This window comes from Citrobacter sp. GW821-FHT07H02 (assembly GCF_059418505.1).
In genome coordinates this window covers 1-57,257 of the sequence record NZ_JBWKPZ010000023.1, presented here as the reverse complement: position 1 = coordinate 57,257, position 57,257 = coordinate 1, and the positions used below count along the sequence as shown (strand labels likewise).

Genomic DNA, 57,257 nt, shown 5'->3' with positions numbered 1-57,257 from the left:
GCGAATCAACCTGAGCACATTGCCGCTATTCGCCCGGAAGGCGTGGTGGATTTCAGCGGAACACTTATTCGCTTACATATTGGTTTAGAAAATGTTGACGATCTTATTGAGGATTTAGCCGCAGGATTTGCCCGGATCGTGTAAAGTTGCCGCCAATGGACATAATTGCAGACACTTCCAGCAGAAAAGTCTGTGTTTGTTGCGTCCGGGATCAAAGCGTCCCGGGCAATTCGAGAGTACAATAGGCACTTAAACGCGGTTCCACAGGAAAGTCCATGGCTGTCATTCAAGATATAATCGCTGCGCTCTGGCAACACGATTTTGCTGCGCTGGCGGATCCACATGTTGTTAGCGTTGTCTACTTTGTGATGTTTACCACGCTGTTTTTAGAAAACGGCCTGCTGCCTGCATCCTTTTTACCCGGAGACAGCCTGCTGATACTGGCAGGAGCGCTGATTGCACAAGGAGTGATGGACTTTGTACCCACCGTGGCTATTTTAACCGCGGCGGCCAGTCTGGGCTGTTGGCTCAGCTATATTCAGGGTCGCTGGCTGGGAAATACCCAAACGGTGAAAGGCTGGCTGGCACAGTTACCGTCCAAATACCATCAACGCGCAACCTGTATGTTTGACCGACACGGCCTTCTGGCCCTGCTGGTTGGGCGTTTTTTGGCGTTTGTCCGCACGCTGTTGCCCACAATGGCGGGAATTTCCGGACTCTCTAACCGCAGATTCCAGTTTTTTAACTGGTTGAGCGGTCTTCTGTGGGTTGGCGTGGTGACCAGCTTCGGCTATGCGCTCAGCATGATCCCGTTCGTCAAACGTCATGAAGATCAGGTGATGACGTTTTTAATGATCCTGCCGATTGCCTTGCTGACCGCAGGTCTGCTCGGCACGGTGATCGTTGTCATCAAGAAAAAGTACTGCAGCGCCTGAGTCCCTCCTCTTTCCCGGCCTTACCAGCCGGGAATCGGTTAACTCCCCTGGAGAGTCCGAATTCGCGCCGCATCCTCACCCGGCGTAACGCCAAAATAACGTTTAAATTCCCGACTGAACTGCGACGCGCTCTCATAGCCTACCCGCATTGCAGCAGCGCTCGCTTTCATCCCATCATGAACGATCATCATACGCGCCTTGTGCAGTCGGTAGCTTTTCAGGTATTGCAGCGGCGACGTGCTGGTGACCGATTTAAAATTATGATGGAACGCGGAGACGCTCATATTGGCCTCTGCCGCCAGTTGCTCAACGTTAAGGTTTTCAGTGTACTTATTTTCAATGCGCTTAAGCACACGGCTAATCAGGCTAAAGTGTGTCTGGCGACTCACCAGCGCCAGCAGCGCTCCGCCGCGCGGTCCGGTCAACACGTGGTAAAGCATTTCACGGATAATCTGTTTACCCAGAATACGCGCATCCAGTGGCCGTTCCATCACATCTAACAGTCTCTCGGCGGCGCAGAGGATCTCATCTGACAGCGTGGCGGAGTTAATCCCGCTCGCCGCCATCGACGGCTGGAAGCGATCGTCCTCACCAATATCCATCAGCAACTCCTGCAGTTGCAGGATATCCACATTCAGACGAATACCGGCCAGCGGGCGTTCTGGCGTCGCATAAGTTTCACATTCAAAGGGTAAAGGTACTGTTAGCAGCAGATATTCATTGGCGTCGTAGCGAAATACGCGCTCATTGATATAACCGATTTTATGTCCGGAGAAGAGGAATATGATGCCAGGCTCATACATCACAGGCGTACGCAGGCCAGGTTCAGAGCCATACAGCAAGCGAATATCAGGAAGCAATTCACTAAGCTTCTTCTCATTGTTTTTCAGCTGCTTAATTTTATCTGTCAGCAGAAGACAGGTCTCTTCTCGGTTCATAGCGCGCCACTTTGCCATTGGTTTACAACCTCTACATAGTGCGCACTTTTATCCGTTTTCTCCAGCCTTCTGGAGAAATGGGCAAGACATTGGCAGAAATGAGCATTGAGAGGAACGCCGCCGAAGACCACAATGTTCACCATCAGGCAGCCATCCACCTGCCCTCTTTTCTACCCACATAAGGGAACGAACAATGAACAATTTTAATCTGCATACCCCAACCCGTATTCTGTTCGGTAAAGGCGCTATCACCGATCTGCGCCAGCAAATTCCGCAGGGCGCCCGCGTGTTAGTCACCTACGGTGGGGGTAGCGTGAAAAAGACCGGCGTTCTGGCTCAGGTGCATGATGCCCTCAGCGGTCTTGATGTGCTGGAGTTTGGCGGGATTGAGCCAAACCCGTCTTATGAAACGCTGATGAATGCCGTCAAAATGGTGCGTGATGAGAAGGTGACTTTCCTGCTGGCTGTAGGGGGAGGCTCCGTCCTGGACGGTACCAAATTTATCGCTGCCGCCGCTCACTACACCGATGGCGTCGATCCGTGGAAAATTCTGGAAACCCGCGGCAACGACGTGAAAAGCGCAGTCCCGATGGGTTCCGTTCTGACGCTGCCCGCGACCGGTTCTGAATCTAACTCTGGTGCGGTTATCTCGCGCAAAACCACCGGCGATAAGCTGGCGTTTATGACACCGTTTGTACAGCCGGTCTTCGCCGTACTGGATCCGGTTTACACCTACACGCTGCCGCCGCGTCAGGTTGCCAACGGCGTCGTCGATGCGTTTGTACACACGGTAGAACAGTATGTTACCTACCCGGTCGACGGAAAAATCCAGGATCGTTTCGCTGAAGGCATTCTGCTGACACTGGTTGAAGATGGCCCGAAAGCGCTGCAGGAGCCTGAAAACTATGATGTCCGCGCCAACGTGATGTGGGCGGCGACGCAGGCGTTGAACGGTCTGATTGGCGCAGGTGTTCCCCAGGACTGGGCAACCCATATGCTGGGTCATGAACTCACCGCCATGCACGGCCTCGATCATGCCCAAACGCTGGCTATTGTTCTGCCAGCGCTGTGGAATGAAAAACGCGACACCAAACGAGCCAAACTGCTGCAATACGCCGAGCGCGTCTGGAACATTACGGAAGGTTCTGATGACCAGCGTATTGATGCCGCTATCGCCGCCACCCGCAGTTTCTTTGAGCAATTAGGGGTGCCTACCCGTCTCTCGGATTATGGTCTGGACGGCAGCTCTATCCCGGCGTTGCTGGCAAAACTCGAAGCGCACGGTGGCACAAATCTCGGTGAACATCAGGATATTACGCTGGACGTCAGCCGCCGTATTTATGAGGCGGCGCGCTAAGGTTTTTTCGCTTCAGACTTTCGTTTTTGGGCATTTCGTCCAGACTTAAGTCACACAACCTCACCGGGGCGATGCTCCGGTGAGCTCATATGAAGGAGGAACGCATGGCTACACCAACCATTATCAAGCTTCAGGATGGCAATGTAATGCCGCAACTGGGCCTGGGTGTCTGGAAGGCGAGCAATGAGGAAGTGATCTCCGCCATTCATAAAGCGCTGGAAGTGGGGTACCGCTCAATTGACACTGCTGCCGCGTATCAGAATGAAGAAGGGGTCGGCAAGGCGTTAAAAAATGCGGGCATTGCCCGGGAAGAGCTGTTCATCACCACCAAGTTGTGGAATGACGATCAAAAACGTCCTTATGAAGCACTGCAGGAAAGCCTGGACAAGCTACAGCTCGACTACGTGGATCTCTACCTGATGCATTGGCCTGTCCCTGCTATTAACCATTATGTTGAAGCATGGAAAGGGATGATCGACCTGCAAAAGCAGGGGTTGGTGAAAAGCATTGGCGTATGTAACTTTCAGGTCAATCACCTCCAGCGTTTGATCGACGAAACGGGTCTGGCGCCGGTTATCAACCAGATCGAACTACACCCTTTGATGCAGCAGCGCCAACTGCATTCCTGGAATGCCACCCACAAGATCCAGACAGAATCCTGGAGTCCGCTGGCGCAGGGCGGCGAGGGGGTATTTGATCGCCCCATTATTCGCGACCTGGCAGACAAATATGGCAAATCTCCGGCGCAAATTGTGATTCGCTGGCATCTGGACAGCGGTCTGGTGGTGATCCCGAAATCCGTCACGCCTTCACGTATTGCGGAAAACTTCAACGTCTGGGACTTCCGTCTCGATAAAGATGAATTGAGCGAAATTGCCAAACTCGATCAAGGAAAACGTCTGGGGCCAGACCCGGATCAGTTCGGCGGTTAACGCGTTCACGTTACTTTTTTAAGCCCGATTTCCTGTCGGGCTTTTTTCATTTTGACATACACCGAAACAATATCCGCCTGATTCTCTGTATATTTCCTGCCAACTCAGGTGCAGCATTATATTAGTTAACCATTTGGTTACTCATGGAAATTATATTCACCCATAACTGATAACAATATTTTATAGGTGGCTTATTGTGAAGGAAAACAAAACCCAGGGCGTCAAATGGCTCCCACTCATTATCATTATGTTGATCACCGTCGGACTGTGGCAACTCCCTCCTCCCACCGGATTAACAGCACCTGCATGGCACTCGGCCATTATCTTTGTAGCCACTATCGCCTCTATTGTTGCAAAAGTACTGCCCATTGGCGCAGTGGGCCTCATTGGCATTACCGTTTTTGCGCTCGTCTATGCTGCCGGGGATAAAACCGCCAGTGGCGCAATCACCACGGCACTGAGTGAACTGAACAGTTCACTGATCTGGCTGATTGTCGTGGCGTTTATGATCGCCCGGGGATTTATCAAAACCGGCCTGGGTCGGCGTATTGCCTTGCAGATGATCCGCCTACTGGGCAAACGTACGCTGGGGCTCGCCTACGGCCTGGCCTGCGCCGATCTGATCCTCTCTCCGGCGATGCCAAGTAACACCGCTCGCTGCGGCGGCGTGATTTACCCTATTGCCGACTCACTGGCGCGCAGCTTTGATTCACGACCCGATGATGAGTCTCGCAGTAAAATCGGCACCTTTCTGATCACCTGTATCGGGAACGTGAATGACGTTACCGCCGCGCTCTTCATGACGGGCTACACCGGTAACCTGTTAGCGGTGAAACTGGCGGCAAACGCAGGCGTCACCTTAACATGGGGAAGCTGGTTTATGGCGGCGCTGCTGCCCTGCCTGGTCTCACTGCTGATCGTCCCCCTCCTCGTCTACTGGTTGACCCGACCGGAAATCAAACATACTCCCGATGCTCCCAATATCGCACGCAAAGAGCTGGCGGAAATGGGAAGCATGACGCGAGGTGAATGGTTGATGCTGGCAACCGTCGGCGTCCTGCTGGTGCTGTGGATTTTTGGTGATGCGCTGGGGGTGGATGCGACAACAGCCTCGTTTGTCGGTCTCTCTATTCTGCTACTGAGCGGCGTACTCAGTTGGGAAGACGTCAAAAGCGAGAAAGGCGCATGGGATACGCTGATCTGGTTTGCGGCATTGTTAATGATGGCAAACCAGTTGAAGAAATTAGGTTTCACCACCTGGTTTGGCAATCTGATTGGCGACAGTATCGGCAGCACGATGCAGGGTACCAGTTGGGTGATCGTTCTGCTTATCCTGAATGCCGCCTATTTCTATACCCATTACTTCTTCGCCAGCGGTAACGCTCAGATCGCCGCACTCTATGCCGTATTCCTGGGGGTTGGCCTGCACCTGAATATCCCGGCAGCGCCGATGGCGTTGATGCTGGCGTTTACCAGCAGCCTGTATTGTTCACTCACCCAGTACACCCACGCACGCGGTCCGATCCTGTTTGGCGCAGGATATGTTCCAACAGGTGTGTGGTGGCGAACGGGATTTGTCATCAGCTTGTTTAATCAGGCGGTCTTTTTGACCGTGGGTCTGGCATGGTGGAAAGTGCTGGGTCTGTACTAAGACTATGATGCTGGCCGGAGGGTGGTGCAAGCCCCTTTCCGGCCGACTGTTCGTAGCGTTAAACGAAAGCCCGGTCAGCGTTAGCGCTGCCGGGCAATAAGGTTTAGCGCCCTGCCGTAGGTTTAGCGCGTTTTTTCGCCCCTTCAGACGGTTTGCGCGACGGCGTTGACGGCGCTTTCTTCGCGCTCGCCGGTGTCTGACGCTGATGCGCCACTGGCGTGTGCTTGGTCAATGCCGGACGCGTATTACGGTTCTGACGACGCGCTTCGCGCATCTCTTCCAGCGTCGGTGACGGAACCAGGCACTCACGGCGACCGCCGATCAGATGCTTTTTACCCATCTCTTCCAGCGCCTGACGGATTAATGGCCAGTTAGCCGGATCGTGGTAACGCAGCAGCGCTTTATGCAGACGACGCTGTTTGTCCCCTTTCGGCACCACCACATCTTCACTCTTATAACCAATTTTACCCAGCGGGTTTTTCCCGGTGTAATACATGGTGGTCGAGTTCGCCAGCGGCGACGGATAGAAGTTCTGCACCTGATCAAGACGGAAACGACGCTGTTTCAGCCACAGTGCCAGATTCACCATATCCTCGTCTCGCGTACCGGGGTGCGCAGAGATGAAGTAAGGGATCAGATACTGCTCTTTACCCGCCTGTTTCGAATAGGTATCAAACAGCTCTTTGAAACGGTCATAGCTGCCCATACCCGGCTTCATCATCTTCGACAATGGGCCTTCTTCGGTATGTTCCGGCGCAATCTTCAGGTAGCCGCCGACGTGATGGGTCGCCAGCTCTTTGATGTAACGCGGGTCTTCAACGGCGATGTCATAACGTACCCCGGAGGCGATCAGGATCTTCTTGATGCCCTTCAGATCGCGGGCGCGGCGATAAAGATTAATCGTCGGCTCATGATTGGTGTCCATATGCGGGCAAATATCCGGATAAACGCACGACAGGCGGCGACAGGTTTGCTCCGCGCGCGGTGACTTACAGCGCAACATATACATGTTCGCCGTGGGGCCGCCGAGGTCAGAAATGATGCCCGTAAAGCCAGGAACGGTGTCGCGAATCGCTTCGATCTCATTGATGATCGAATCTTCCGAGCGGCTCTGAATAATGCGCCCTTCGTGTTCCGTGATCGAACAGAAGGAGCAGCCGCCAAAGCAGCCGCGCATGATGTTGATCGAAAAACGGATCATCTCATAAGCCGGAATACGGCTGTCGCCATACGCCGGGTGCGGCACGCGCTTATACGGCAGAGCAAAAACGCTGTCCATCTCTTCAGTCGAGAGCGGAATGGCCGGCGGGTTGATCCAGATGTAGCGATCGCCATGTTTTTGCATCAGCGCACGCGCGCAGCCAGGGTTGGTTTCATGGTGCAAAATACGCGAAGCATGCGCATACAAAACTTTGTCGCCCTTCACCTTCTCAAAGGATGGCAGCAGCACGTAGGTTTTCTCCCACGGCTTCGGACGCGGCGGCTGAACAGTGACTGCTTTTGCTTCCTGCTTTTTCGGCGCTACCGGCTTGTTATCGGCGCACGGCAAGTCTTCGCCATACGGATGCGGGATGGGATCGATTTTCCCCGGTGTGTCCAGACGTGTGGAATCCACGCCGCTCCAGCCCGGCAGAGCTTCTTTCACCATAATCGCGGTGTTACGCACATCGCGGATCTGGTCGATGGTTTCTCCCATCGCCAGACGGTGCGCAACTTCCACCAGCGGGCGTTCGCCGTTGCCGAACATCAGCATGTCGGCTTTAGAATCCACCAGCACCGAGCGGCGCACGGTATCCGACCAGTAGTCGTAGTGCGCGGTGCGACGCAGACTGGCTTCAATGCCGCCGAGGATCACGGGCACATCTTTCCAGGCTTCTCTACAGCGCTGGGTGTAGACCAGCGTGGCGCGATCCGGGCGTTTGCCCGACACGTTATCCGGGGTATAGGCATCATCATGACGCAGTCGGCGATCGGCGGTGTAGCGGTTGATCATCGAGTCCATGTTGCCAGCGGTAACGCCGAAAAACAGGTTCGGTTTGCCCAAACGCATAAAGTCGTCTTTGCTGTTCCAGTCCGGCTGAGCAATGATGCCGACACGAAATCCTTGCGATTCCAGCATACGGCCACAAATCGCCATACCAAAACTCGGATGATCGACATACGCATCACCGGTAACCAAAATAATGTCGCAGCTATCCCAGCCAAGTTGGTCCATTTCGTCGCGCGACATCGGCAAAAAAGGTGCGGGACCAAAACAGGCTGCCCAGTACTGAGGCCAGGAGAAAAGGTCTCTGTCTGGCTGGATCAGGGATATTGCGCTCATAACACTTCCAAAAATGGTAAAAAAATAATCAAAGGCCGGCGATTATAAGCCGGAACGAATGAGAAATCGAAAGGTATTCTTATCTCGCCCTCGCGGGCGAGAAGAGGATTACGGCGCCGGGTTCACCAGTAACTGCCCGATAGAGCCACGGTCCGCCATTTCCAGAGTCTGGCTGTTAAAGTAGAACGGGAAATGCGCCCAGGACGGTTGTCCATAATAGACCAACAGTTCCACCTGACCATCCACCCAAACGGTGTCTTTCCAGCCCCGGTCTTCCGGGAAAGGCATTGCACCGTTCACATTGCGAATCAGGAAGGTCACACCCTCAATGTGGAACGACTGTGGCAGATCGGCGCGTACAATCCAGCGCTCCCAGGAGCCCTGCTGAGCGGTGATATCAATGCGGTTTACATCCCACAACTGCCCATTAATACCCGGATCTTCGCCAAGGCTGATATCCCGACTGCGAATCGGCGCGCCGCTCATGATTTCCGTTGGCAACAGGCGCATCGGCAGATTGTCTGTCACCAGCGGCAGAAGCCCCGTTGGGCGCAACGTCAGCACCAGCGTCGACACCAGAATACTGGAAGGCTCAAAGAACCCGCGGATCCTGTCGACAATGCTTGCCGCTTCACCACAGGTGATCGACACCTCATCACCGTTGGTCATATCGACCAGGATCTCACGACGCTCGCCCGGCGCCAGCGACAACTGTTTAACTGACACGGGGGCAGGCAAAAAGCCCTGGTCACCCGAAATCACATGCAGTGCGCGACCGTCGCTCATCTGCAAAAGATAGCGACGTGAGTTGGAAGCATTCAGCAAACGCAATCGCACCCAGCCGCGAGACACTTCCACATACGGGCTTTGTACGCCGTTAACCAGCAAGGTATCGCCGACAAAACCGCCGCTTCCCGGTTCGCTGTACTCTGGCGCGCCAAAATTATCCAGCCGTTTGTCCTGGATGATGACAGGGAAATCATCCACACCATAGTGGTTAGGGATCGGCAGCGACTTGCTAACTTCATCTTCTACCAGCCAGATCCCGGCCAGGCCGTTGTAAACCTGCTGCGCGGTTCGGTTCGGCGTATTAGCGTGATACCACAAGGTGGCGGCGCTCTGGCGAATCGGCAACACCGGCGCCCAGTCAGCATTCGGCGACATCATGCGCGCCGGGCCGCCCATCAGCGGCCCAGGCACCTGAAGACCCGCGATGGTCATCGAGACGTTTTCCGCCAGGCGGTTACTGTAGATAAGCTTGACGTCATCCCCTTTCCAGACGCGGATCGTCGGTCCCAAATAGCGGCCATTAACGCCCCAGACCGGTGCGCGAGTCCCTTGCGTAAAGGACCAGTGCGCGCGCTGCAATGTCATAAATAATGGCTGTCCACGACGGGACTCTAACAGTGGCGGAACAGGTAACGGTTGCTGCTGTCCGGCAGCATGTGCTCGCAGCGGAACAGCACCAGCACACAGTGCGATCCCTGAGGCCTGAATGAACTGACGCCGACTGAGTGACATATAAGCTCCATGTAAAACTGGCTAAAATAATGCGCAGGAAATCGTATTCCGCAAATCTCTCACTAACCGACTTAAACCTTGCCGGCCGCTTCCCGTTCTGCGACTTCTTTGTCGAGTTCTGCGATTTTTTGTTCCATCAGTGTACGGCAATGTGCCGCGAGTTCCCGAACCTGATCTTTACCAAAGGCGCTGATATCAATCGGCGGCAACATCTCAACAATCACCAGACCGTTATTCAGTCGGTTAAGGTTAATCTTATTTGAGGTATTGGATACGCACACGGGAATAACGGGTACGCCTGCGGCAATCGCGGCATGAAACGCCCCCGTCTTAAACGGTAGCAGACCACGCCCACGGCTGCGCGTGCCTTCCGGGAACATCCAGACGGAAATATGGCGTTTCTTAATATGGCGTACCACCTGCGCAATAGTACTGTGCGCTTTGGCCCGGTTATCTCTGTCGATCAATAAGTTGCCGGTCAACCAATATAACAGCCCGAAAAACGGTATCCACAACAGGCTTTTTTTACCCACGGTAACGGTAGGCGGTTGAACAATATTCGCAGCCGTCACCATGTCGTAATTATTCTGATGGTTAGCGATATAAATAGCATTGCCGTGGTTTTCAACACCGGCAGGCAAACGACATTCCACCTTCAAGCCATACAAAGGGGCCAGGCGACCAAACATACGACCAAAGGTCGAGACGTGCTTAGGATTTCGTGGACTGAAGAGACAGTAGATACACCCAAAAATACAGACCAGAATGCAGTAAATAACAGTAATAAAGAGACGAAAAATATATAGCATAACAACCTCTGAAGCCCCAAGAGCCTACCTATTGTACGTCACCTGCTATCAGGTTAGAGCTTTGTTAAGAGCGGCTCTCTGGAAAAGCGTATTGTTAATCGCAACGCACGAATAAACAACGGTTTCACGGGAATTTTTAACGTTTATTCTCCCTCCATGAAAGGAGGGAGAATAAGACGAGACAATTACTCTTCGCTATCGCCACTGCTTGCGCGACGAGGAGAGTCGATCTCGATACGATCGATACGTTGCAGACCACGCATCAGCGTGCCGCGGCGGCCACGTTCGCCAGTCACTTTTTGCAGCTCTTCAGGACGCAGTTTAATTTTGCGTTTGCCGACGTGAATCGTCAGCGTGCTTTGTGGCGGCAGAACGTAAAGCTGCGCCAGGCCATCTTCGCCTTTCGCGGCTTCTGCAGAAGGAATATTGATGATCTTATTCCCTTTGCCTTTCGACAATTGCGGCAGATCGCTGACCGGGAACATCAACATGCGGCCCGCTTGTGTTATTGCCAGCAGCATATCGGTGTCATCTTCAATCACCACCGGCGGCATCACATGCGCATTTTCCGGTAACGTAATCAGTGCTTTGCCCGCACGATTGCGCGCGACCAGATCGTTGAAGGTACACACAAAGCCATAACCCGCATCAGACGCCATCAACAGTTTCTGCTCATCGCCTTCCATCAGCATATGATCCACCGTCGCCCCTGGCGGCAGCGTAAGCTTACCGGTCAGCGGTTCGCCCTGACCACGTGCCGACGGCAGCGTAATCGGGTCGATGGCATAACTGCGCCCGGTCGTGTCAATGAACACCACGGGCTGGTTACTCTTGCCTTTCACGGCGGCTTTAAAGCTGTCACCCGATTTATAGTTCAGCCCTTGCGCGTCAATATCGTGACCTTTGGCGCTACGCACCCAGCCCATTTGGGAAAGCACGATGGTCACTGGCTCAGACGGCAGCATGTCGTGCTCGCTCATCGCCTTAGCTTCTTCGCGTTCCTGCAACGGAGAACGACGATCGTCGCCATAGGCATCAGAGTCAGCCTGCAGCTCTTTCTTCAGCAGGTTATTCATTTTGCGCTCGGAAGCCAGAATGCTCTGCAACTGATCACGCTCTTTCGCCAGCTCATCCTGCTCACCGCGGATTTTCATCTCTTCCAGTTTGGCAAGATGACGCAGTTTCAGTTCGAGGATGGCTTCAGCCTGCGTTTCAGTGATGCCAAAGCGCGACATCAACGCAGGTTTTGGTTCATCTTCGTGACGGATGATCTCAATGACTTCGTCGATATTGAGAAACGCCACCAGCAAACCTTCAAGGATGTGCAGGCGCTTGAGGACTTTCTCCAGACGATAGTTCAGGCGGCGGCGCACGGTGTCACGACGGAACGCCAGCCATTCGGTCAGGATCTCCAGCAGATTTTTCACTGCCGGACGACCATCCAGACCGATCATATTCAGGTTGATGCGATAGCTTTTTTCCAGATCCGTGGTGGCGAACAGGTGGTTCATCACCTGATCCATGTCCACACGATTGGATCGCGGTACGACCACCAGACGCGTCGGGTTTTCGTGATCCGACTCGTCACGCAGATCGTCCACCATCGGCAGCTTTTTATTGCGCATCTGGGCCGCGATTTGCTCAAGGACACGCGCGCCGGAAACCTGGTGCGGCAGCGCGGTAATTACCACTGCGCCATCTTCTTTATTCCATACCGCACGCATGCGCACGGAGCCGCGCCCGTTCTCGTAAATCTTACGGATCTCAGCACGGGAGGTAATGATCTCGGCTTCCGTCGGGTAGTCCGGCCCCTGCACGATATCCAGCAGTTGATCCAGCGTCGTTTTCGGCTGTTCAATCAGGGTGATGGCCGCTTTCGCCACTTCGCGCAGGTTATGTGGAGGAATGTCTGTTGCCATCCCGACCGCAATACCGGTAGTCCCGTTGAGCAGAATGTTCGGCAGACGCGCAGGCAGCATTTTCGGCTCCTGCATCGTACCGTCAAAGTTCGGCACCCAGTCTGACGTCCCCTGCCCCAGTTCGCCCAGCAGAATCTCCGCGTACTTCGACAGGCGAGATTCGGTATAACGCATCGCTGCGAAGGATTTCGGGTCGTCCGGCGCCCCCCAGTTCCCCTGGCCGTCAACTAACGGATAACGGTAAGAGAATGGCTGCGCCATCAGCACCATGGCTTCGTAGCAGGCGCTGTCACCATGAGGATGATACTTACCCAGTACGTCACCGACGGTACGGGCGGATTTTTTAAATTTGGCGCTGGCATTCAGTCCCAGTTCCGACATCGCATACACGATGCGACGCTGAACCGGCTTCAGCCCGTCACCAATAAACGGCAACGCCCTGTCCATGATGACGTACATGGAGTAGTTCAGATAGGCGTTTTCCGTGAATTCATGCAGCGCAAGGCGCTCTGCCATATCGCTCATTAATCGTGGTTCCTCAACTGTTAGCCTGAACAATACCCGCTATCTGCCAGGCAATATTGCCGCAGATATTACCCTATCTGGCGCGTTGAGTCACAAAGTCTGCCAGCTTTCCCCCGTCCCATTGGCAAGGACGGGGGCAACGCCACTAGTGTGCAGTGATGTACAACTCTTTGCTGTAGATATAATCCTGCGGATTGTGAACTGGAAAGCCGCCCACATACGGTTTAAGCAATTTAATCAGCGGTTGATAATAGAGCGGGATCAGCGGCGCTTGCTGATAAATGATCAGCTCCGCCTGCTGATAAAGTGCGTTTCTCTGCTTTGCATCGGTTGTCTGAGCCGCCTGCGCCAGCAAGGCATCATAGTGCGCATTTTGCCAGTGCCCGACATTCTCGGTATTCTCCGACTGCAATGTATTCAGGAACGTTGAGGCTTCATTGTAAGTGGCGTCCCACGACTGGCGAGAGAGCATAAAATCCCCATCCCGACGCGCATCCAGATACGTTTTCCACTCCATCGTCCGCAATTTCACGTCCGCGCCCAGCCACTTTCGCCACTCAGAAGAGAGCGCGATCGCCGTTTTTTCGTGAAGATCGTACTTGTTGTAAAACAGCTCAAACGCTAACGGATGTTGGGCGTCATAGCCCGCTTGCTTCAGCAGCGCTTTTGCCATTTCGACCCGCTGACTCATCGGCAACTGCAATTCATCCAGCGCGGGCGAGGCAAAACCAGAGACCTGTGGCGGGGTTAACGTTGTCGCCGGTGTCCGCAGCCCCAGAACCTTCTGCGCAATAAGCTGCCGGTCTACCGTGAGATATAGTGCACGTCGCACGCGCACGTCATTGAAGGGGGCTTTGCGGGTATTGAAGTTATAATACTCGCTGTTCAGGCGGGGAATGACCCGCAACTCGCCAGGCAGGTTCTTTTCGATTGTCGGGACCTGCTGAGCGGGCACCCAGGTCAGATCGACCTCGCCTGCACGATAGCGATTGTATCCCGTCACCGCATTATCCAGCGCCAGATACTCCACCTGTTGCAATACCGTCTGCTTCGCGTCACGGTAACGTGGATTTTTACGCGCCACGATCTTCTCGTTAACCACCCATTTATCCAGCACAAATGCGCCGTTGAAGACCATATGCTCAGGCTTACTCCACGCATCGCCATATTGCGCAATCACATGATGCGGGACAGGAAACATCGTAGGCCAGGCCAGCATAGCGGTAAACCATGGGACGGGTTGCTCAAGGGAAACCTCCAGCGTCTGGTCGTCCACGGCCTTGACCCCAAGTGAGGCCACCGGCGATTTTCCTTCAACGATAGCCTGCGCATTGCGAATGTGCGCTGCGCCGAGATACCCCGCAAAAGGGCTGAGCGTGTGCGGATCCACCGCGCGTTGCCAGCCGACGACAAAATCCTGAGCCGTCAGTGGCGTTCCATCTGACCATTGCAGCCCTTTTCGCAGATGAAAAACATACCGTTTGCCGCCGTCCAGCACCTCCCAGCGCTCTGCTTGCGCGGGTTGCACATTGCCTTCGCCATCCATCCAGACCAGACCTTCAAATAGATCAAGAACGACCTGTGCGGCGGTATTTTCCTCCACCTTTTGCGGGTCCAGTGTGCCTGGGTCGCTGTGGTTGTTATAGCGGAAAATTTGTTGCGGTGAGAGTACGGTTCCTTCAGGAACTGTCGCGGCAAAAAGAGAGGGAGTGCATATCAGGCTGACCAGCCATAATAGAGGACGCATTTTCATGATATCTCTGTCAGAAAAAGTAGAGCGTATCACTTTACGCCTGAATGTTGTCAGAAGGCTGATTTACATCATCTTTCTGATATAAAGAAACGGGCCGCAAGCGCGGCCCTGATAAGGATTATTTGGCAACTTTGGTGACCTGTTTTACATCGATCTCCACAGAGTTCCAGTCTTTATCGACCTCTCCCTGAATTTCCACAACGTCCTGCGGCGTCACAGTCACCCCGTTCCAGCGTTTGTGGTCGATATCCACATTCACGGTGCCGGTGGCATCTTTAAACAGATATAAATCGTCGGAAATACGCTCAACGATATTCCCGCGCAGCGTTACCCAGGTATCATCACGCAGCGATTTCGCGCTTTCGACCGTCGTGCTACTCCCGTTCGGGCCAACAAACCCACCGCTTTGACTTTGCGTCGCCGTCGGACCAGAAAATCCGCCCTGTTGAGCCGCCAGGACCGGTGCAGAACTCAATGCCATCACGGCAATCATTGCAGCCAATTTCTTCATAATACTTTCTCCCTTTCATGTTGTTTCACGTCCATTAAATACGTTAATCCTTAACAACTTCTTAAGCCAAAAAAAGAGATATTTTTTCTGTACATCGCCCACGACGACAGGGTTTACTGACCACAGACTGAATCACTGCAGGGACGAATATCATGCGAATTTTACTGGTAGAAGATGACGCGTTGATTGGCGATGGCGTCAAAGCGGGTCTGGGTAAAATGGGATTCAACGTCGACTGGTTTACCGAAGGACGCCTGGGTAAAGAAGCGCTCTACAGCGCCCCGTATGATGCGGTGATCCTCGACCTGACGCTGCCGGGAATGGACGGGCGGGAGATTCTGCGCGAGTGGCGTGAAAACGGTAAACGCGAACCGGTCTTGATTTTGACGGCGCGTGATGCGCTGGCGGAACGTGTTGAAGGTTTGCGTCTCGGCGCAGACGACTATCTCTGCAAACCCTTTGCGCTCATCGAAGTCGCCGCCCGACTGGAGGCGCTGGTGCGCCGCGCCAACGGCCAGGCCAGCAGCGAACTGCGTCACGGGCAGGTGGTGCTCAATCCCGGTAGCCTGGTGGCGACGCTGGCGGGCGAACCTTTACCGCTCAAACCGAAAGAATTTGCGCTGCTGGAACTGCTCATGCGCAACAGCGGGCGAGTTCTGCCACGCAAACTCATCGAAGAAAAACTGTATAGCTGGGACGATGACGTCTCCAGCAATGCCGTAGAAGTGCATGTCCATCATCTGCGCCGCAAACTTGGCAGCGACTTTATCCGTACCGTACATGGAATCGGCTACACCCTGGGTGACGCATGAAATTAACGCAACGTCTCAGTCTGCGGGTCAGGTTAACCCTGATCTTTCTGATCCTGGCATCTCTCACCTGGGCGGTTTCCAGCTTTGTCGCGTGGAAGAAAACAACCGACAACGTTGATGAGCTGTTTGACACGCAACTGATGCTGTTTGCCAAACGTCTGAGCGCGCTGGATATCAACGACATCAACGCGTCGGCCCGAATGGCGCGTACGCCGAAAAAATTCAAACACGGTCACGTCGATGACGATGTTCTGGCCTTTGCGGTGTACACCCGCGACGGCAGAATGGTGCTGCACGATGGTGATAACGGACGGGACATTCCCTATAGCTACCGTCGGGATGGTTTTGATGATGGCCGGTTGAAAGGGGATAACGACAAATGGCGGTTTATCTGGTTAACCTCCGCCGACGGTAAATACCGTATTGTGGCGGGGCAAGAGTGGGAATACCGCGAAGATATGGCGTTGGCGATCGTCACGGCGCAACTCACCCCCTGGCTTATCGCCCTCCCACTGATGCTGCTGATCCTGATTGTGTTACTCAGTTGGGAACTCAAACCGTTGAAAAAACTGGCGCAAACGCTGCGTTTGCGCGCCCCGGAATCAGAGGAGCCGCTTGATCCTAAAGGCGTCCCCAGTGAAGTCCGCCCGCTGGTTGAAGCACTCAATCAGTTATTTATCCGCACGCACTCAATGATGGTGCGTGAACGACGCTTCACCTCAGACGCGGCCCATGAACTGCGCAGCCCCTTGACGGCGTTGAAAGTCCAGGCTGAAGTGGCGCAACTCTCTGACGACGATCCGAAGGCCCGGGAAAAAGCGCTTGTGCAACTGCATGCAGGTATTGACCGCGCCACGCGACTGGTTGATCAACTCTTAACCCTTTCACGACTCGACTCGCTCGACAATCTACAGGATGTGGCAGAACTCTCTCTGGAGGAGGTTCTGCAATCCGCGGTGATGGAGATTTATCATCTGGCGCAGCAGGCACACATCGATGTGCGTCTGAACATTAATGCACACAATGTCATGCGAACCGCGCAGCCTCTGTTGCTGAGTTTGCTGGTACGAAATCTGCTGGATAACGCCATTCGCTACAGCCCGCAGGGTAGTATCGTGAACGTGACCTTACAGGCGCGCTGTTTTACCGTTACCGATAATGGCCCCGGCGTGGCGCCCGACATTCTGCCCCACATCGGCGAACGTTTTTATCGCCCACCGGGACAGAGCGTGACAGGCAGCGGACTGGGCCTGTCGATCGTTCGCCGGATCGCCGCATTACATGGCATGGAGGTGACGTTTAGTCATGCTGCCCAGGGAGGGTTTGAAGCCAGGGTGACGTGGTGAACCAGGATTATTGCTAAATTAGCAAAAGACTTTGCACATTTTGCTAATTTTACCGGGCCGTTCATCAGCGTAAAATCGCCTTCAAACGCATTCCTGTGAGGACAAATAATGAGCAACATTCTGATTATCAACGGCGCAAAAAAATTCGCCCATTCCAATGGTCAGTTGAATGACACCCTGACCGAGGTCGCGGATGGCCTCCTGCGCGACCTCGGGCATGATGTTAAAGTCGTCCGTGCCGAAAGTGATTACGACATCAACATCGAAATTCAGAACTTCGTCTGGGCCGATACAATAATCTGGCAGATGCCAGGCTGGTGGATGGGCGCGCCGTGGACGGTTAAAAAATACATTGATGACGTCTTCACTGAAGGTCATGGCATCCTGTACGCCAGCGATGGACGCACCCGTTCAGACGCCTCGAAGAAGTACGGTTCAGGCGGTCTGATTCAGGGCAAAAAATATATGCTTTCACTGACCTGGAACGCGCCGATGGAAGCCTTCACCGAGAAAGATCAATTCTTTGAAGGCGTGGGCGTGGATGGCGCATACCTGCCGTTCCATAAAGCTAACCAGTTCCTGGGGATGGATCCGCTGCCGACCTTTATCGTCAACGACGTGATTAAAATGCCGGACGTCCCACGTTATATCGCAGAATATCGCAAGCATCTGAGCGAGATTTTTGGTTAACTGGTCATTCAAAATTAGACCCCAGTAATTCAAGCTGTAGCCAACGCAGCTGCAGCTTGAAGTATGCCGGGTATAGAAGGAGTTAACCATGCTTACAGTCATTGCTGAAATCCGTACGCGTCCAGGTCAACACCACCGCCAGGCGGTACTGGAACAGTTCGCTAAAATCGTCCCCACCGTATTGAAAGAAGAGGGTTGCCACGGCTATGCGCCGATGGTCGATCACGCCGCGGGTGTGAGCTTCCAGGCAACAGCCCCTGATTCAATCGTGATGATCGAACTGTGGGAAAGCGTGGCGCATCTTGAAGCGCATCTGCAGACCCCACACATGAAAGCCTGGAGCGAAGCCGTTAAAGGCGAAGTGCTGGAAACGAATATTCGTATTCTGGAATCAGGTCTTTAAGTGTGTCTTAATGCCGGATGACGGCGTAAAGCCGAATCCGGCCAACTCCTGATGGTATGCGCAATGAGTGCAGTACCATCAGGCAACATGAACTATCGCTTAAAGCAGCCACACTGAAGTCCCCTCCCAACTGACATACCAAATCTGTCATCAAATATATCCTGAAAAACTTTCCGGCAGGATAGTTCGCATAACCCAGCAGAATAAACATCCATATTTAATTCACGAATAAAATATTTCTATAGCATAAATACCGCTACCGATGATTCAATCGGACATTATGTCCAGTTGTACGTTTTTTATGTGATTTAAGCCGCATTCAATTCTTAACTTTTATCTGTATCATTTAAATACGAATTAACGAGCAGGTGTAATTACAGACATTGCCTCTGAGATCCTGGAAAAAAATCTCGCGTGCCAAAATGCTTTAGAAGTTATATATAATCAGCCACAGCCAGGCATGTAATTACTTATTCAGATAATGGAATTTACTCTGGATATTAAAAATAAAAATCCACAAATTATTTATTATTAAGCGTTGCATCTACTGTTTCTAACGAGGATTTAAACAATGGCCCATCGCTATAGGCAACTGCGTCAAGACTTTATCCTTTCGGAAATCAAAAAAAATAAAAGTGTAAAAGTTACGACGCTAGCAAAAACATTATGCGTAGCCGAAAGAACAATTCGTCGTGACATTCAGGATTTGAAACACACAGGGTTGATACAACCTCAATATGGCGGCGCTGTGCTTTGCAGTATTAACGATGCGTTTCCGTATGAAGAAAACAAACTTTATTTACATACCAATATGGATATTAACATGTTTAGTTTTAAGCAAGCCAGTACCCAAAAAAATGGACGTGTATTTATTTTGGGATCATTCAATACCGATTTAGTCTATCGCTTACAACATTTCCCGGATTCTGGAGAAACCATACGTGCACTAAGTTCTTGCTGCCTTCCTGGTGGAAAAGGGAGCAACCAGGCCGTCGCAGCTTGCATGGCCGGAGCACATACACATTTCGCTGCAAAAGTGGGTGAAGATGAATTTGCGGCAAAAGCACAACAATTCCTGGACAACGTAGGGCTTGAATCACTCACGCTGTTTAGCCATCCCTCCATTCCAACCGGCAGCGCTGTCGTCATGATTTCTGAAGATGCGGGAGATAATGCAATTGTGATTAATCCCGGCGCAAACCAGACGCTCAGCACCGACGAGGTAATGACTTGTTATGACGCTATCGGTAAATCTGATGTTTTTCTCACCCAGATGGAAAACAACCCTGATGCTACCGCAATGGCGCTCAAATTTGCTCATACATGCGGTATCACTACGATCCTGAACCCAGCGCCATGGCGTGAAAGTGCGCGGAACCTGTTGTCATGGGCAACCATTGTCACGCCAAATTTGACAGAGGCTGAATCAATTGTTGGTTCGCCTGTTCGTACAGAAGATGACATTCGCCGCGCCGCAGAAGCAATTCATCACACGGGACCGCAACTTGTCATCATCACATTAGGGAATAGAGGTTGCTGGCTCTTTGACGGCCTACAACATCGCTCATTTCCAGCCTTTCCGGCGGTGAATATCGATACCGCAGGTGCTGGTGATGCTTTTAATGGCGCTCTGGCAGCACAGTTATCCAGCGGAGTAAACATCACCAGCGCACTGATTTATGCCGGCGCTTTTGCCTCTCTGGCCGTTGAACGTCAGGGGGCATCCAATATGCCGGAACATAACGTGGTTATCAAACGCCTTAATTCACTCACAAACTCTCATTCCGCCTAACCATCCCGGTATAAGGAATATAAAGAATGAAAAAAATAATTTCAGTGCTCATTATTGCATTAATTTCTCTACCCGCCATAGCAGAACAAAAATATGGCTGGGGAAATATTCATTTTGATTATCAGTCATGGGATGCTGGCGTTAAAGATTTAGAATATGAACAAGCATTGATCGGCATTGAAGGTGGCATAGGTTTTGATTGGGGGGAAATGTATGGCTTTTACGATTTTGAAAACATATTAGAGGAAGAAGGGAACCAGGGGCAAACTGCCAATGGCGAGATTCATACCTATTTATGGGACACAGGAGCCAGCATTTTCACCAAGGTCTATAACTCGCAAAGTCCCGACTTTAAAGAAACGAATCAATTTATAGGTCTTGGTTATACAAATTTGAAAGGTGATGGATGGTGGTTTAAACCGTGGATCGCCAGGCAATATATTACTGCACATAATAACTTTGGCCCTGCTTATGATATTAACGGTCTCAACGGTTTTACCATCGGCTGGAATGCCGGGTATGCTTTCCAGCTATTTAACCAGGATTTTTTATTCTCTAACTGGAATGAAATTGAGCTGGATCGTAATGACGACTACTCTGCAAATAACTACGGCAGCGAAGGTCTCAATGGCGGACTTAATCTGACGTGGAAAATTACCAATCATATCTCCACCACGTTTATGTACCGCTATTTCTATAACAAACTCGGCGCCGACGGATACGGAGATATTCTGATCTATCGCCTGGCTTATGATTTCTAACCCATGGAATGAATTGCTATGTTAACCGCACAATGGCCAGCGTTAACGCTGGAAAAAAGAATATCGCTGATGTCAATTCCGGAGGGTGGACGCGTCCCGGTCGTCATCGATAGCGATACTTATAATGAAATCGACGATCAGATTGCTATCGCCTGGGCTTACCTTCACCCGGAACGCATCGATCTAGAGGCCGTTTACGCCGCCCCGTTTACTAACCATTTTTTTGGCGAGGGCAATTCACACACTGACGTCAACGATCCCGCCATCGGTATGACGCTTAGCTTTGAAGAGATCCACCGGGTCTTTGAAAAGCTCCCGGCGTGTCAGGCTCTGCCTGAGATTTTCAAAGGCGCAACGCGCTATCTGACCGGCAGCGATATGCCGGAATGTTCACCCGCAGTCGCAGATTTGATTTCCCGTGCCCGTTCGGCAAAGCAGACGCTTCAGGTTCTGAGCATCGGCGCGCCGACCAATATTGCCAATGCGCTGCTGCTCGCCCCCGATATTATTGAAAAAATTCATCTGATTTGGCTCGGCGGCAATAGTCACGACTGGAAGGATAATCAGGAATTCAATTTGATGCAGGATATCGCCGCCAGCCGCGTGCTGTTTGACAGCGGTGTGGCGCTGACGCAAGTCCCCTGCTTCGGCGTGGCGAACTGCATGGCGACCTCCGTTCCGGAAATGCAGTTTTATTTTGCCAACACTAGCCGGATTGGCCGCTATTTTGCGGAGATAGCCCCGCGCTGCCCGTGGATTGGCTTCGCGTCCCGTAAGGTTATCTGGGACATCACCACCGTCGGGTTCGTGCTGAACCCAGGCTGGTACACCTGCCAGTACCAGCCCGCACCGCTGATTAATGACAATCTGAACTGGAGCTTCGACAACCGCCGTCATCTGATTCGGGTGGTGAAGTTCATTGAGCGGGACAATCTGTTTAAAGATCTGTTTCGCAAGATTATCGACGCGGATAAGGAGCGATGATGCAAATTCTGATTCTGTGTCTTGGTATCGTGGTGCTGCTGGCAATCGCACTGCTCTTTTCCACCAACCGACGAGCGATTAATCTGCGAACCGTGGGCGGTGCGTTCGCCATTCAGGCCGGGCTGGCTGCGTTTATTTTGTATGTCCCGGCCGGGGAAAAAATCCTGCTGGCGATTTCTAACAGCCTGTCCGGCGTGCTCACCTACTCTTCCGAGGGGATCAATTTTCTGTTTGGCGATCTGGGCCGCTTTAAAATGGGCTTTCTGTTCGCCTTCCATGTCCTGCCGATCATTATCTTTATGTCAGCGCTGTTCTCGGTGCTCTACTACCTGGGCATTATGCAGTGGGTGATCCGCCTCATCGGCACCGGTATCCATAAGCTGCTGAAAACCAGCCCGGCGGAGTCGATGGCGGCAACAGCCAATATTTTTGCCGGTAATACAGATGTGTTTGTGCTGATGCGACCGTATGCGCCGAAAATGACCCGCTCTGAGCTGTTCGCCCTGATGTGCGGCGGCGTGGCGTCGATTGCCGGATCGGTGCTGGTCGGTTACGCCAGTATGGGAATTGAAATTCGCTACCTGGTGGCCGCGTCGTTTATGTCCGCCCCTGGCGGGCTGCTGATGGCGAAGATCCTCTACCCGGAGACCGAAGCAGAGAATATTGCCGACGTTTCCGGCGCAATGGCTACCGGAGAAGAAAAACCGATTAACATCGTCGAAGCGGCCACCAATGGGGCCAGCCAGGGACTGAAGCTGGCGGTCAATGTAGGGGCGATGCTGCTGGCGTTGATTGCGCTGATCGCCATGGTTAACGGGCTGCTTGGCTGGGCGTTCGGCCTGTTTGGCATGGAGAACGTCACCCTGCAGCTGATCTTCAGCTACCTGTTCGCTCCTGTCGCCTGGCTACTGGGCGTGCCTTCGTCTGAGATCCTGCAGGTGGGTAATCTGCTTGGGCAGAAGCTGGTGCTCAATGAGTTTGTCGCGTACACCAGCTTTATCCCGCTGAAAGCCAGCCTGTCCGACTATTCACAAATTATTGTCATTATGGCGCTGGCGGGGTTCGCTAATCTCTCTGCCCCTGCGGCGCTAATCGGCGTGCTGGGCGGAATTGTACCTGCACAAAAAAGCTTTATCGCCAAAATGGGGGTTAAGGTGATCCTCGCCGGTACGCTGTCGAATCTGATGAGCGCCGCGTTGACCGGGCTGTTTTTCCTGATTGCTCAGTAAAAAAACGGGGGGAATCGTCTTCCCCCCGCTTTCAGTAACCATACGCCTTCGCGAAAATTATCCTTCGAGATCTGCCAGGTCGCCTTTCTCTTGCAGCCAGTTGCGGCGGTCTTCAGAACGCTTCTTAGCCAGCAGCATATCCATCATCGCGTTAGTACGCTGATCGTCTTCGTCATCAATGATGAGCTGCACCAAACGACGGGTGTTCGGATCCAGCGTGGTTTCGCGCAACTGCATCGGGTTCATTTCGCCCAGACCTTTAAAGCGCTGCACGTTCGGCTTGCCTTTCTTGCGCTTCAGTTGCTCCAGAACACCGGCTTTTTCTTCTTCCGTCAGCGCGTAATAGACCTCTTTGCCAAGATCGATACGGTATAACGGCGGCAGCGCAACGTAGACGTGTCCATGCTTCACCAGCGTACGGAAGTGTTTCACAAACAGCGCACACAGCAAGGTGGCAATGTGCAAACCATCGGAGTCCGCATCCGCGAGGATACAGATCTTGCCGTAACGCAGTTGGCTTAAATCGTCGCTATCAGGATCTATGCCGATCGCCACAGAAATATCATGAACCTCCTGCGAAGCAAGAACTTCATCGGAGGAGACTTCCCAGGTGTTTAGGATCTTACCTTTCAGCGGCATGATCGCCTGATACTCACGATCGCGCGCCTGTTTTGCAGAACCGCCCGCCGAGTCCCCTTCCACCAGAAACAGTTCGGTACGGTTGAGATCCTGCGCGGTACAGTCCGCCAGTTTCCCCGGCAGCGCCGGACCACTGGTCAGTTTTTTACGCACCACTTTCTTCGCGGCGCGCAAACGACGCTGAGCGCTGGAAATCGCCATTTCCGCCAGCAGTTCCGCTGCCTGCACGTTCTGGTTCAGCCACAGGCTAAAGGCATCTTTCACCACGCCAGAAACAAAGGCCGCGCACTGACGCGAAGAGAGACGCTCTTTGGTCTGACCGGCAAATTGCGGGTCCTGCATCTTCACGGAGAGCACGTACGCGCAGCGATCCCAGATATCCTCCGCAGACAGCTTCACGCCGCGCGGTAAAATATTGCGGTATTCACAGAATTCGCGCATGGCATCCAGCAGCCCCTGGCGTAAGCCGTTGACGTGGGTACCGCCCTGCATGGTCGGTATCAGGTTAACGTAGCTTTCGGTCAGCAACTCGCCGCCTTCCGGCAGCCATAGCAGCGCCCAGTCGATGGCTTCCGTTTCACCTTCAAAATTGCCGATAAACGGTTTTTCAGGAAGCGTGGGCAGGCCATTTACGGCTTCGGCCAGATAGTCGTTCAGACCATCCTGATAGCACCAGCGCTGTTCGGTATTGTTAACGTCATCTTTAAAGGTGATTTCAACACCCGGACACAGAACCGCTTTAGCTTTCAACACATGCGTTAAACGAGACACGGAAAAACGCGGGCTGTCGAAAAAACTTTCATCAGGCCAGAAGTGGACGCTGGTCCCGGTGTTGCGTTTACCGCAGGTGCCGGAAACGTGCAAATCCTCGACCTTTTCACCGTGCTCAAAGGCGATACTGTGGATCTGGCCGTCGCGGCGAACGGCAACTTCAACACGCTTTGACAGGGCGTTTACCACGGAAATTCCCACGCCGTGCAAGCCGCCGGAGAACTGGTAGTTTTTATTAGAAAATTTACCGCCTGCGTGCAACCGACAAAGGATCAGCTCAATGGCCGGAACGCCCTCTTCCGGATGGATGTCGACGGGCATGCCGCGACCGTCATCGATAACTTCCAGTGACTGATCGGCATGAAGGATTACCTCGACACGTTTCGCGTGCCCGGCAAGCGCTTCATCCACACTGTTATCAATAACTTCCTGACCCATATGGTTAGGGCGTGTGGTATCTGTGTACATCCCCGGGCGGCGGCGTACCGGCTCAAGCCCAGTGAGTACCTCAATGGCATCAGCGTTATAAGTTTGCGTCATGGTTTAAATTAGCAATTCGAGTTGATCGTCAAAAACTGTGCAGTCCAAGGAAATCGACAATCGGGTTGAAATAATCTTCGAAGCCTGTGAATGCGTGGTTTCCGCCCTCAATCACTGTCTGACGGCAGGAGGCGTAATTCGCCACCGCCTGGCGGTAGTCCAACACTTCATCCCCCGTTTGTTGCAGCAGCCAAATCAAATCCGGTGCTTCGAGCGGGTCAATCTGCATGACTTTAAGATCGTAAATATGGCGTGACTCTAGCACATATTGCTGCCCCGTGTAGGGGTTCTCGTTCTGACCCAGGTAGTCGACCAGCAGTTCAAAGGGTTTTACTGCGGGGTTCACCACCACGGCTGGCAACATGAAACATTGCGATAACCAGGTGGCGTAATATCCGCCAAGCGAGGAACCGACGATGCCCAGCGATTCTCCGCCATGTTCAAGCACAATCGATTCCAGAAGCTCTGCCGCATCGGCAGGATACGGCGGTAATTGCGGCACCACCATCTCAACATGAGGATGGTGCTCCGCCAGCCAGCCTTTGAGCAGGCAAGCCTTGGCCGAGCGGGGAGAACTATTAAATCCGTGGAGATAAAGAAGCGTAGACATCAGTAGCCTTCTGAAGCGGTATCAGGTCGGAACTGTGTCCCCTGCAGACGACAGACTTCCGTTTTCAGCGTACCGTCGGCAAACAACTCCAGCGTACGCCAGCCCGGACCAATCGTGTCCAGCGTGAAATTCGCGCAATGCGGCTTAAACTGAACGCATGTCGACGGGGTCGCCATCAGACGACGTCCATTCCAGTCCAGATCTTGCTCCTGATGAATATGCCCGCACAACAAATACTTAACGCGAGGATAGTTCACCAGTATGTTGTCCAGTTCCGCGGCGTTGCGCAGACTGTGCTGGTCAAGCCAGCTACATCCCGCAGGCAGCGGGTGGTGATGCAGAAGCAACAGCGTATTTCGCTCCGGCGCATCGGCAAGTTTACGCTCCAGCCATTCAAGCTGGAACTCACTTAACTCGCCGTGGGGAACGCCAAAAACCTGACTGTCCAGCAACAAAATTTGCCACTGTTCGCCAATCCAGACACGTTTGGCCGGGGAGATCCCCGCATCCTGTAACGCGCTGTACATCGCGGGTTGAAAATCGTGGTTGCCAGGCAACCAAACGCAAGGCGCACGAAAGCTTGCGATGCCTTCAGCAAAATGCTGATAGGCCGCAGAACTTTGATCCTGAGCCAAATCGCCCGTTGCCACGATCAGATCGAACGCGATCTGCTGCGCATGGATCGCATCCAGTACGGCCTGGTAGCTTTCCCAGGTATTCACGCCCAGTAGTGTTTCGTGCTTTGCGGCAAACAGGTGAGTGTCTGTAATTTGTAAAATCCTGACTCTGGCCTCACCAGCCAAAGGAAGGGTTAACAGGCTTTCCAAATGGTGTCCTTAGGTTTCACGACGCTAGTAAACCGGAATCGCCATCGCTCCATGTGCTAAACAGTACCTTAACCAATCAGCTAAAAACTGATTAATTTGATGCTTTTCGTCGCGTTGATGCAACTTTTTATTTGGATAATCATACCGCGCTTTGAAGCGAAAGATCTGCTGACTTGAACACACTTCAGCCACCATCGCATCATGATACAGGCGCACCGTCAGCGACGGCAGGCTCCAGTAGGTGATGGCAGGCGCGGTCTGCTCAATCGCCACCAGGGTAGTGTATCGGGTCGATTCCACAATCGTTAACCGATATTGTGCGTTTGCCACCTGATAGCTCACTGTTTCGCCGGGTGCGTCATTACGCGGCAACAGGCGGCGCAATTGCGAAAAGTTGGTTTCGCACAGGCGCATCATCTCAGGAAAGTCAGGTGTATAACGCTTCATTTTTTCCACTCGTTTTTTAACTCTTGATAGTGCAGTTGCAGCCATTGCAAAGCGATGACAGACGCCGCGTTGTCGATTTTCCCCTCTTCCACCCACTGGTATGCCTGCTCCCGACTTACCACATGAACACGAATATCTTCGTTTTCATCCGCCAGACCGTGAATCCCGCTTGCGGTCGTGGCGTCCACTTCACCCACTAAAATTGACAGGCGCTCACTGGTGCCGCCAGGGCTTGCCAGATAACTCATCACCGTCTTCGTCTGTTTGACGTCAAGACCAGCCTCTTCCATCGCCTCGCGGCGAGCGACATCTTCTGCGGTTTCGCCCTCTTCGATCATCCCGGCGACCATCTCCAGCAACCACGGGCTCTCACTGGTGTCATACGCCGCGATACGGATCTGTTCCACCAGCACAACTTCGTCACGCTCAGGGTCAAAGGGTAGCAAGACTGCGGCGTGCCCGCGCTCAAAAATTTCACGCTGAACCTCACCACTCATTTCTCCATTGAATAAACGATGGCGAAAGCGATAAAGGTCCAATGAAAAAAAACCGCGATAAAGCGTTTCTCGTGCAATAATTTCTACATCGTTTTTGGAGAAAGTCATCGGCGAGCTGTCTTGTTTATTCATTGTTCTGTCCTGGTTACCAATAGTGATTAGAATGTGAATTTCAAGGCCGTTTGAATACTGTTTCACCTGGCTTGTGATAAATTGGTGCAAATTAACGCCGTATGGCACATAACGCCAACTTTTCGCAGTGGCGGATTCTGCTAGAATCATCAATTATTTTACAATTTGATCAGCGCTAAATACTGCTTCACAACAAGGAATGCAAATGAAGAAATTGCTCCCCATCCTTATCGGCCTGAGCCTGTCGGGGTTCAGCACTTTGAGCCAGGCAGAGAACCTGATGCAAGTTTATCAGCAAGCACGCCTGAGCAACCCGGAATTGCGTAAATCCGCCGCCGATCGCGATGCTGCATTCGAAAAAATTAACGAAGCGCGTAGTCCTTTACTGCCGCAACTGGGTTTAGGTGCCGATTACACCTATAGCAACGGCTACCGTGACGCCAACGGCGTCGACTCCAACGCAACCAGCGCCTCTTTGCAATTGACTCAGACCCTGTTCGATATGTCGAAATGGCGCGCGCTGACATTGCAGGAAAAATCTGCCGGTATTCAGGACGTCACCTTTCAGACAGACCAGCAAACGCTGATCCTGAACACCGCAACAGCCTACTTCAATGTGCTGAGCGCCATTGACGCGCTCTCCTTTACCGAAGCGCAGAAACAGGCGATTTATCGTCAGTTGGATCAAACCACTCAACGTTTTAACGTGGGTCTGGTTGCGATCACTGACGTTCAGAACGCCCGTTCACAATACGATACCGTGTTAGCGGACGAAGTGACCGCACGTAACAACCTCGATAATGCAGTTGAAACGTTGCGCCAGGTCACCGGCAATTACTACCCAGAACTGGCATCCCTGAATGTTGATGGTTTTAAAACCAACAAACCGCAGGCCGTGAATGCACTGCTGAAAGAAGCAGAAAACCGTAACCTGGCGCTGTTGCAAGCCCGCCTGACCCAGGATCTGGCGCGTGAGCAAATCCGTCTGGCGCAGGACGGTCACTTGCCAACGCTGGATTTAAACGCATCAACGGGGATCTCCGATACCTCGTATAGCGGGTCGAAAACCAACACGTCACAGTATGACGACAGCAACCTGGGCCAAAACAAAATTGGTCTGAGCTTCTCTTTGCCGTTGTATCAGGGCGGACAGGTCAATTCTCAGGTGAAACAAGCGCAGTACAACTTTGTTGGTGCGAGTGAGCAACTGGAAAGCGCACACCGCAGCGTCGTGCAGACCGTGCGTTCCTCCTTCAACAACATCAATGCCTCTATCAGCAGCATTAACGCGTATAAACAAGCCGTTATCTCTGCACAAAGTTCATTGGATGCCATGGAAGCCGGTTATTCCGTCGGTACGCGTACCATCGTGGATGTGTTGGATGCCACCACCACGCTGTACAACGCGAAGCAACAACTTTCCAGCGCTCGCTATAACTACCTGATTAACCAGCTGAACATCAAAGCTGCGCTCGGTACGCTGAACGAACAGGACCTGGTTGCTCTGAACAACACGCTGGGCAAACCGATTTCCACTACGCCAGATATCGTGGCGCCGGAAAACGCACAGCAGGACGCCAGCGCTGACGGCTATACTGCCGACAACGCTGCCCCGGAAACGCAGCCTGCGTCAGTACAACCGACCAGCAGCAACGGCAACAACCCATTCCGTAACTGATAAAATTGCCGATGGCGCTCTGCTTACCGGGCCTACAAACGCGTAGGTTCGGGAAGCGCAGCGCCAGCTGGCGCTAAATTGCTGGTCGAACGTAAGGCAACGTAAAGATCCCGCGATTTCCCCGCATTCTCGCCTCTTCTCGCTTCATTTTCGACCAGCCATCCTCTATCCTGAGCATTATTTGCCATATTCACTACTGGGTCCTGGAAGACGAAAATGAAACGGACAAAATCCATACATCACGCCTCGTTCCGCAAAAGCTGGAGCGCTCGCCATTTAACGCCGGTCGCACTGGCGGTCACCGCAGTCTTTATGCTGGCAGGCTGTGAACAAACCGATGAAACGGTTTCGCTTTATCAAAATGCGGACGACTGTTCTGCAGCTAACCCAGGTAAAAGCGCGGAATGTACAACGGCATTCAACAATGCCGTGAAAGAAGCAGAACGTACCGCGCCAAAATATGCCACGCGTGAAGATTGCATCGCCGAATTTGGCGAAGGCCAGTGTCAGAAAACGCCTGCCCAGGCAGGAGTGGCACCAGAGAATCAGGCACAGGCGCAACAATCCAGCGGCAGCTTCTGGATGCCGTTGATGGCAGGTTACATGATGGGCCGCATGATGGGCGGCGGCGCAGGCTTTGCGCAGCAACCGCTGTTTAGCTCGAAAAACCCGGCCAGCCCTGCTTACGGTAAATATACCGATGCTGGCGGCAAGAACTACGGTGCCGCGCAGCCAGGCCGCACCATGACCGTACCGAAGACGGCGATGGCGCCTAAACCGGCAACCACATCAACCGTGACGCGCGGTGGTTTTGGTGAATCTGTTGCGAAACAAAGCACGATGCAGCGTAGCGCCAGCGGCACCACAACTCGCTCGATGGGTGGCTGATACTCATGGAAAGAGTCAGTATTACTGAGCGCCCGGACTGGCGCGACAAAGCCACAGAATACGGTTTTAATTTTCACACCATGTACGGCGAGCCCTACTGGTGTGAAGATGCGTATTACAAGCTGACGCTCGCCCAAGTTGAGAAACTGGAAGAGGTCACCGCTGAGCTGCACCAGATGTGCCTCAAGGTGGTTGAGAAGGTCATCGCCAGCGATGAGCTCATGACGAAGTTTCGTATTCCGAAGCATACCTGGGGATTTGTTCGCCAGTCATGGCAGACGAGTCAGCCTTCGCTCTATTCCCGCCTTGATCTGGCGTGGGACGGCATCGGTGAACCCAAACTGCTGGAGAATAACGCTGATACCCCGACCTCGCTCTATGAAGCGGCATTTTTCCAGTGGATCTGGCTGGAAGATCAACTCAATGCAGGCAACTTACCGGAAGGTAGCGATCAGTTTAACAGCCTGCAAGAGAAGCTGATCGAGCGCTTTGCAGAACTTCGTGAGCAGTACGGTTTTCAACTGCTACATCTAACCTGCTGCCGCGATACGGTTGAAGATCGCGGTACGATTCAATACCTGCAGGATTGTGCAGCTGAAGCCGAAATCGCCACTGAATTCCTCCACATCGAAGATATCGGTCTCGGTGAAAAAGGTCAGTTCACGGACTTACAGGATCAGGTTATTGCCAACCTGTTCAAGCTCTATCCGTGGGAGTTTATGCTGCGCGAGATGTTCTCCACCAAACTGGAAGATGCTGGCGTTCGCTGGCTGGAACCGGCATGGAAGAGCATCATCTCCAACAAAGCTCTGTTACCGTTGCTGTGGGAAATGTTCCCGAACCATCCGAACCTGCTGCCAGCCTATTTCGCCGAAGATGACCATCCGCAGATGGAAAAATTCGTCGTGAAGCCTATCTTCTCTCGTGAAGGTGCCAACGTCTCGATCATTGAGAACGGTAAAACGATCGAAGCGGCGGAAGGCCCGTACGGTGAAGAAGGTATGATCGTGCAACAGTTTTATCAGTTGCCAAAATTTGGCGACAGCTACATGTTGATCGGCAGTTGGTTGATTAACGATCAACCAGCCGGGATCGGCATTCGCGAAGACAGAGCGCTGATCACTCAGGATCTTTCCCGTTTCTACCCGCATATTTTCGTTGAGTAATTCGTTGTGCCGGGGGGCGACTTCGCCTTACCCGGCCTGCGGCGCAAACGCCAGGCCCGATAAGCATAGCGCCATCGGGTATTAATCACCCCACCTGTACCGACAACATACTCAGGCTGCCCATCTCGATACCGTCCACCGGTATTGATACTGGCTCTTTGCCATCCCACGCACCTAACACATACAATAGTGGCAGGTAGTGGTCCGGCGTTGGATTCGACAACGAACCCCCTTCATGCTCGAGATAGTTAACCAGCGGATGCTGCTCAACGGGTCCCTGCCACGTCAGATTCGCCTTCACATAATCATTGAATGATGTCGCCCACGGATACGGCGTATTCTCACCGTGCCAGCGCGCCGTGCGCAGGTTATGCACCACGTTACCGCTGGCGACCAGCATAATGCCTTCATCGCGCAGGACCGCCAGTTTACGCCCCATTTCGAGGTGCCAGGCGGCGGGTTTTGTGCTGTCGATGCTTAACTGCACCATCGGGATATCCGCGTCGGGATACATCTTGATCAGCACTCCCCAGGAGCCATGGTCAAAGCCCCAGGCCTCTTTATCGAGCGTAACAGGAACAGGAGACAGCAACTCCACCAGACGTTGCGCCAACTCTGGCGAACCGGGCGCCGGATAGTGGGTATCGTAAAGCGCCTGTGGAAAACCGCCAAAATCATGAATGGTTTTCGGGGCTTCCATTGCCGTCACGCCGGTCCCGCGGGTGAACCAGTGAGCCGATACCACCACAATCGCTTTCGGACGCGGTAATACCTCCCCCAGGTGCCGCCAGGCGCGGGTATAGACGTTATCTTCCAGAACATTCATTGGACTGCCGTGACCCAAAAACAATGCTGGCATACGCGTTGAAGACATGATGATATCCTTACTCAGGGAGGTCATTTTGATATCCTCACAATACGCTTTTTCGGTAGTTGAAGAACTCAGATAACCATGATGAAGATCATCAGTTATTTTGAAGGTCAGGTCCGGACAGCAGAATCATAAGGAGTTGTCGATGTCAGTACCTTTAATTCTGACCTTATTGGCGGGTGCCGCCACTTTTATTGGCGCCTTTCTTGGCGTGCTGGGACAAAAACCCTCTAATCGCGTGCTGGCGTTTTCGCTGGGATTCGCGGCAGGCATCATGCTGCTTATCTCGCTGATGGAAATGCTGCCGGCAGCGTTGGCAGCGGAAGGCATGTCCCCCCTCTTAGGCTACGGCATGTTTATTACTGGACTGTTGGGTTATTTCGGGCTGGATCGCCTGCTTCCCCACGCCCACCCGCAAGATTTAGTACAGAAAACAACGCGGCCGCTGCCTGGCTCCATTAAACGCACCGCCATCTTATTGACGCTGGGCATCAGTCTGCACAATTTTCCGGAAGGGATCGCGACGTTTGTTACCGCCAGCAGCAATCTTGAACTGGGCTTCGGGATTGCTCTGGCGGTCGCCTTACACAATATTCCCGAAGGTTTAGCGGTTGCCGGGCCGGTTTATGCCGCAACAGGTTCAAAACGTACGGCCATTTTCTGGGCAGGGATTTCCGGTATGGCGGAAATTCTCGGCGGCATATTAGCCTGGTTAATTCTAGGCAGTTTGATTTCGCCTGTCGTAATGGCGTCGATTATGGCTGCGGTGGCGGGAATTATGGTGGCGTTATCCGTAGATGAATTAATGCCCCTGGCAAAAGAGATCGACCCTAATAATAACCCCAGCTACGGCGTTCTGTGTGGGATGTCGGTGATGGGACTCAGCCTTGTGATACTTCAATCGATGGGAATCGGGTAACGCAACCACAGATGTTGTCCTCATCATTCAGGACAACATCATGCTTTCCTATCAAGAATATATGAGAATAAAAGTTATTCCTGGTCCCTGGCAACACGACTATCTTCGCCTGTGCGGCGAAATAGCGTGTTGCGAGCCTCGAGCAGCGCGTCCCTGTCTTGTCTGAACGCTCTGCAATAACGTTTCATATGGCAAAAATAACCCACGACGACAAGAACAATTAATACAATCCAATACCAGGCGATAAACATCCTTTTACCCTTAAAATTTAACATTGCCAAACATTTAACGTTAAAATTTTACATACCTATCTTTAGGTATATTCATATACTGGCACAGTATGAAATTGAGAATATGATTTTGATCATAGAGAAAAAGATTGGGCTTTTATTAAAGGCCAGACCGTCCGCAAAATTAACGTCTGTGGGATAAACGGTGTATTTTTTCGAACCAATAAAAACAAAAAACCGAAGTCAGTAAACTGGCTTCGGTTTCTTTCATCACGTATTACCACCCGACGGGTGGTACGCCAGTCAGCTGGCCTTACGCGCGTGCGCCTGGCGGTAAGCCACCAAATCTTCAATGGTGACGACAGCCATATTGTGTTCACCTGCAAACTTGATGCACTCCGGCGCGCGAGCCATTGTGCCGTCATCGTTGGTCAGTTCACACAGAACGCCTGCAGGTTTAAAACCTGCCAGCGTCACCAGATCGATGGTCGCTTCCGTATGGCCGCCGCGAGTCAACACCCCACCAGCCTGAGCGCGCAGCGGGAAAACGTGCCCCGGACGGTTGAGGTCAGAAGGTTTAGCACCGTCGGCAATGGCAGCACGCACAGTGGTAATGCGGTCGGCCGCAGAAACACCGGTGGTCACGCCTTCAGCGGCTTCAATCGTCACCGTAAAGCCCGTGCCGTAAGCGCTGGTGTTATTTTCCACCATCATAGGCAGGTCGAGCTGTTTGCGGCGATCTTCAGTGATACACAGGCAAACGATGCCGCTACCGTGACGAATGGTCAATGCCATCTGCTCAACGGTCATTATTTCGGCAGGGAAAATCATATCGCCTTCGTTTTCACGATCTTCGTCGTCAAGCACCATCACTCCGCGTCCTTCACGCAGCGCGGACAGAGCGTGTTCGACACGATCAAAAGGCGTACCAAAAGAGGAAAGTAGCGTCTGATTCATGGTAAAAAAACCTCACTAAAATTATGGTTACCAGAATCAGGGCAGTCTTAGGAGTACCGCTATGCGGCAAAAAAATAACGTGAGCGGGTCCATGCCCGGCTGGATCGTTACTCTCTCCCATCCGGACTCTAACCGTCGGCTCCGGAATTACACCGGATCTGCTGACCTTTGAGTTTGCACCCAAAGCGCTCGCGGGCTTTCAACATAGGTTGATTTACCGCCGGTGGGGAATTTCGCCCCGCCCTGAGAATAAGCGAGATAACTATAACGCTATTGATTACCTTCATCAACGCCTTTACTCAGCCACAGGTCACACAATTCTGGTTTATGCCTCACGCAGATCGCACTACAATGTGCCTCAACACTTACCAGTTCAGGGAAACCACAATGATTGACCCGAAAAAAATTGAGCAAATCGCTCGCCAGGTTCACGAGTCGATGCCGAAAGGGATCCGGGAGTTCGGGGAAGACGTCGAGAAGAAAATTCGTCAAACGCTGCAATCACAGCTGACGCGTCTCGATCTGGTGAGCCGCGAAGAGTTTGATGTGCAAACTCAGGTGTTACTGCGTACCCGTGAAAAGCTGGCACTGCTTGAGCAGCGCCTCAGTGAACTGGAAACGCGCCAGTCGCCTGCCGACGTCAAACCTGCGCCTGCCATTCCGCCAGTGGATACACAAGAGTAAAAAAAGAAACGGGCCAATGGGCCCGTTTCTTTTTTCAGTGTTCGAGTTCTAATTGTTTTGCTCGTGTCGCCTGTTGGCAGTAAAGCGCGTAGCGCTTGCAGAACCAGCTCCGGTGCTCCTCATCCATGTTTCCGGTGACGGCATGGATATCGACAGGGCGACCTTCAGCCTGCATTCTGGCAAAGCTACGGGCCAGAAAATCGAAGTTGTTCAACGAATACACATTCTTGTTGTTCATGAGCATACCCTCCAGTTAACGAATTTCTGATAAGGCCATATGCTTTTTCTGATTCCAGTATTCGCTTCTGGGCGCAAAGTATTTGTACATTATGTGCGCAAAACACCTGCAGGAAGTCACACTTTTCCAGGAAATGTAAAGGGATGGGAGTAAATGATAACGGAATGCTTATCAGACCTGCATCGCGCAGAGGCTCACAGGCCTGATAAGGTGTGTACAGCGCCGCCTAACTTACTGGCGGAGAGATTACTTGTCGCTGTCTTTCTGGATTTTTTTGATGATGTTGGTCGTTGAACAACCGTCTTCGAAGTTCAGCACCAACACTTCGCCGCCGTTGGCCCATACCTCTTCACTGCCCGCAATCTCTTCCGGCTTGTAGTCGCCGCCTTTCACCAGCAGATCCGGCAGTACGCCTGCAATCAGACGCTGTGGGGTATCTTCTTCAAAAGAGACCACCCAGTCGACGGCTTCCAGCGCGCCCAATACGATCATGCGTTGTTCGAGCGGATTGACCGGACGCGTTTCGCCTTTCAGACGTTTAGTCGACGCATCGCTGTTGACTGCCACAATCAGGCGGTCGCCCAGTTTGCGCGCATTCGCCAGATAAGAAACGTGTCCGGCATGCAGGATATCGAAGACACCGTTGGTCATCACCACTTTCTCACCGCGCTTACGCGCGCTGGCAACGGCCTGCTTCAGCTCATTTTCAGTCATCACGCCAAAGCCCGTATCAGCACGACCGCGTACGGCATTTTCCAGCTCGATGGGCGAAACGGTGGATGTCCCCAGCTTACCGACGACCACACCTGCCGCCGCGTTGGCGAAGTAACAGGCTTCTTCCAGCGATTTTCCTGCCGCCAGCGTCGCCGCCAGCACGCCAATCACCGTATCACCCGCACCGGTGACGTCATACACTTCCTGCGCCTGGGTCGGCATATGCAGCGGTGCTTTGCCCGGCTGCAACAACGTCATCCCTTGCTCAGAACGCGTCACCAGCAGCGCAGAGAGATCGAAATCCGCAATCACTTTCATGCCGCGAGTGACAATCTCTTCTTCGTTTTTACACTTACCGGCCACCGCTTCAAACTCTGACAAATTCGGGGTCAGCAGCGTGGCGCCACGGTAGCGTTCAAAATCGGTGCCTTTCGGGTCGATCAATACCGGCACGCCCGCTTTGCGCGCCAGCGCGATCATCTGCTGAACGCTGGCCAGCGCGCCTTTCGCATAGTCAGAGAGTACCAGCGCGCCAATCGAACCCAGCGCCTGATTAATGCGCTCATGCAGCGGTTGTGGATCGACACCTTCAAAGCCTTCTTCAAAGTCCAGGCGAATCAGCTGCTGGTTGCGTGAAAGTACACGCAGTTTGGTGATGGTGGGATGTGTCGGGACAGAAACAAAGTCGCATTTCACATTCACAGCCGCCAGCGTTTTGCTGAGCGCACGCGCGGCATCATCAATGCCGGTCAATCCGACCAGACGTGAATTGGCCCCCAGGGACGCAATGTTCATCGCCACGTTAGCCGCGCCACCAGGACGTTCCTCAATGGTGTCCACTTTGACAACGGGTACTGGCGCTTCCGGTGAAATACGGCTGGTCGGCCCGTACCAGTAGCGATCCAGCATCACGTCACCAACAACCATGACCCCTGCACGTTCAAACTCTGGCAGCGTTACTTTCATTCCTGTCTCCTGAGAGATTCAAAATTTGCGCGCGATAATAGCACATTTCACTCGGCAACCAGCCACTTCTGCCAGCTGGCCCTTACCCGTTCACGCTCTTTGCTAAAACACGTCTGCGCCACATGCCCCGGCAACTCTTGCAACGCCAGGTGGTGAAGTTCGTCGCGCAGCGTGGTGTAGGCCAGCGTCAGCGCCTGCGCTTCCTGCTCTTCCATAATGTCGTTTTGCGCCAACAGCTCCAGAATGCGCACATTATCTGACCAGCGCGTCAGCTTCGGCTTCTCATGCGCGTAGCGCAGCACCAGATATTGCGTAATAAACTCAATGTCGGTGATCCCACCCTCGTCAGCTTTAATATCAAAGCGGTCGCGATGCTTATTCCCCAGATGCGCGCGCATCTTTTCACGCATTTCACGCACGTCGGTTTGCAGTGTTTTGCCGTCGCGAACGAGAGTCATGATCGTACGTCGCACGGCGTCAAACTGCGCAGTCAGTTGCGGATCACCATACACCACGCGCGCACGCGCCAGCGCCTGATGTTCCCACGTCCAGGCTTCGTTTTGCTGATAATCGGCGAAGGCTTCGGCTGAAGTAACTAACATTCCCGCCGCGCCGGACGGGCGTAATCGCGCATCCACCTCATACAAAATACCCGAGGAAGTTCGGGTGCTGAACAGGTGCATAATCCGCTGCGACAAGCGCAGATAGAACTGCCTGCCGTCAATTTCGCGCTCGCCATCGGTCATCACGTCCATCGGACAGTCGTGAAGGAAAATCAAATCCAGATCGGAACTGTAGCCCAGTTCCCAGCCGCCCAGCTTACCGTAACCGACCACGGCAAAGCCTCGCCCCTGGCGCTCGCTCAGATGCGTCGGCTGACCGTAACGCGCCACCATTTGCGTCCACGCCTGTTGCACCACAGCGTCGATGATGGCTTCCGCCAGCCAGGTCAAATGGTCGCTGACTTTCATCACCGGTAACGTGCCTGCAATATCCGCCGCCGCGATGCGCAATAGCTGAGTTTGCTTAAACTGCCGCAACGCCTCCAGTTGCTGCTCTTCGTCATCTTCCGGCACACGCAGCAGATACTGACGCAACTCATCACGGTAAGCGTCCGTCGCGGTCGGCTGATACAGCGTGTTCGGGTCGAGCAGTTCGTCGAGCAACAGTGGGTAGCGCGCCAGTTGGCTGGCGACCATCGGGGAGGCAGCACAAAGCGAGATCAGATGTTTTAGCGCCCCCGGGAATTCGCTCAGCAATTCGAGGTACGTGGTGCGGGTTACAATGCTCACCAGCAACGGCGTAATACGCGACAGCGGCACAAAGGCGTCTTCACGGGAACAGACGTCGCTGAGCAGATGTGGCATCAGATGATCGAGGACCTGACGGCCACGCGGGCCAATGGGGCGTTTATCCAGCTCTTTGCGAAAATCCGCAATCAGCGCCAGCACGCGTCCCCGCCCCTCGTCGGTAAGATGGGCCAGAACTGGCGTGGAGTCATCTTCCTGTAGCGTATCCTGCCACAGTTCGCGCCACTGTTCCGACAATGACTCTTCCTGCGTCTCGGTTTCGTCATCGCCAATCAACTCATTAAACACCCGGCGCACATTCGCCATATGACCGTCCAGCTCGTCGGTGAGCTGCGACCAGTCATCCGTATCCATTCCCCACGCCAGACGCGCACGATTCAGCTCATCCCCCGGCAGTGTCTGCGTTTGCTCATCATTGATGCTTTGCAGCAGGTTTTCCAGGCGGCGCAAGAAGAGATAAGCAACTCGCAACTGTTCCGCGTCATTCTCCGACAGCAGATGCAGCGCCGCAATCGCATTCAACGTAGGTAAAAGAGAGCGTGACTGCAGTGAAGGTTCGCGACCACCGCGAATGAGCTGGAATACCTGGACAATAAATTCGATTTCGCGAATGCCGCCCGCGCCGAGTTTGATATTGTCTTTCAGACCCCGGCGGCGAACTTCACGGGCAATCATGCCCTTCATGTTTCTCAGAGACTGGATCACACTGAAGTCGATGTAGCGGCGGAAGACGAAAGGTCGCAGCATGGCACGCAATTCGTCAACATAGACGCCATCGGTATCGCCCATGATCCGCGCTTTAACCATCGCATAGCGTTCCCAGTCACGCCCCTGCTCCTGGTAATAATCTTCCAGCGCGGCAAAACTCAACACCAGCGGGCCGCTGTCGCCAAACGGACGCAGACGCATGTCCACACGGTAAACAAAACCATCCTGCGTGGGTTGGTCCAGCACCTTGATGAGTCGTTGCCCCATCCGCGTGAAGAACTGCGCGTTATCCAGCTCACGTCGCCCGCCTTGCGTGGAACCGTGCTCCGGCCAGGCAAAAATCAGGTCGATATCGGAGGAGAAATTCAGCTCGCCGCCGCCCAGTTTTCCCATTCCTAAAATCAGCAGCGGTTGCGGGACGCCACTCTGGTTGCAGGGGGTTCCCCACTCACGGCAACAGGCGGCGTACAGCCAGTCCCGCGCAGCGATGATCAGCGTTTCAGCCAGATGGCTTAATTGCTGCAAAATACTCTCTTCTTCCACAAGCCGCAGCGCCTGCGCCCAGGCAATACGTACCATAATGCGACGGCGAAACACCCGCAACTCACGCATCAGCGCCGCTTCGTCAGCAACCTGCGCCAGTGCCTCCTGCAACCAGGCCGCGTAATGTTGCCATTCGTCGGCCTGCGGCGACGTGCTTTCCAGCTCAGCAAGCCATTCGGGATGCGCAATAACGCTGTCCCGAACAAAATCACTGAAGGTAAGTACTGACTTCGCCTGAACACCCGGCGTCGTCTCTGAGATTGCGGCTGGCAGGTGCTCAACAACGGTCTGCCAGTACTGCTGTAAGGGAGAAGAGAGCGGCTTCATAAAAGACGTATCCTTGCCAGATTATCGTTTTCCGCTGTGCAGCCAGAACGGTTCCTGAGAAATCGCTTCGTTGCGGAAATGTTCAATTTCAATATATTGGCGGGTCGCAATCGCATAACGCAATCCCTGCCAGTTCTCCAGCCAGCCCTGCGCCACATGGGTGTCGTAATAACCGGCCAGCAATAAGATGCTGTCAATGTTACGGTTCAGGCGCGGAAGCTGATCGTTATACTGATCGCCTAACGGCTGGTCGAAAACAGATTTCAGATCAGCGGCGTGCCGTGAGAGGTGAGTATCCGCAAAGCGCTTAAACGAACCCGAAATTTTGTCCTGCGCTTTGGCATCCAGGAACGGCTGCCAGCCTTTGGTCACCAGCCATTCCGTCAATGCCAGTTTAGCCATCGCTGTTTGTGTACTGTAAACCGCCGTTACCGCTGAAACCGCAGAGGCGATCGTCGCTTCTGACTGGGTTAACAAATCACGTAAGTGAGCGCTCGCTTTACGAGGAACAATCCCGCCGAACAGCATGATGGTGTGGCGAACCAGTCCCATTGCTGCCAGAACATCGGCTTTGGCCTTTTTCTCACCGCGAACCCACAACTCTTCATGGTATTGCCACTGTGACAACGCTAACTCCAGCGCAGCCTCAAGCCCCTGCTCAACGCTGGCTTTCGCTGGCACCTTCAGAATTCGTGTCGCGTTGATTTCACGCGGCGGGTTTCCCTGCGCCAGATGGTAGCCACGGGCTGCTTTGCTCAGGCTGCCCTGGCGTAATCCGGATTGCGAAACCAGCTGATTTGCCAGTTTCAGCACGCTGCGCGTATCGCCTTTTAACAGCTCAAGCTCCAGTTCGCAGATAGGCTCCGCGAACTCTCCCGCCTTCACATCCCCCAGATCGAGCGCGATTTCAATCTGGCTGCCTTCAACCTCAACCACCCATTTTTCACGATAAAAATCAGTGCGGAACAGCGGCTGTACGCGTGACGCGAGATCGGCTGGCATTTCGCCGTTGGGCCAGACTTCGGGAGGGAGTTTGGCGAGATCCAGCGTCGGTTCGGTCAGCGGTACATTGTATTCCGGACGCTGATGCAGTCCTCCTGTCACCCGGCCAGCGATTTTCAGGGTCATTTCATAATGACCGTTCTCGCCCCGAATACGCAGTCCCATATCGTGACTACGCAACCAATTATCTGATGTTTCGTAGTAAATGTTCAGCAATTGACTGGGGGCATGATGCTCCCCGCCTAACGTGTGCAGATGGTCACGCAGTGCGTCTACCGCTTCGCGATTGACGATAAATTTTAATTCGATTTCCTGAGCCATGGCCTTGTACTTATGGGTTATGTCACATATGGGAAGAATGACGGCGAACTTAATGCGTTCTTGTTTGTCAGTACATAGTATTTTGCGCCAAATTGCCATACAACGAGCAATTTGACGGGCGTAAAAGTTTGAAACAGTGGCATAGATGACACAGAAGATTCCGATTGATGTCGAATGCTTTGCGTAGAGACACTGATGCCACTACTATCGTTCCACTTTCTATGACAATAACGACAGCCTGATGCCAAAATTACGCCTGATTGGATTAACTTTACTTGCACTTAGCGCCACTGCCGTCTCCCATGCTGAAGAAAAGCGCTATGTTTCTGATGAACTGAACACCTGGGTCCGCAGCGGTCCGGGGGATAACTATCGCCTGCTGGGTACGATTAACGCCGGTGAGGAAGTGACACTCTTACAAACCGACGCGAATACCAATTATGCTCAGGTAAAAGACAGTACCGGCCGTACTGCCTGGATCCCGATGAAAGAGTTGAACAGCACGCCCAGCCTGCGTATTCGCGTACCGGATCTGGAAAATCAGGTCAAAACGCTGACCGATAAGCTCAACAATATTGATACGACCTGGAATCAGCGCACCTCCGACATGCAGCAAAAAGTGTCCCAGAGCGACAGCGTGATTAACGGGTTAAAAGAAGAGAACCAGAAGCTGAAAAACGAGCTGATTGTTGCGCAGAAGAAAGTCGATGCTGCCAGCGTGCAGCTTGATGACAAGCAGCGCACCATCATCATGCAGTGGTTCATGTATGGCGGCGGCGTGCTGGGTCTCGGTCTGCTGCTCGGCCTCGTCCTGCCGCACATGATCCCAAGCCGTAAACGCAAAGACCGCTGGATGAACTAAATCGCCTTCTCCCCCGCACTGACATATCATTGAGAGATGATGTTTTTCAGGAGAGGAAGTGGCGTGAAGATTTATCTGGTCGGTGGTGCTGTTCGGGACGCGTTATTAGGGCTACCGGTTAAAGATAAAGATTGGGTGGTGGTTGGCGCCACGCCTCAGGAGATGCTTGACGCGGGCTACCAGCAGGTAGGCCGCGATTTTCCCGTATTTCTTCATCCGCAAACACGTGAAGAGTATGCGCTGGCGCGCACCGAGCGTAAATCGGGTTCCGGCTATACCGGCTTTACCTGTTATGCCGCCGCCGACGTGACGCTGGAAGACGATTTGCAGCGCCGTGACCTGACGATCAACGCCCTTGCGCGTGACGACGACGGTCAGGTAATCGACCCGTATCACGGGCGTCGCGATCTGGACAACCGCCTGCTACGCCATGTCTCTCCCGCTTTCAGCGAAGATCCGCTGCGCGTCCTGCGCGTGGCGCGTTTTGCCGCCCGTTATGCCCACCTTAGCTTCCGTATTGCTGATGAAACCATGACGCTCATGCGTGAGATGACGGCTGCCGGTGAGCTGGAACACCTCACGCCGGAAAGGGTGTGGAAAGAAACCGAAAATGCCCTGACCACACGTAACCCACAGGTCTTCTTCCAGGTTCTCCGCGACTGCGGCGCGTTGCGCGTGCTGTTCCCCGAAATAGACGCCCTGTTTGGCGTCCCCGCCCCGGCAAAGTGGCACCCGGAAATCGACACCGGGATCCACACGCTGATGACGCTGTCGATGGCCGCCATGCTCAGCCCTGAAGTGGATGTGCGCTTTGCCACGCTGTGTCACGATTTGGGGAAAGGGTTAACGCCAAAGGAGTTCTGGCCGCGTCATCACGGTCATGGCCCGGCGGGCGTTAAACTGGTGGAACAGTTATGCCAGCGTTTACGCGTTCCCAATGACATTCGCGATTTAGCCAAACTGGTGGCGGAGTTCCACGATCTCATTCATACCTTCCCCATCTTGCAGCCAAAAACGATCGTTAAACTGTTCGATTCGATTGATGCCTGGCGAAAACCGCAACGGGTGGAACAAATCGCGCTGACCAGCGAAGCGGATGTTCGCGGGCGTACGGGCTTTGAAGCGGCGGACTATCCACAAGGCCGCTGGTTACGAGAAGCCTGGCAGGTGGCACAGGCCGTACCGACCAAAGAGGTGGTTGACGCAGGATTCAAAGGCCAGGCGATCCGTGAAGAGCTGACCCGGCGCCGTATTGACGCCGTGACGGACTGGAAAGCATTGCGCTGCCCGAAGCCGGAATGATTGCAGGAATAAATGCCGGATAGTCGCGTAAACGCCTTCTCCGGCAAGCTTAAATCAGAAGAACACCACGTAAACGGCCGCTGCAACGATAAAACGGTAAATCGCAAACGGAATGAACGAGATGCGTTTAATCAGTTGCAGGAAGGTTTTGATTGCCACCAGCGCGACGACGAACGCAGTGGCAAAGCCGACGGCAAACATCGGGATGTCGGCAACCGTCAGGAACGACCAGCTTTTGTAGAGATCCAACGCCGTGGCGCCCATCATCATCGGCACGGCCAGCAAGAACGAGAATTCAGAGGCCGCATAACGGCTCACGCCCATCAGCATACCACCGGAAATCGTGGCGCCTGAGCGGGAAAAGCCCGGCCACAGCGCCAGACACTGGAAACAGCCAATCATGAATGCCTGACGGTAGGTCATGTCGTCCAGACCCGGCGCGCGCGGCTCTTTCGGCTTCAGACATTCCGCCGCAATCAGCAACAAACCACCAACCACCAGCGCATACATCACGTTAACCGGGTTAAACAACGATTTAATGGTGTCGTGGAACACCAGTCCCAGCACCACCGCAGGGATCATCCCCAACAGAATATGGCCCAGCGTCAGACGCCCTTTTCCGGTGCCTTCATGCGCCGGTTTGCCAAAGTGAATGCCGATCAGTCCGAATAAACGTCGCCAGAACATCACAACGACGGCCAGGATAGATCCCAGTTGAATCACCACCTCAAACGTCTTCGCGGTATCGCCTTCGAACCCCAACAGATGGCCAACGATAATCATGTGCCCTGTACTGGAGACGGGCAAAAACTCCGTCAATCCTTCGACCACACCCAATATTGCCGCCACCAGCAGCGAGTGCATATCGCTCATCAATAAACCCCTAAATGTAAAAAATCATGCAGCAAAAAATGGATCCTGCGTTAAGACCCATTTATACCCAGTTGGTTTAAAAATTATAAAGTTAATTATTTTCTTTCAGATTATTGCCACGCTCAATGATTACGCCCACATTTGCCGCGCGCGCCACGGCGCCGGGTTTACTGAGCTTGATACGCACCCACGGAGAATTAAACCGCGCCAACAGCAGATCGGCAACCTCTTCTGCCACCCTTTCAACCAGCGCAAAACGACTGCCTTCCACGTGATTGACAACCGTTTCGGCAATGTCAGCATAGCTTAGACAATCCGCCACATCATCGCTTTTGGCGGATTTGCGGTTGTCCCACGCCATTTCGATATCGAACACCAGTTTCTGTTCAATGGTCTGTTCCCAGTCGTAAACACCGATAGTGGTGATGACCGAAAGTTGCTCTATAAATACAATATCCATCACGACCTGCTCGCTTTTTGGCTAACCCGGATACCACTTCCGGCGAATTATGCGTATTATCCACAGAAGTAACGTTTAACACGACATTTTCAAAACGGAACAGCTTATGAGTGCAATCGCGCCTGGAATGATCCTCTTCGCGTACCTCTGCGGCTCAATTTCCAGCGCCATTCTGGTCTGCCGCATCGCTGGACTGCCCGACCCGCGTCAGAGCGGTTCCGGTAATCCAGGCGCGACCAATGTGTTACGAATCGGTGGCAAGGGAGCGGCCGTAGCAGTACTGGCTTTCGACGTCCTGAAAGGCATGTTGCCCGTCTGGGGCGCATACGCGTTAGGCGTCAGCCCTCTCTGGTTGGGATTAATTGCGATCGCGGCCTGTCTGGGGCATATCTGGCCGGTCTTCTTTGGTTTTAAAGGTGGCAAAGGCGTCGCTACCGCATTTGGCGCCATAGCGCCGATTGGCTGGGACTTAACGGGCGTCATGGCGGGCACCTGGTTGCTGACCGTGTTACTGAGCGGCTATTCATCGCTCGGTGCTATTGTCAGTGCCCTGATAGCACCGTTCTACGTCTGGTGGTTTAAACCGCAGTTCACCCTCCCGGTCTCCTTGCTATCGTGCCTGATTTTGCTGCGTCACCATGACAACATCCAGCGACTGTGGCGTCGTCAGGAGACGAAGATCTGGACAAAACTGAAGAAGAAGAGCGAAAAAGATCCCGAGTGATCTTATTCGCTGCCCATCGTCAGCGCAGGCTGGTAGCCTTCATTGGGCCTGCCTAGCCGCTGCTGGCACCATGCCGCCAGAAACTCCACGCATACCCTTAACTTCACGCTGCGATAAAGCGGTTCCTGATAAACAGCCCAGATATTGGCGCTTTGTGCATACTCCGGTAACACCCGAACCAGCTTGCCGCTGGTCAGAAACGGCTGCACATCCCACTCAGAACGCAACATAATTCCTTTTCCCTCCAGCGCCCACTGCAGAACAATTTCGCCGCTGTTGGAGGAAAGATGCCCCGTCACCTTCACCGACTTTTTCTCTTCGCCATTTCCCAGTTCCCATACTCCGTGGGTCATATCGCGCTCTTTTGTCACCAGGCAATCATGATGACATAATTCCTGTAATAATTTCGGTTCAGCATATTTTTGCAAATACGTGGGGGACGCACACAATATCCTTTTATTTTTCGTTAACAAATGCGCTATATAATAATCTGGAATCTCATCATTAATTCGAATATCGAGATCGATATTGTCCTGCACCAAATCAATCTGCCGATCAAAGAGTTCAAAATGGACCTGTAGTTCAGGATAATTGCGCATCAGTTCGGTAATGGCGGGCGCAATATGGCTACGACCAAAACCAAAACTACAGCCAATGCGAATCATTCCTTCCGGACGGGTTTTGATTTGCGTCACTTCATCCACCAGATGCTGATACTGGGTAAGAATTTCCAGCGCATGTTCATAGCACCGCTGCCCGCTTTCCGTTAGCGCAACGCCTCTTGCCGAACGGTTCAGCAGCGTGGTGGCAAGGGTTGTCTCGAGGATCTGAATCCGTTTAGTCACAAATGCGGGCGTTTGCCCCAGCGCCGCCGCCGCCGCGCTAAAGCTTCCCGTATGGACAATTTCAATCAGCACCTGCAGATCTTTGGCTAAGGGATAGTTATTCAGCATTTTCGGATTACCCGTGATTTTGATAACCGCAGTGTAATTCTCTTCACGCCGTCAATCTCTGCCTTTGCTCAATTTTCATCACCTTTCTACAGCATGATTCACGAACCGTTAATTACATATACACAGCAGCAAAAAATATAAATCCACATTTTTAGTGGTAGTTTACTTCGGAGAATTTATTTCCAGATAAATAAAGAACTGGAGTTAACATGATGAGCAATCAAAATAATCAAAACGCGGTTAATACGTTGACAGAAATTGTCGCTAATTTTACCGCCATGATTTCTACCCGGATGCCCGACGACGTAGTGGATAAATTAAAACAGCTACGAGAAGGCGAAACCTCGCCAATGGGTAAAATCATTTACCACACCATGTTCGACAACATGCAGAAGGCTATCGACCTGAACCGCCCGGCCTGTCAGGACACCGGCGAGATCATGTTTTTTGTCAAGGTCGGTTCCCGTTTCCCGCTGCTGGGTGAGCTGCAAAGCATTCTTAAACAGGCCGTAGAAGATGCCACCGTGAAAGCGCCGCTGCGCCACAATGCGGTAGAGATTTTTGACGAAGTAAACACCGGTAAAAACACCGGCAGCGGCGTGCCGTGGGTGACCTGGGACATCATCCCCGACGGCGATGAGGCAGAAATCGAAGTCTACATGGCAGGCGGCGGCTGTACGTTGCCGGGACGCTCCAAAGTGCTAATGCCCTCCGAAGGCTACGAAGGCATGGTGAAATTCGTCTTTGAAAATATCTCCACGCTGGCCGTAAACGCCTGTCCGCCGGTACTGGTGGGCGTGGGAATCGCAACCTCTGTTGAAACCGCCGCCGTACTCTCACGTAAAGCGGTGCTGCGCCCGATTGGCACACGACATCCAAATCCAAAAGCCGCCGAGCTTGAACTGCGCCTGGAAGAAGGACTTAACCGGCTGGGAATTGGCCCGCAAGGACTCACCGGCAACAGCTCAGTGATGGGCGTGCATATCGAATCCGCCGCGCGCCACCCGTCGACGATCGGCGTTGCCGTTTCAACCGGCTGCTGGGCGCACCGTCGCGGCACGCTGCTGGTTCATTCTGACCTCTCCTTCGAAAACCTGTCCCACACCCGGAGCGCGTTATGAAAAAGATCCTGACTACCCCGATCAAGGCCGAAGACCTGGAAGATATCCGTATTGGCGATGTGATCTACCTGACCGGCACACTGGTGACCTGCCGCGACGTCTGCCACCGTCGCCTGATCGAACTTAAGCGTCCGATCCCTTACGACCTCAACGGCAAAGCGATTTTCCACGCCGGTCCCATCGTGCGTAAGAACGGGGAGAAGTGGGAGATGGTCTCCGTCGGCCCAACTACCAGCATGCGCATGGAAGCCTTTGAAAAAGAGTTTATTGAGCAGACCGGCGTGAAGCTGGTGGTGGGTAAAGGCGGCATGGGTCCGCTCACCGAAGAGGGTTGCCAGAAATTTAAAGCGCTGCACGTGATCTTCCCGGCGGGCTGCGCAGTCGTTGCTGCGACCCAGGTTGAAGAGATTGAAGAAGTGCACTGGACGGAACTCGGCATGCCGGAATCCCTCTGGGTTTGCCGGGTGAAAGAGTTCGGTCCGCTGATTGTCTCTATCGATACCCACGGCAATAACCTGATCGCCGAAAACAAAAAACAGTTCGCCGCACGTCGCGGTCCTATCGTCGACGAGATCTGCGAGCACGTCCATTACATCAAATAACCCTTCCGGAGAGGCTTTGCGCCTCTCCCTCTTCGCAGGGATACTACAATGGCACCTTTAGCTGGTTGGTGGCGATACCTGGCTCCGCTGGTGGTCATCGCCATTATTGCTGTTTTGCCTGCCCCCACCGGTCTTGAGAGCCACACCTGGCTCTATTTTGCGATCTTTACCGGCGTTATCGTGGGACTCATTCTGGAACCTGTGCCGGGCGCGGTAGTCGCGATGATCGGGATTTCGATCATCGCCGTCCTGTCGCCGTGGCTGCTGTTCAGTCCGGAACAGCTCGCGCAGGAAGGCTTCAAATTTACCGCCAAATCATTGTCGTGGGCGGTCTCTGGTTTTTCTAACTCGGTTATCTGGCTGATTTTCGCCGCTTTTATGTTTGGCACTGGCTATGAAAAAACCGGACTCGGTCGGCGTATTGCCTTGATGCTGGTGAAAAAGATGGGGCATCGTACGCTATTTCTCGGCTATGCGGTGATGTTCTCTGAGCTGATCCTCGCCCCCGTTACCCCCTCCAACTCCGCGCGCGGCGCCGGGATAATCTACCCGATAATCCGTAACCTGCCGCCGCTCTATAATTCACAGCCTAATGACGCCAGTTCCCGGTCTATTGGCTCCTATATTATGTGGATGGGAATTGTCGCCGACTGCGTGACCAGCGCCATTTTCCTGACCGCAATGGCGCCTAATCTGCTGCTGATGGGTCTGATGAAAGGCGCTTCCCATACGGCGCTAAGCTGGGGAGACTGGTTTTTAGGCATGCTACCGCTGAGTATTGCATTGGTCCTGCTGGTGCCCTGGCTGGCCTACGTGCTGTATCCGCCAGTGCTGAAATCAGGCGATCAGGTGCCGCGCTGGGCGGAGACGGAGCTGGAGGCAATGGGGCCACTCTGCTCGCGTGAGAAAAAGATGTTGGTGCTGATGGTTGGCGCGCTGGTGCTGTGGATATTCGGCGGTGATTATATTGATGCTGCGATGGTCGGTTACAGCGTGGTGGCATTAATGCTGGTATTACGCATCATCTCCTGGGATGACATCGTCAGTAATAAAGCCGCGTGGAACGTCTTCTTCTGGCTAGCTTCGCTGATTACCCTCGCCACAGGACTCAACAATACCGGCTTTATCACCTGGTTTGGTAAGCTGCTGGCAGACGGGTTGAGCGGCTATTCGCCGGTGATGGTGATGATCGCGCTGATTGTGGTGTTCTATCTGCTGCGCTACTTCTTTGCCAGCGCCACCGCCTATACCTCAGCGCTGGCACCGATGATGATTGCCGCCGCGCTGGCGATGCCGGAGATCCCGTTACCGGTGTTCTGCCTGATGGTGGGCGCAGCCATTGGTCTGGGCAGTATTCTTACCCCGTATGCGACGGGGCCAAGCCCCATCTATTACGGCAGTGGGTATCTGCCAACGGTTGATTACTGGCGGTTAGGTGCCATTTTCGGCCTGATCTTTCTCGTTCTGCTGGTGGTAACCGGTCTGCTCTGGATGCCCCTCGTTTTGCTGTAAACCCGGTTGGGGAGCCATGATGTCGCCCCTTTTTTCCATACACTTCTCAGATGACTGTTTTGCCGGATAAGGCGCTTACACCGCCATCCGGCAAACACACATTACGCTGCGGGTAACTCTGCCAGCGGCCAGCGTGGACGCACGGTCACGCCGAGATCAGCCGTGGCTCCGGCGTTAAAACGCACCATCCCGGCATAGGCGATCATCGCGCCGTTATCCGTACAAAACTCCGGGCGCGCATAGAACACTTCGCCACGACGCTTTTGCATCATCTCGGCCAGCTTTGCGCGCAGCGTGCGGTTGGCGCTAACGCCGCCCGCCATCACCAGACGTTTAAAGCCGGTCTGATCCAGCGCGCGTTTGCACTTGATCATCAGCGTATCCACCACCGCGTCTTCAAACGCGCGGGCGATATCCGCACGGGTCTGATCGTCATCGCCATTGTTGCGAATCGTGTTGGCTGCAAAGGTCTTCAGGCCGGAGAAACTGAAGTCCAGCCCCGGACGATCGGTCATAGGCCGTGGGAAGACAAAACGTCCGGCAGTGCCCTGGGCCGCCATTTTCGACAGCATCGGGCCGCCAGGATAATCAAGCCCCAGCAGTTTGGCGGTTTTATCAAAAGCTTCACCCGCCGCATCATCAATGGATTCGCCCAACAGTTCGTACTGGCCGACCCCCGTCACGCTAATGAGCTGAGTGTGGCCGCCAGAAACCAACAGCGCGACAAACGGAAATTCCGGCGGGTTCTCTTCCAGCATCGGAGCCAGCAGATGCCCTTCCATATGATGCACAGGGATGGCAGGAACATTCCACGCAAAGGCCAGTGAACGCCCAACGGTTGCGCCGACCAGCAGCGCACCAACCAGACCCGGCCCCGCGGTATACGCCACCGCATCAATGTCTTTCGCCTTTAAACCTGCCTCTTTCAGCGCTGCCTGGATCAACGGTACGGTTTTGCGCACGTGATCGCGCGAGGCCAGTTCAGGCACCACGCCGCCGTAGTCAGCATGCAATTTCACCTGACTATACAATTGGTTGGCCAACAGACCCTTTTCATCGTCGTAAATGGCGATGCCGGTTTCATCGCAGGATGTCTCAATACCCAATACACGCATGACTTATTCTACCTCGCTCTATTACCGCGCAGTGTAGGACCAATGCGGGTTGATGTAAAACTTTGTTCGCCCCTGGAAGAAGCCTCGTGTATACTCCTCACCCTTATAAAAGTCCCTTTCAAAAAAGGCCGCGGTGCTTTACAAAGCAGCAGCAATTGCAGTAAAATTCCGCACCATTTTGAAATAAGCTGGCGTTGATGCCAGCGGCAAACCGAATTTATTAAAGGTGAGAGTTACATGCCGGTAATTAAAGTACGTGAAAACGAGCCGTTCGACGTAGCACTGCGTCGCTTCAAGCGTTCCTGCGAAAAAGCAGGTGTTCTGGCGGAAGTTCGTCGTCGTGAGTTCTATGAAAAACCGACTACCGAACGTAAGCGCGCTAAAGCTTCCGCTGTGAAACGTCACGCGAAGAAACTGGCTCGCGAAAACGCACGCCGCACTCGTCTGTACTAAGTCTTCTGAGGGTCGCGGCCCTCAATTCAGACCGAGTTGTAGTTGTAAGGCCGTGCTTCCGAAAGGAATGCGCGGCTTATTTTCGTTTATGCATTGGCATATACACAAAATCATTCATGATGCGTCAAGGATGAAGTGTATAAAAGGGGCATATGGCTGGACGAATTCCACGCGTATTTATCAATGACCTGCTGGCGCGCACCGACATCGTCGATCTCATCGACGCGCGGGTGAAGCTAAAAAAACAGGGCAAAAATTACCATGCGTGCTGTCCATTCCATAACGAAAAAACCCCCTCTTTCACCGTAAACGGTGAAAAACAGTTTTATCACTGCTTTGGATGTGGCGCGCACGGTAACGCCGTCGATTTTCTCATGAACTACGACAAGCTCGAGTTCGTGGAAACGGTCGAAGAGCTGGCTGCGATGCACAATCTTGAAGTGCCCTATGAAGCAGGCAACGGCCCCAGTCAGATAGAGCGCCATCAACGGCAAAGTCTTTATCAATTGATGGACGGCCTGAACACATTTTATCAACAGTCTCTGATGCAACCCGCCGCAACCCCCGCGCGCCAGTATCTGGAAAAGCGAGGATTAAGTCGCGACGTGATCGCCCGTTTTGCTATTGGTTTTGCGCCCCCCGGCTGGGACAACGTCCTGAAACGGTTTGGCAACAATACCGAGAATCGCAAATCGCTGGTTGATGCGGGTATGTTGGTTACCAACGATCAGGGACGCAGTTACGACCGCTTCCGCGAACGGGTGATGTTCCCCATCCGCGATAAGCGTGGACGGGTGATTGGTTTTGGTGGACGCGTGCTGGGTGACGGCATGCCGAAATACCTGAACTCCCCGGAAACCGATATTTTTCATAAGGGCCGTCAGCTGTATGGCCTTTATGAAGCCCAGCAGGATAACGCTGACCCGCAGCGCCTGTTAGTGGTGGAAGGCTATATGGATGTGGTAGCGCTGGCGCAATACGGCATTAACTACGCCGTGGCGTCTCTGGGGACATCGACCACTGCCGATCACATCCAACTGTTATTCCGTGCGACGAACAACGTCATTTGCTGTTACGACGGTGACCGCGCCGGACGCGATGCCGCCTGGCGAGCGCTGGAAACCGCGCTGCCTTATATGACGGATGGCCGCCAGTTACGCTTTATGTTCTTACCTGACGGTGAAGATCCTGACACCCTGGTGCGTAAAGAAGGTAAAGAAGCGTTCGAAGCCCGGATGGAGCAGGCATTGCCGCTCTCCGCGTTTTTGTTTAACAGCCTGCTGCCGCAAGTGGATTTGAGTACCCCGGACGGACGTGCCCAGCTCAGTACGCTGGCGCTGCCGCTAATCACGCAGGTGCCGGGTGAAACGCTGCGTATTTATTTGCGACAGGAGCTGGGCAACAAGCTTGGCATTCTGGATGACAGCCAGCTTGAACGTTTAATGCCAAAACTGGCAGAAAATGGTGCTTCCCGGCCAGCTCCGCAGCTAAAACGCACGACCATGCGTATACTGATAGGATTACTGGTGCAAAACCCAGATTTAGCACCGTTGGTTCCACCGCTTGGTGGACTGGATCCAAAAAAATTGCCAGGACTTGGCTTATTTGTAGAACTGGTCAACACTTGTCTGTCTCAGCCAGGTCTGACCACCGGGCAACTTTTAGAACATTATCGCGGCACAAATGATGCGGCGACCCTTGAAAAATTGTCGATGTGGGACGATATAGCAGATAAGGATATCGCAGAAAAAACCTTCACCGACTCACTCAACCATATGTTTGATTCGATGCTTGAGCTGCGCCAGGAAGAGTTGATAGCTCGTGAGCGCACACACGGTTTAAGCAGCGAAGAACGCCGGGAACTCTGGACACTAAACCAGGAACTGGCAAAAAAATGAATTTAACGGCTTAAGTGCCGAATATCGTTCGGGAAGCCCCCGGCAGCCGCACTGAGAGGCAGCGGCACAAATATAAGTACGCCCTCGTTTTGCCGTTGGCGGTTTAACCGCCCAACACCAATCAAACGAAATAAGTGTGGATACCGTCTTATGGAGCAAAACCCGCAGTCACAGCTGAAGCTTCTTGTCCAACGTGGTAAGGAGCAAGGCTATCTGACCTATGCCGAGGTCAATGACCATCTGCCGGAAGATATCGTCGATTCAGATCAAATTGAAGATATCATCCAAATGATCAATGACATGGGTATTCAGGTGATGGAAGAAGCACCGGATGCCGATGATCTGCTGCTTGCTGAAAACACCAACAGCACCGATGAAGACGCGGAAGAAGCTGCGGCTCAGGTTCTCTCCAGCGTGGAATCTGAAATCGGTCGCACAACTGACCCGGTACGCATGTATATGCGTGAAATGGGCACGGTTGAACTGTTAACCCGTGAAGGCGAAATTGACATCGCTAAACGTATCGAAGACGGGATTAACCAGGTTCAATGCTCCGTTGCCGAGTATCCGGAAGCCATTACCTATCTGCTTGAACAGTACGATCGCGTTGAAGCTGAAGAAGCGCGTCTGTCCGATCTGATCACCGGTTTTGTTGACCCGAACGCGGAAGAAGACCTGGCACCTACCGCCACTCACGTCGGTTCTGAACTCTCCCAGGAAGAGCTGGATGACGACGAAGATGAAGACGAAGAAGAAGACGACGACAGCAGCGATGACGACAACAGCATCGATCCTGAATTAGCGCGTGAGAAATTCGGTGAGCTGCGTACTCAGTACGAAATCACCCGCGACACGATCAAAGCGAAAGGCCGCAGCCATGCAGCCGCTCAGGAAGAAATTCAGAAGCTTTCTGAAGTGTTCAAACAGTTCCGCCTGGTGCCGAAACAGTTCGACTACCTGGTGAACAGCATGCGTGTCATGATGGATCGCGTGCGTACTCAGGAACGTTTGATTATGAAGCTCTGCGTTGAGCAGTGCAAAATGCCGAAGAAAAACTTCATCACGCTGTTCACCGGTAACGAAACCAGCGAAACCTGGTTCAACGCCGCAATCGCGATGAACAAACCGTGGTCTGAAAAACTGCACGACGTGGCAGATGACGTTCACCGCGGCCTGCAAAAACTGCAACAGATTGAAGAAGAAACCGGCCTGACCATCGAACAGGTAAAAGACATCAACCGTCGTATGTCCATCGGTGAAGCGAAAGCCCGCCGTGCGAAAAAAGAGATGGTTGAAGCAAACTTGCGTCTGGTTATCTCCATCGCCAAGAAATACACCAACCGTGGTCTGCAGTTCCTGGATCTGATTCAGGAAGGCAACATCGGTCTGATGAAAGCGGTAGACAAGTTTGAATACCGTCGCGGTTACAAGTTCTCCACCTATGCAACCTGGTGGATCCGTCAGGCGATCACCCGTTCGATCGCGGATCAGGCGCGTACCATTCGTATTCCGGTACATATGATTGAGACCATCAACAAGCTCAACCGTATCTCCCGCCAGATGCTGCAAGAAATGGGTCGCGAACCGACGCCGGAAGAGCTGGCTGAACGTATGCTGATGCCGGAAGATAAGATCCGTAAAGTGCTGAAGATCGCCAAAGAGCCAATCTCCATGGAAACGCCGATCGGCGACGATGAAGATTCGCATCTGGGTGATTTCATCGAGGATACCACCCTCGAGCTGCCGTTGGACTCTGCAACTACCGAGAGCCTGCGTGCCGCAACGCACGACGTTCTGGCTGGCCTGACCGCCCGTGAAGCGAAAGTTCTGCGTATGCGTTTCGGTATCGACATGAACACCGACCATACGCTGGAAGAAGTGGGTAAACAGTTTGACGTTACCCGCGAACGTATCCGTCAGATCGAAGCGAAGGCGCTGCGTAAACTGCGTCACCCGAGCCGTTCTGAAGTGCTGCGTAGCTTCCTCGACGATTAATCGTAATTAATTGTTCTTAAGCCCTCCTCGTGAGGGCTTTTTTACAGGAGCAACAGTCATGCAACAAGGATGCTATTCACTCCCCGCACTGGTCCGTGCGCTCGATAACGGCCAGCACGTTGAATACCTGTGGTTCTGGGGACATCAACCCTCCGCTAACGGTACGATTACCGCCTCTTGCTTCAGTCAGTGGTGGCAGAATGCGCCATTCAGTCATAACGGTGTGGTATATGCCACGGCGGAGCACTGGATGATGGCCGGAAAAGCGCGTCTGTTTGGCGATGAGGCCATGCTGACGAAGATCCTCGCAGCGCAAACGCCCGCGGAAGCCAAAAAGCTGGGGCGCAAAGTCGCAGGATTTGACGAAAATCGCTGGCAGGAGAGCTGTTTCGAGCTGGTGTGCGAAGGCAATTACCACAAGTTTAGCCAGCACCTGCCGCTCAAATCATTTATCCTCAGTACCGCCCCTCGTGTACTGGTGGAAGCCAGTCCGGTAGACAAAATCTGGGGAATTGGTCTGGCAAAAGATCATCCGGATGCCGCGACACCGTCGCGCTGGCAGGGTGAAAATCTGTTGGGATTTGCTCTTATGGAAGTCAGGGATCGCCTGGCGAAAGAGTGATGATTCAACGTAACCCCGGCTTGCGTCGGGGCTTACACTCCATACTTAACATCCACGCGCCATCAGCGCCTCATCCAGCTCCCGATAGGCTTCGACCAGCTTGTCCAGAGCGATCCGACTTAGCCCGCTGGTATTCGGTAGCACCCATACCTGGGTCGTGCCAATACTCATCGCCTGTTTGCCCCACTGTACGCCACGCTGGCTAAATCCCTGCTCAAAAGCCTGCTTACCCAGAATGGCCAGCGCCTGTGGCTGATAGCGTTCAATCTTCTCAATCAGGTTGCGACCACCACTGTGTAACTCCTCTCGCGAGACCTCATTCGCTTGTACCGTCGGTCTGTCGACCAGTTTGGTCACACCACAGCGGAAATCCAGCAGATGTTGCGCCTCCTCCGGTTTTAGTTGGCGATCGGTAAATCCGGCCTGATGAATCACCTTCCAGAAGCGGTTAGCAGGATGCGCAAACGGAAACCCCGTCCCCGCCGAGGACAGCCCCGGATTGATGCCGCAAAACACGACGCGAAGCCCCGGCGCCAGTATGTCCTTAACCATGATACCCCCCAAACAACACAACAGAGGGGAAGTATAACGAATTGAAAATACGTTGTTTATAAAAACAGCATACGTACGGTTATGGCTGGATTGCAGCACAGAGTTACTTTATAATCCCTCGCCACGGCCCCTTAGCTCAGTGGTTAGAGCAGGCGACTCATAATCGCTTGGTCGCTGGTTCAAGTCCAGCAGGGGCCACCAGATAAAACAAGGACTTAGACAGGAAACTGGCTAAGTCCTTTTTGTTTTGTTTCAATCTGGGTGACGTAACTCTACTGTAGGTGTTGTAGCCAGGGAGATTTAGCATGAGCTTTAAGGATAAAGTTGAAGAGAAAAAAAAGCGCCGCATGGCCCGTCCCCCTGAGTTAACGGTAAAGGACTGGATTAGCAACGATGAGTCACTTCGTACACATGGCTTATTGCGTGATGCTATTGCCCCTATCCTCTTCTGGATAGAATCGAAGATGAGCCGCACAGCTTGCCTGTGATGCGCTGCAAATGGCGCAGTGGTGGTGTCAACGCCAGGAAAATATCATTATTCACTCGGAGCGGGGTGGCCAATACTGTTCATCGGATTATCAGGCTCTGCTGAAACGTCATAATTTTCACGGGAGCATGAGCACGAAAGGCTGCTATTATGACACCCCCTGTGTGGAAAGCTTCTTTCGCTCGCTGAAAGTGGAGTATATCCATGGGGAGCACTTTGCCAGCCGGGAGATGATGAGAAAGGTGGTGTTTAATTATATCGAGTATGACTACGATCGGTGGCGACGCCACATTACCTGTGGCAATCTCAGCCCCGAACAATTTGAGTACCAGAACCTCGCTTAGGGCTGTGTCCATATTGCGCGGGTAAGTTCAATGAACTACAGCTCATCTTCAAATGCGGGTTTATGTAAAAACTCTCTTAACGATAGAGCCAATAACCCTAACCCATCACCCACTACTAAATTGTCTACATGAAGTGGTTTACTGAATTTGGCCACCTGAACAGAGGTGATATGCTCACCTCAGAACAACACAGGTGCACCAATGAA

General features: G+C 53.2%; 54 protein-coding genes, 1 tRNA gene, 1 pseudogene and 1 riboswitch (1 of these 57 running past the window's edge). Of the genes and pseudogenes, 31 read left to right on the top strand and 25 right to left on the bottom strand.

The genetic code is table 11. The annotated features are described in order from the left end of the window. Both metC and yghB read left to right on the top strand, forming a co-directional pair. A protein-coding gene (gene metC / locus AC07NP_RS19265) for a cystathionine beta-lyase (protein ID WP_494661434.1) crosses the window boundary here: on the top strand, positions 1-144 show its 3' end. 1,044 nt of this gene lie to the left of the window's left edge; 144 of the gene's 1,188 nt are visible here — the last part of the coding sequence; its start codon lies off the left edge, out of view; its stop codon occupies positions 142-144. 131 nt (positions 145-275) lie between these two features. Then, complete coding sequence (yghB, locus tag AC07NP_RS19260; RefSeq protein WP_203359978.1) at positions 276-935, top strand: DedA family general envelope maintenance protein YghB; 660 nt, start codon at positions 276-278, stop codon at positions 933-935. Between the two features lie 38 nt (positions 936-973). Here yghB and AC07NP_RS19255 read toward each other — a convergent pair whose 3' ends face one another. Continuing rightward, positions 974-1,873 carry an AraC family transcriptional regulator gene (locus tag AC07NP_RS19255; RefSeq protein WP_494661450.1) on the bottom strand — a complete coding sequence of 300 codons (900 nt, stop codon included), beginning with the start codon at positions 1,871-1,873 and terminating at the stop codon, positions 974-976. Between the two features lie 193 nt (positions 1,874-2,066). Here AC07NP_RS19255 and yqhD point away from each other — a divergent pair, with 193 nt between their 5' ends. The 3 genes from yqhD (at position 2,067) to AC07NP_RS19240 (ending at position 5,813) form a co-directional block, all read left to right on the top strand. Next, positions 2,067-3,230, top strand: coding sequence for an alcohol dehydrogenase (gene yqhD / locus AC07NP_RS19250; RefSeq protein ID WP_494661433.1), 1,164 nt, complete (start codon positions 2,067-2,069; stop codon positions 3,228-3,230). Between the two features lie 104 nt (positions 3,231-3,334). Further along, positions 3,335-4,162 carry a 2,5-didehydrogluconate reductase DkgA gene (gene dkgA / locus AC07NP_RS19245; protein ID WP_203359976.1) on the top strand — a complete coding sequence of 276 codons (828 nt, stop codon included), beginning with the start codon at positions 3,335-3,337 and terminating at the stop codon, positions 4,160-4,162. Positions 4,163-4,358: 196 nt separating this feature from the next. Next, entirely contained in the window at positions 4,359-5,813 is a 1,455-nt protein-coding gene (locus AC07NP_RS19240) for a DASS family sodium-coupled anion symporter (RefSeq protein ID WP_203359975.1), read from the top strand. Positions 5,814-5,916: 103 nt separating this feature from the next. Here the strand turns inward: AC07NP_RS19240 and AC07NP_RS19235 are convergent, their stop codons facing one another. From AC07NP_RS19235 to AC07NP_RS19210, 6 genes are all read right to left on the bottom strand, one after another. After that, positions 5,917-8,136, bottom strand: a complete 2,220-nt coding sequence (locus AC07NP_RS19235) for a YgiQ family radical SAM protein (protein ID WP_494661432.1) — start codon at positions 8,134-8,136, stop codon at positions 5,917-5,919. A 108-nt stretch (positions 8,137-8,244) separates the two neighbouring features. Further along, positions 8,245-9,657: a cell division protein FtsP gene (gene ftsP / locus AC07NP_RS19230; RefSeq protein ID WP_494661431.1), complete on the bottom strand. Its 1,413-nt coding sequence runs from the start codon at positions 9,655-9,657 to the stop codon at positions 8,245-8,247. 71 nt (positions 9,658-9,728) lie between these two features. Continuing rightward, on the bottom strand, positions 9,729-10,466 hold the full coding sequence (gene plsC / locus AC07NP_RS19225; protein ID WP_494661430.1) for a 1-acylglycerol-3-phosphate O-acyltransferase: 738 nt from the start codon (positions 10,464-10,466) through the stop codon (positions 9,729-9,731). Between the two features lie 185 nt (positions 10,467-10,651). Then, positions 10,652-12,910: a DNA topoisomerase IV subunit A gene (parC, locus tag AC07NP_RS19220; RefSeq protein ID WP_203359971.1), complete on the bottom strand. Its 2,259-nt coding sequence runs from the start codon at positions 12,908-12,910 to the stop codon at positions 10,652-10,654. A 145-nt stretch (positions 12,911-13,055) separates the two neighbouring features. Beyond that, on the bottom strand, positions 13,056-14,663 hold the full coding sequence (locus AC07NP_RS19215; RefSeq protein ID WP_494661429.1) for an ABC transporter substrate-binding protein: 1,608 nt from the start codon (positions 14,661-14,663) through the stop codon (positions 13,056-13,058). 118 nt (positions 14,664-14,781) lie between these two features. Continuing rightward, complete coding sequence (locus AC07NP_RS19210) at positions 14,782-15,174, bottom strand: YgiW/YdeI family stress tolerance OB fold protein (RefSeq protein ID WP_162379494.1); 393 nt, start codon at positions 15,172-15,174, stop codon at positions 14,782-14,784. Between the two features lie 152 nt (positions 15,175-15,326). Here AC07NP_RS19210 and qseB point away from each other — a divergent pair, with 152 nt between their 5' ends. The 8 genes from qseB (at position 15,327) to AC07NP_RS19170 (ending at position 23,191) form a co-directional block, all read left to right on the top strand. Then, positions 15,327-15,986, top strand: coding sequence for a quorum sensing response regulator transcription factor QseB (qseB, locus tag AC07NP_RS19205; RefSeq protein ID WP_494661428.1), 660 nt, complete (start codon positions 15,327-15,329; stop codon positions 15,984-15,986). Next, entirely contained in the window at positions 15,983-17,332 is a 1,350-nt protein-coding gene (gene qseC, locus AC07NP_RS19200) for a quorum sensing histidine kinase QseC (RefSeq protein ID WP_494661427.1), read from the top strand. Before qseB ends, qseC begins: the two co-directional genes overlap by 4 nt. A gap of 108 nt (positions 17,333-17,440) precedes the next feature. Then, positions 17,441-18,022, top strand: coding sequence for an NAD(P)H-dependent oxidoreductase (locus AC07NP_RS19195; RefSeq protein WP_494661426.1), 582 nt, complete (start codon positions 17,441-17,443; stop codon positions 18,020-18,022). Positions 18,023-18,110: 88 nt separating this feature from the next. After that, positions 18,111-18,425: a putative quinol monooxygenase gene (locus AC07NP_RS19190; RefSeq protein WP_203359966.1), complete on the top strand. Its 315-nt coding sequence runs from the start codon at positions 18,111-18,113 to the stop codon at positions 18,423-18,425. Positions 18,426-18,996: 571 nt separating this feature from the next. Beyond that, a complete protein-coding gene (locus AC07NP_RS19185; protein ID WP_494661425.1) occupies positions 18,997-20,217 on the top strand; it encodes a ribokinase in 1,221 nt (406 codons plus the stop codon). A gap of 26 nt (positions 20,218-20,243) precedes the next feature. Then, positions 20,244-20,978 carry an outer membrane protein OmpK gene (locus AC07NP_RS19180; protein WP_494661424.1) on the top strand — a complete coding sequence of 245 codons (735 nt, stop codon included), beginning with the start codon at positions 20,244-20,246 and terminating at the stop codon, positions 20,976-20,978. Positions 20,979-20,996: 18 nt separating this feature from the next. Further along, the gene (locus tag AC07NP_RS19175; protein WP_494661423.1) at positions 20,997-21,962 is read left to right on the top strand and encodes a nucleoside hydrolase; all 966 of its coding nucleotides are present in this window, start codon (positions 20,997-20,999) and stop codon (positions 21,960-21,962) included. Continuing rightward, entirely contained in the window at positions 21,962-23,191 is a 1,230-nt protein-coding gene (locus AC07NP_RS19170) for a NupC/NupG family nucleoside CNT transporter (protein WP_494661422.1), read from the top strand. The genes AC07NP_RS19175 and AC07NP_RS19170 overlap by 1 nt, the downstream gene beginning before the upstream one ends. A 57-nt stretch (positions 23,192-23,248) precedes the next feature. On the opposite strand, the gene parE is transcribed toward AC07NP_RS19170, so the two are convergent. From parE to nudF, 5 genes are read right to left on the bottom strand one after another with little or no spacing between them, the layout of a single operon-like run. Further along, positions 23,249-25,141, bottom strand: a complete 1,893-nt coding sequence (gene parE / locus AC07NP_RS19165; protein ID WP_203359962.1) for a DNA topoisomerase IV subunit B — start codon at positions 25,139-25,141, stop codon at positions 23,249-23,251. 28 nt (positions 25,142-25,169) lie between these two features. Next, positions 25,170-25,751 (bottom strand): esterase YqiA, encoded by a 582-nt coding sequence (yqiA, locus tag AC07NP_RS19160; protein WP_192613506.1) that lies wholly within the window; start codon positions 25,749-25,751, stop codon positions 25,170-25,172. After that, positions 25,751-26,578: a 3',5'-cyclic-AMP phosphodiesterase gene (gene cpdA / locus AC07NP_RS19155; protein WP_203359961.1), complete on the bottom strand. Its 828-nt coding sequence runs from the start codon at positions 26,576-26,578 to the stop codon at positions 25,751-25,753. Before cpdA ends, yqiA begins: the two co-directional genes overlap by 1 nt. A 24-nt stretch (positions 26,579-26,602) precedes the next feature. After that, entirely contained in the window at positions 26,603-27,025 is a 423-nt protein-coding gene (locus AC07NP_RS19150) for a DUF1249 family protein (protein WP_012135164.1), read from the bottom strand. Further along, on the bottom strand, positions 27,022-27,654 hold the full coding sequence (nudF, locus tag AC07NP_RS19145; protein ID WP_494661421.1) for an ADP-ribose diphosphatase: 633 nt from the start codon (positions 27,652-27,654) through the stop codon (positions 27,022-27,024). Before nudF ends, AC07NP_RS19150 begins: the two co-directional genes overlap by 4 nt. 205 nt (positions 27,655-27,859) lie before the next feature. On the opposite strand from nudF, the gene tolC reads away from it, so the two are divergent. Then, a complete protein-coding gene (gene tolC / locus AC07NP_RS19140) occupies positions 27,860-29,332 on the top strand; it encodes an outer membrane channel protein TolC (RefSeq protein WP_494661420.1) in 1,473 nt (490 codons plus the stop codon). A 32-nt stretch (positions 29,333-29,364) separates the two neighbouring features. Here tolC and AC07NP_RS19135 read toward each other — a convergent pair whose 3' ends face one another. Beyond that, positions 29,365-29,520: a hypothetical protein gene (locus AC07NP_RS19135; protein WP_494661419.1), complete on the bottom strand. Its 156-nt coding sequence runs from the start codon at positions 29,518-29,520 to the stop codon at positions 29,365-29,367. A gap of 28 nt (positions 29,521-29,548) precedes the next feature. On the opposite strand from AC07NP_RS19135, the gene AC07NP_RS19130 reads away from it, so the two are divergent. Together AC07NP_RS19130 and AC07NP_RS19125 are read left to right on the top strand one after the other, a co-directional pair. Then, entirely contained in the window at positions 29,549-30,220 is a 672-nt protein-coding gene (locus AC07NP_RS19130; RefSeq protein ID WP_494661418.1) for a DUF1190 family protein, read from the top strand. A gap of 5 nt (positions 30,221-30,225) precedes the next feature. Then, positions 30,226-31,386, top strand: a complete 1,161-nt coding sequence (locus tag AC07NP_RS19125; RefSeq protein WP_494661417.1) for a glutathionylspermidine synthase family protein — start codon at positions 30,226-30,228, stop codon at positions 31,384-31,386. A gap of 85 nt (positions 31,387-31,471) precedes the next feature. On the opposite strand, the gene ygiD is transcribed toward AC07NP_RS19125, so the two are convergent. Further along, positions 31,472-32,260 (bottom strand): 4,5-DOPA-extradiol-dioxygenase, encoded by a 789-nt coding sequence (gene ygiD, locus AC07NP_RS19120; RefSeq protein ID WP_494661416.1) that lies wholly within the window; start codon positions 32,258-32,260, stop codon positions 31,472-31,474. 142 nt (positions 32,261-32,402) lie between these two features. On the opposite strand from ygiD, the gene zupT reads away from it, so the two are divergent. After that, on the top strand, positions 32,403-33,176 hold the full coding sequence (gene zupT / locus AC07NP_RS19115; RefSeq protein ID WP_192613513.1) for a zinc transporter ZupT: 774 nt from the start codon (positions 32,403-32,405) through the stop codon (positions 33,174-33,176). Between the two features lie 74 nt (positions 33,177-33,250). On the opposite strand, the gene AC07NP_RS19110 is transcribed toward zupT, so the two are convergent. Continuing rightward, entirely contained in the window at positions 33,251-33,427 is a 177-nt protein-coding gene (locus AC07NP_RS19110) for a hypothetical protein (protein WP_494661415.1), read from the bottom strand. Between the two features lie 282 nt (positions 33,428-33,709). Then, on the bottom strand, positions 33,710-34,363 hold the full coding sequence (gene ribB / locus AC07NP_RS19105) for a 3,4-dihydroxy-2-butanone-4-phosphate synthase (protein WP_192613514.1): 654 nt from the start codon (positions 34,361-34,363) through the stop codon (positions 33,710-33,712). A 105-nt stretch (positions 34,364-34,468) separates the two neighbouring features. Next, a riboswitch (FMN riboswitch) is annotated at positions 34,469-34,618 on the bottom strand. A 132-nt stretch (positions 34,619-34,750) separates the two neighbouring features. Between ribB and ubiK the strand changes: the two genes are divergently transcribed. Then, on the top strand, positions 34,751-35,047 hold the full coding sequence (gene ubiK, locus AC07NP_RS19100) for a ubiquinone biosynthesis accessory factor UbiK (protein ID WP_203359954.1): 297 nt from the start codon (positions 34,751-34,753) through the stop codon (positions 35,045-35,047). Positions 35,048-35,081: 34 nt separating this feature from the next. Here the strand turns inward: ubiK and glgS are convergent, their stop codons facing one another. From glgS to AC07NP_RS19080, 4 genes are all read right to left on the bottom strand, one after another. Next, positions 35,082-35,291 carry a cell surface composition regulator GlgS gene (gene glgS, locus AC07NP_RS19095; RefSeq protein WP_192613516.1) on the bottom strand — a complete coding sequence of 70 codons (210 nt, stop codon included), beginning with the start codon at positions 35,289-35,291 and terminating at the stop codon, positions 35,082-35,084. A gap of 240 nt (positions 35,292-35,531) precedes the next feature. Beyond that, positions 35,532-36,965, bottom strand: coding sequence for a bifunctional D-glycero-beta-D-manno-heptose-7-phosphate kinase/D-glycero-beta-D-manno-heptose 1-phosphate adenylyltransferase HldE (gene hldE / locus AC07NP_RS19090; RefSeq protein ID WP_494661414.1), 1,434 nt, complete (start codon positions 36,963-36,965; stop codon positions 35,532-35,534). Positions 36,966-37,012: 47 nt separating this feature from the next. After that, a complete protein-coding gene (gene glnE, locus AC07NP_RS19085) occupies positions 37,013-39,853 on the bottom strand; it encodes a bifunctional [glutamate--ammonia ligase]-adenylyl-L-tyrosine phosphorylase/[glutamate--ammonia-ligase] adenylyltransferase (protein ID WP_494661413.1) in 2,841 nt (946 codons plus the stop codon). 21 nt (positions 39,854-39,874) lie between these two features. Then, positions 39,875-41,176 (bottom strand): CYTH domain-containing protein, encoded by a 1,302-nt coding sequence (locus AC07NP_RS19080; RefSeq protein ID WP_494661412.1) that lies wholly within the window; start codon positions 41,174-41,176, stop codon positions 39,875-39,877. 241 nt (positions 41,177-41,417) lie between these two features. Here AC07NP_RS19080 and AC07NP_RS19075 point away from each other — a divergent pair, with 241 nt between their 5' ends. Next, a complete protein-coding gene (locus AC07NP_RS19075; protein ID WP_203359950.1) occupies positions 41,418-42,038 on the top strand; it encodes a TIGR04211 family SH3 domain-containing protein in 621 nt (206 codons plus the stop codon). A 63-nt stretch (positions 42,039-42,101) separates the two neighbouring features. Further along, positions 42,102-43,340, top strand: a complete 1,239-nt coding sequence (locus AC07NP_RS19070; protein WP_494661411.1) for a multifunctional CCA addition/repair protein — start codon at positions 42,102-42,104, stop codon at positions 43,338-43,340. A gap of 54 nt (positions 43,341-43,394) precedes the next feature. Here the strand turns inward: AC07NP_RS19070 and bacA are convergent, their stop codons facing one another. Both bacA and folB read right to left on the bottom strand, forming a co-directional pair. Continuing rightward, positions 43,395-44,213: an undecaprenyl-diphosphate phosphatase gene (gene bacA, locus AC07NP_RS19065; RefSeq protein ID WP_192613522.1), complete on the bottom strand. Its 819-nt coding sequence runs from the start codon at positions 44,211-44,213 to the stop codon at positions 43,395-43,397. A 91-nt stretch (positions 44,214-44,304) separates the two neighbouring features. Further along, a complete protein-coding gene (gene folB / locus AC07NP_RS19060) occupies positions 44,305-44,673 on the bottom strand; it encodes a bifunctional dihydroneopterin aldolase/7,8-dihydroneopterin epimerase (RefSeq protein ID WP_271444099.1) in 369 nt (122 codons plus the stop codon). A 106-nt stretch (positions 44,674-44,779) separates the two neighbouring features. On the opposite strand from folB, the gene plsY reads away from it, so the two are divergent. Further along, positions 44,780-45,397: a glycerol-3-phosphate 1-O-acyltransferase PlsY gene (plsY, locus tag AC07NP_RS19055; protein ID WP_192613524.1), complete on the top strand. Its 618-nt coding sequence runs from the start codon at positions 44,780-44,782 to the stop codon at positions 45,395-45,397. A 2-nt stretch (positions 45,398-45,399) separates the two neighbouring features. Here the strand turns inward: plsY and ttdR are convergent, their stop codons facing one another. After that, positions 45,400-46,350 carry an L-tartrate utilization transcriptional activator TtdR gene (gene ttdR / locus AC07NP_RS19050; RefSeq protein WP_494661410.1) on the bottom strand — a complete coding sequence of 317 codons (951 nt, stop codon included), beginning with the start codon at positions 46,348-46,350 and terminating at the stop codon, positions 45,400-45,402. Between the two features lie 209 nt (positions 46,351-46,559). On the opposite strand from ttdR, the gene ttdA reads away from it, so the two are divergent. The 3 genes from ttdA to AC07NP_RS19035 are packed head-to-tail and all read left to right on the top strand — an operon-like array spanning position 46,560 to position 49,585. After that, positions 46,560-47,471: a L(+)-tartrate dehydratase subunit alpha gene (ttdA, locus tag AC07NP_RS19045; protein WP_494661409.1), complete on the top strand. Its 912-nt coding sequence runs from the start codon at positions 46,560-46,562 to the stop codon at positions 47,469-47,471. After that, complete coding sequence (ttdB, locus tag AC07NP_RS19040) at positions 47,468-48,073, top strand: L(+)-tartrate dehydratase subunit beta (protein WP_276293864.1); 606 nt, start codon at positions 47,468-47,470, stop codon at positions 48,071-48,073. The genes ttdA and ttdB overlap by 4 nt, the downstream gene beginning before the upstream one ends. A gap of 48 nt (positions 48,074-48,121) precedes the next feature. Beyond that, positions 48,122-49,585 (top strand): anion permease, encoded by a 1,464-nt coding sequence (locus tag AC07NP_RS19035; protein WP_494661408.1) that lies wholly within the window; start codon positions 48,122-48,124, stop codon positions 49,583-49,585. A 101-nt stretch (positions 49,586-49,686) separates the two neighbouring features. On the opposite strand, the gene tsaD is transcribed toward AC07NP_RS19035, so the two are convergent. Beyond that, positions 49,687-50,700: a tRNA (adenosine(37)-N6)-threonylcarbamoyltransferase complex transferase subunit TsaD gene (tsaD, locus tag AC07NP_RS19030; RefSeq protein ID WP_494661407.1), complete on the bottom strand. Its 1,014-nt coding sequence runs from the start codon at positions 50,698-50,700 to the stop codon at positions 49,687-49,689. A gap of 237 nt (positions 50,701-50,937) precedes the next feature. Here tsaD and rpsU point away from each other — a divergent pair, with 237 nt between their 5' ends. From rpsU to ybiA, 4 genes are all read left to right on the top strand, one after another. Next, positions 50,938-51,153 (top strand): 30S ribosomal protein S21, encoded by a 216-nt coding sequence (gene rpsU / locus AC07NP_RS19025; protein WP_001144069.1) that lies wholly within the window; start codon positions 50,938-50,940, stop codon positions 51,151-51,153. A gap of 152 nt (positions 51,154-51,305) precedes the next feature. Beyond that, the gene (gene dnaG, locus AC07NP_RS19020; protein WP_203359944.1) at positions 51,306-53,051 is read left to right on the top strand and encodes a DNA primase; all 1,746 of its coding nucleotides are present in this window, start codon (positions 51,306-51,308) and stop codon (positions 53,049-53,051) included. Between the two features lie 120 nt (positions 53,052-53,171). Further along, entirely contained in the window at positions 53,172-55,046 is a 1,875-nt protein-coding gene (gene rpoD, locus AC07NP_RS19015) for an RNA polymerase sigma factor RpoD (RefSeq protein ID WP_494661449.1), read from the top strand. A gap of 58 nt (positions 55,047-55,104) precedes the next feature. Then, on the top strand, positions 55,105-55,668 hold the full coding sequence (gene ybiA / locus AC07NP_RS19010) for a riboflavin biosynthesis intermediates N-glycosidase (RefSeq protein ID WP_494661406.1): 564 nt from the start codon (positions 55,105-55,107) through the stop codon (positions 55,666-55,668). 45 nt (positions 55,669-55,713) lie between these two features. On the opposite strand, the gene mug is transcribed toward ybiA, so the two are convergent. Then, positions 55,714-56,220 carry a G/U mismatch-specific DNA glycosylase gene (gene mug, locus AC07NP_RS19005; protein WP_494661405.1) on the bottom strand — a complete coding sequence of 169 codons (507 nt, stop codon included), beginning with the start codon at positions 56,218-56,220 and terminating at the stop codon, positions 55,714-55,716. Between the two features lie 125 nt (positions 56,221-56,345). Here mug and AC07NP_RS19000 point away from each other — a divergent pair. The 3 genes and pseudogenes from AC07NP_RS19000 to AC07NP_RS18990 all read left to right on the top strand — a co-directional run. Then, positions 56,346-56,421 (top strand) — tRNA-Ile (locus AC07NP_RS19000). A 104-nt stretch (positions 56,422-56,525) separates the two neighbouring features. Next, on the top strand, positions 56,526-56,708 hold the full coding sequence (locus AC07NP_RS18995; RefSeq protein ID WP_494661404.1) for a hypothetical protein: 183 nt from the start codon (positions 56,526-56,528) through the stop codon (positions 56,706-56,708). Further along, a pseudogene (locus AC07NP_RS18990) lies at positions 56,692-57,051 on the top strand (IS3 family transposase); the annotation flags it as partial. The gene AC07NP_RS18995 and the pseudogene AC07NP_RS18990, both read left to right, overlap by 17 nt. Positions 57,052-57,257 lie beyond the last annotated feature (206 nt).

What these genes read in the sequence shown, in the direction of transcription:
- ttdB (WP_276293864.1), top strand. Translation starts at nt 47,468, where the DNA reads ATGAAAAAGATCCTGACTACCCCGATCAAGGCCGAAGACCTGGAAGAT.
- AC07NP_RS19080 (WP_494661412.1), bottom strand. Translation starts at nt 41,176, where the DNA reads ATGGCTCAGGAAATCGAATTAAAATTTATCGTCAATCGCGAAGCGGTA.
- folB (WP_271444099.1), bottom strand. Translation starts at nt 44,673, where the DNA reads ATGGATATTGTATTTATAGAGCAACTTTCGGTCATCACCACTATCGGT.
- glnE (WP_494661413.1), bottom strand. Translation starts at nt 39,853, where the DNA reads ATGAAGCCGCTCTCTTCTCCCTTACAGCAGTACTGGCAGACCGTTGTT.
- AC07NP_RS19110 (WP_494661415.1), bottom strand. Translation starts at nt 33,427, where the DNA reads ATGTTTATCGCCTGGTATTGGATTGTATTAATTGTTCTTGTCGTCGTG.
- ttdA (WP_494661409.1), top strand. Translation starts at nt 46,560, where the DNA reads ATGATGAGCAATCAAAATAATCAAAACGCGGTTAATACGTTGACAGAA.
- AC07NP_RS19125 (WP_494661417.1), top strand. Translation starts at nt 30,226, where the DNA reads ATGGAAAGAGTCAGTATTACTGAGCGCCCGGACTGGCGCGACAAAGCC.
- AC07NP_RS19210 (WP_162379494.1), bottom strand. Translation starts at nt 15,174, where the DNA reads ATGAAGAAATTGGCTGCAATGATTGCCGTGATGGCATTGAGTTCTGCA.
- plsY (WP_192613524.1), top strand. Translation starts at nt 44,780, where the DNA reads ATGAGTGCAATCGCGCCTGGAATGATCCTCTTCGCGTACCTCTGCGGC.
- yqiA (WP_192613506.1), bottom strand. Translation starts at nt 25,751, where the DNA reads ATGTCTACGCTTCTTTATCTCCACGGATTTAATAGTTCTCCCCGCTCG.
- AC07NP_RS19185 (WP_494661425.1), top strand. Translation starts at nt 18,997, where the DNA reads ATGGCCCATCGCTATAGGCAACTGCGTCAAGACTTTATCCTTTCGGAA.
- parE (WP_203359962.1), bottom strand. Translation starts at nt 25,141, where the DNA reads ATGACGCAAACTTATAACGCTGATGCCATTGAGGTACTCACTGGGCTT.
- zupT (WP_192613513.1), top strand. Translation starts at nt 32,403, where the DNA reads ATGTCAGTACCTTTAATTCTGACCTTATTGGCGGGTGCCGCCACTTTT.
- ubiK (WP_203359954.1), top strand. Translation starts at nt 34,751, where the DNA reads ATGATTGACCCGAAAAAAATTGAGCAAATCGCTCGCCAGGTTCACGAG.
- hldE (WP_494661414.1), bottom strand. Translation starts at nt 36,965, where the DNA reads ATGAAAGTAACGCTGCCAGAGTTTGAACGTGCAGGGGTCATGGTTGTT.
- dnaG (WP_203359944.1), top strand. Translation starts at nt 51,306, where the DNA reads ATGGCTGGACGAATTCCACGCGTATTTATCAATGACCTGCTGGCGCGC.
- qseC (WP_494661427.1), top strand. Translation starts at nt 15,983, where the DNA reads ATGAAATTAACGCAACGTCTCAGTCTGCGGGTCAGGTTAACCCTGATC.
- AC07NP_RS19075 (WP_203359950.1), top strand. Translation starts at nt 41,418, where the DNA reads ATGCCAAAATTACGCCTGATTGGATTAACTTTACTTGCACTTAGCGCC.
- tolC (WP_494661420.1), top strand. Translation starts at nt 27,860, where the DNA reads ATGAAGAAATTGCTCCCCATCCTTATCGGCCTGAGCCTGTCGGGGTTC.
- AC07NP_RS19170 (WP_494661422.1), top strand. Translation starts at nt 21,962, where the DNA reads ATGCAAATTCTGATTCTGTGTCTTGGTATCGTGGTGCTGCTGGCAATC.
- AC07NP_RS19135 (WP_494661419.1), bottom strand. Translation starts at nt 29,520, where the DNA reads ATGGCAAATAATGCTCAGGATAGAGGATGGCTGGTCGAAAATGAAGCG.
- AC07NP_RS19190 (WP_203359966.1), top strand. Translation starts at nt 18,111, where the DNA reads ATGCTTACAGTCATTGCTGAAATCCGTACGCGTCCAGGTCAACACCAC.
- AC07NP_RS19180 (WP_494661424.1), top strand. Translation starts at nt 20,244, where the DNA reads ATGAAAAAAATAATTTCAGTGCTCATTATTGCATTAATTTCTCTACCC.
- rpsU (WP_001144069.1), top strand. Translation starts at nt 50,938, where the DNA reads ATGCCGGTAATTAAAGTACGTGAAAACGAGCCGTTCGACGTAGCACTG.
- yghB (WP_203359978.1), top strand. Translation starts at nt 276, where the DNA reads ATGGCTGTCATTCAAGATATAATCGCTGCGCTCTGGCAACACGATTTT.
- AC07NP_RS19235 (WP_494661432.1), bottom strand. Translation starts at nt 8,136, where the DNA reads ATGAGCGCAATATCCCTGATCCAGCCAGACAGAGACCTTTTCTCCTGG.
- AC07NP_RS18995 (WP_494661404.1), top strand. Translation starts at nt 56,526, where the DNA reads ATGAGCTTTAAGGATAAAGTTGAAGAGAAAAAAAAGCGCCGCATGGCC.
- mug (WP_494661405.1), bottom strand. Translation starts at nt 56,220, where the DNA reads ATGGTTAAGGACATACTGGCGCCGGGGCTTCGCGTCGTGTTTTGCGGC.
- nudF (WP_494661421.1), bottom strand. Translation starts at nt 27,654, where the DNA reads ATGAATAAACAAGACAGCTCGCCGATGACTTTCTCCAAAAACGATGTA.
- parC (WP_203359971.1), bottom strand. Translation starts at nt 12,910, where the DNA reads ATGAGCGATATGGCAGAGCGCCTTGCGCTGCATGAATTCACGGAAAAC.
- AC07NP_RS19255 (WP_494661450.1), bottom strand. Translation starts at nt 1,873, where the DNA reads ATGAACCGAGAAGAGACCTGTCTTCTGCTGACAGATAAAATTAAGCAG.
- ftsP (WP_494661431.1), bottom strand. Translation starts at nt 9,657, where the DNA reads ATGTCACTCAGTCGGCGTCAGTTCATTCAGGCCTCAGGGATCGCACTG.
- AC07NP_RS19195 (WP_494661426.1), top strand. Translation starts at nt 17,441, where the DNA reads ATGAGCAACATTCTGATTATCAACGGCGCAAAAAAATTCGCCCATTCC.
- qseB (WP_494661428.1), top strand. Translation starts at nt 15,327, where the DNA reads ATGCGAATTTTACTGGTAGAAGATGACGCGTTGATTGGCGATGGCGTC.
- AC07NP_RS19150 (WP_012135164.1), bottom strand. Translation starts at nt 27,025, where the DNA reads ATGAAGCGTTATACACCTGACTTTCCTGAGATGATGCGCCTGTGCGAA.
- yqhD (WP_494661433.1), top strand. Translation starts at nt 2,067, where the DNA reads ATGAACAATTTTAATCTGCATACCCCAACCCGTATTCTGTTCGGTAAA.
- glgS (WP_192613516.1), bottom strand. Translation starts at nt 35,291, where the DNA reads ATGCTCATGAACAACAAGAATGTGTATTCGTTGAACAACTTCGATTTT.
- ybiA (WP_494661406.1), top strand. Translation starts at nt 55,105, where the DNA reads ATGCAACAAGGATGCTATTCACTCCCCGCACTGGTCCGTGCGCTCGAT.
- tsaD (WP_494661407.1), bottom strand. Translation starts at nt 50,700, where the DNA reads ATGCGTGTATTGGGTATTGAGACATCCTGCGATGAAACCGGCATCGCC.
- plsC (WP_494661430.1), bottom strand. Translation starts at nt 10,466, where the DNA reads ATGCTATATATTTTTCGTCTCTTTATTACTGTTATTTACTGCATTCTG.
- dkgA (WP_203359976.1), top strand. Translation starts at nt 3,335, where the DNA reads ATGGCTACACCAACCATTATCAAGCTTCAGGATGGCAATGTAATGCCG.
- AC07NP_RS19035 (WP_494661408.1), top strand. Translation starts at nt 48,122, where the DNA reads ATGGCACCTTTAGCTGGTTGGTGGCGATACCTGGCTCCGCTGGTGGTC.
- AC07NP_RS19130 (WP_494661418.1), top strand. Translation starts at nt 29,549, where the DNA reads ATGAAACGGACAAAATCCATACATCACGCCTCGTTCCGCAAAAGCTGG.
- AC07NP_RS19215 (WP_494661429.1), bottom strand. Translation starts at nt 14,663, where the DNA reads ATGAAAATGCGTCCTCTATTATGGCTGGTCAGCCTGATATGCACTCCC.
- bacA (WP_192613522.1), bottom strand. Translation starts at nt 44,213, where the DNA reads ATGAGCGATATGCACTCGCTGCTGGTGGCGGCAATATTGGGTGTGGTC.
- ygiD (WP_494661416.1), bottom strand. Translation starts at nt 32,260, where the DNA reads ATGTCTTCAACGCGTATGCCAGCATTGTTTTTGGGTCACGGCAGTCCA.
- AC07NP_RS19175 (WP_494661423.1), top strand. Translation starts at nt 20,997, where the DNA reads ATGTTAACCGCACAATGGCCAGCGTTAACGCTGGAAAAAAGAATATCG.
- ribB (WP_192613514.1), bottom strand. Translation starts at nt 34,363, where the DNA reads ATGAATCAGACGCTACTTTCCTCTTTTGGTACGCCTTTTGATCGTGTC.
- ttdR (WP_494661410.1), bottom strand. Translation starts at nt 46,350, where the DNA reads ATGCTGAATAACTATCCCTTAGCCAAAGATCTGCAGGTGCTGATTGAA.